Raw genomic sequence first — 57671 nt, 5'->3', positions numbered from 1 at the left:
GGACTATCCTTTGATTTGGCAGGCCTAGCATACCGCAACAGTATCAGTAGTAGGGACACGTACCACGTGACCCTGCTGCTGATATGCGGTCGCCTGCCAAAATACGAAACACCTTCATAGAATATTTATGAAATTGACTAGCTCTGACAATCCCCTTGCTCACAAAATTCAACGGACTCGTTTTAAAGAAAAACGGCGCCTTTGCTCGTCAATAGCGCCGCACACGAATACATGCAAAAGTAGAATGGATTACACTTTGATTTGGCAGGCCTAGCACAAGGCGCAAAGAAGAGTCGTACAGATATGTGCAACATATCTTTGCGACTCTGGGCGCCCAGCCTGCCAATACACGATACACTTTCATAACATCTCTATTAGAAGATGACTAGCTCTGACAATCCCTTCAACCCACAAAATTCAAAGGAGTCGCTTTAAAGAAAAACGGCGCCTTTGCTCGTCAACAGCGCCGCACCCGAATACATGCAAAGGCAAATTGGATTACACTTTGATTTGGCAGGCCTAGCACAAGGCGCAAAGAAGAGTCGTACAGATATGTGCAACATATCTTTGCGACTCTGGGCGCCCAGCCTGCCATAATACGAAACACCTTAATAGAATATTTATTTGAATTTGACTAGCTATGACAATCCCCTTGTTCACAAAATTCAATGGATTCACTTTTATTTGGCTAGCCTACCATAACCGAAACACTTTAATAGTCTCTTTATTAAAAAAACACCCTAACAAAAAAGCCATCGATCAGATTACTAAAAATCTGATGGATGGCTATGATAATTAATATGAAATTTTTGAACGTAAGTAGGCTGTAATGAATTGATCTAAATCGCCGTCCATTACTGCGCCAACATTACCTGTTTCAACGCTTGTACGGTGATCTTTTACCATTGAATATGGGTGGAATACGTAAGAACGGATTTGTGAACCCCAACCAATTTCATCTTTTTCGCCACGAATTTCATCTAATTGTGCTTGTTGCTTTTCGATTTCTAATTGATAAAGTTTTGACTTTAACATTTTCATCGCAGCTTCACGGTTTTTAATTTGCGAACGTTCCGCTTGGCATTGTACCACAGTGTTTGTTGGTAAGTGAGTAATACGAACAGCTGAGTCCGTCGTATTGATATGCTGACCACCTGCACCTGTTGCACGGTACGTATCAATTTTTAAGTCTTCTGTGCGAATATCGATTTCAATTTCATCGTTGAATTCTGGCATTACATCACATGACACGAATGACGTATGACGACGGCCTGATGAATCGAACGGTGAAATACGAACTAAACGGTGTACGCCTTTTTCTGCTTTTAAATAGCCGTATGCATTATGGCCAGAAAATTTTAATGTAACGGATTTAATCCCTGCTTCATCGCCTGGTAAGTAATCCATTGTTTCTACTTTGAAGCCGCGCTTATCTCCCCAACGTTGATACATACGTAAAAGCATTGAACCCCAGTCTTGTGATTCTGTACCACCTGCACCTGGGTGAAGTTCTAAAATGGCATTGTTTTTATCATATGGTTCAGATAATAGCATTTGTAATTCGAAATCAGCCATTTTCGCTTGGAAGTCGTCTAATTCATTACCAAGTTCTTCTTGTAATTCTTCGTCTGGCTCTTCACGTAAAAGTTCTAATGTCATTTCTAAATTTTCTTGTGTTGCTAGTAAATCGCTGTATTCATTGACAACGGCTTTAATGCCATTGCCTTCGTTAATAATTACTTGAGCGCCTTGTTGGTCATTCCAAAAGTTTGGCTCAAGCATCATTTCGTCAAGTTCTTGGATTCGTGCCTCTTTGTTTTCTAAGTCAAAGAGACCCCCTAAAGTCCGCTAGTTTCGTAGCTGTATTTTCGAGTGCATTACGCACATCTGATAATTCGATCATTGTGTTTCCTCCGTTAGGTGTTAGTGTCCAAAGTTATCTCAATAAATACCGTTAGACACAATTTCTAATAATTAAAGTTCTAAAAAACAAACCAGGTCATTGAGTATTCAATGACCGTGGTGTTGTAAATCGTTTATTGTCCTACGCCGTGGCATGATTTGTATTTCTTGCCACTGCCGCATGGGCATGGGTCGTTGCGGCCGATGTTTTCGGCTTTACGTGTTGGCATTTTTTTCGGTTTTGCAGTGCCTTCTTCTTTTGGATTCACTGCTTGGCCTTTTGCTACTTCTTCACGTTGTAAGTTGCTGCGAATTTCTGCTTTCATTGCATACTTCGCTACATCTTCACGTATAGCAGCTACCATATCCTCGAACATAGAGAAGCCTTCTTGTTGGTACTCACGAAGTGGATCGTTTTGACCGTATGCACGTAGGTGAATCCCTTGACGAAGCTGATCCATCGCATCAATATGGTCAATCCATTTCGTATCAATTGAACGAAGTAAAATAACTTTTTCGAACTCGCGCATACGCTCTGGCGTCATTGCTTCTTCTTTTTCGTTATAATGCTCTGTTACTTTTTCTTGAATCAGTGCAATCATCTCTTCAGGTGATTTACCTTCAAGTTGCGCCACAGTAATCGTACCTTCAACTAAAAGATTCGCTGCGATATAATCTTCTAATGCATCCAGTGTCCAAGCATCTTTTTCGCCTTGCGTATGAAGCGTAACGGCATTTTCGATAGCTTGTTCGATCATTGATTCCACTAAAGCACGCATATCTTCTGAATCTAGCACGTCCACACGTTCTTTATAAATAATTTCACGTTGTTGACGTAACACATCATCAAATTGTAATAAACGTTTACGCGCATCGAAGTTGTTACCTTCTACACGTTTTTGTGCGGATTCTACGGCTCTTGAAACCATGCCTGACTGAATTGGTTGAGAATCATCCATACCAAGCTTCGTCATCATCGATTTCATTTTATCTGAACCGAAACGACGCATTAATTCATCTTCTAAAGAAAGATAGAATTGCGTTACCCCTGGGTTCCCTTGACGACCCGAACGACCACGTAACTGGTTATCAATACGACGTGATTCATGACGTTCCGTACCAATTACCGCTAAACCACCAACTTCAAGTACACCTTCACCTGGTTTAATGTCGGTACCACGACCAGCCATGTTTGTTGCGATGGTTACCGCACCTTTTTGACCCGCATTTAAAATAATTTCTGCTTCACGTTCATGGTTTTTGGCATTTAAAACGTTATGTGGAATTTTGAATTTCGTTAAGTATTTAGAAATAACTTCAGACGTTTCAATCGCAACCGTACCTACTAATACGGGTTGTCCTTCACGGTGACGCTCTGCGATATCTTCTGCAACCGCTTTGAACTTGCCTTCCATGGAAGCAAAGATTAAATCTGCACGGTCATCACGCGCGATTGGTTTGTTCGTTGGAATCGCTACAACTTGCATGTTGTAAATGTTGCGGAATTCCTCTTCTTCCGTTTTCGCTGTACCTGTCATACCTGATAACTTTTCATACATACGGAAGTAGTTTTGGAACGTAATAGTTGCCATTGTCATCGATTCGTTTTGAATGTCTAGGCCTTCTTTTGCCTCGATTGCTTGGTGAAGACCATCTGAATAACGACGACCTTTCATTAAACGACCAGTAAAGCCATCAACGATTACAATTTCGCCTTCTTGCACGACATAATCCACATCTAAATGCATCGATGCATGGGCTTTTAAGCTTTGGTTAATCGCATGGTTTAAACGAACATGCGCTAAATCGAATAAGTTGTCAATGCCAAATGCACGCTCTGCTTTTTCGATACCCGCTTCTGTTAACGTTACCCCTTTTGTTGATTCTTCGTAGTTGTAATCTTCTTCTTTTTTCAGCATACGAACGAATGCATTTGATTGTACGTAAAGCTGTGCTGTTTTACCGGCTTGTCCTGAAATGATTAACGGCGTACGCGCTTCATCGATTAAAATCGAGTCAACCTCATCGATTACAGCAAAATGTAATGGACGTTGCACACGGTCTTCTTTATAAAGCACCATGTTGTCACGTAAGTAGTCAAAGCCTAACTCGTTGTTTGTCGAGTACGTAATATCCGCAGCATAGGCATCGCGTTTTTCTTCTTTTGATAAGTTGTTTAAGTTTAAGCCCACTGTTAAGCCTAACCAGTTATAAAGCTCACCCATTTCCATCGCGTCACGGCTTGCTAAGTATTCGTTGACCGTAACAACGTGAACACCTTTACCAGTAATCGCATTTAAATAAACGGCCATTGTTGAAGTTAATGTTTTACCTTCACCGGTTTTCATTTCTGCGATATTACCTTCGTTTAATGTAGCAGCACCCATAATTTGTACACGGAATGGGAACATGCCTAAAACACGGCGTGAAGCTTCGCGAATGGTTGCGAATGTTTCTGGTAATAAATCTTCTACGGTTTCGCCATTTTGATAGCGTGTTTTGAATTCTTCTGTTTTTGCTTTTAATGCATCATCAGACAGATTTTCAAATTGTGTTGCTAATGCTTCTACTTTATCTGCAGTCTTTTCTAAACGTTTTACTTCTTTTTTATTGAAATCAAATAATTTATTTAATATGTTTGCCATCGAATTGGTCACTTCCCAATAATAGTCTCAAGCTACATTTTACCATTATGTATACGCGCGGCGCAAATTGTGATGCTATTAATTCGGGATTAGGTGGTTTATTTGTGACAAAAGTGGGTGATGGCGGGGTTAATCGTCTTCTAATCAAGTTTCTAATCAAGTGTTTCGTATTTCGGTGGGCTGGGTGCGGACATTCTAAAAAGTGCGTCCGTTGAATTTTGTGGGTTGAAGGGATTGTCAGAGCTAGTCATCTTCTAATCGAGAGGTTATGAAAGTGTATTGGGTTTTGGCAGGCGACCGCATATCAGCAGCAGGGTCACGTGGTACGTGTCCCTACTACTGATACTGTTGCGGTATGCTAGGCCTGCCAAATCATAGGCTAATCCATTCTATTTTTGCATGTATTCACGGGCGGCGCTGTTGGCGAGCAAAGGCGCCGTTTTTCTTTAAAGCGAGTCCGTTGAATTTTGTGAGCAAGGGGATTGTCAGAGCTAATCATCTTCTAATAGAGAGGTTATGAAAGTGTATCGGGTTTTTGCAGGCGACCGCATATCAGCAGCAGGGTCACGTGGTACGTGTCCCTACTACTGATACTGTTGCGGTATGCTAGGCCTGCCAAATCAAAGGATAGTCCATTCTACTTTTGCATGTATTCAGGGGCGGCGCTGTTGACGAGCAAAGGCGCCGTTTACTTTTAAAGTGAGTCCGTTGAATTTTGTGAGCAAGGGGATTGTCAGAGCTAATCATCTTCTAATAGAGAGGTTATGAAAGTGTATCGGGTTTTGGCAGGCTGGCGCCCAGAGTCGCAAAGATATGTTGCACATATCTGTACGACTCTTCTTTGCGCCTTGGGCTAGGCCTGCCAAATCAAAGTGTAATCCATTATGCCTTTGCATGTATTCAGGGGCGGCGCTGTTGACGAGCAAAGGCGCCGTTTACTTTTAAAGCGAGTCTGTTGAATTAAGTGAGAAAGGGACTGGCACAGATTCTCTTTTTATAAAGGGATGAATGTATGGATAGGGTTCAATAGTTGTTAATGTCTTCAGTATTTAGATGTTAAATAAATACATTGTGATTTCACCTACTTTATAAAAAGGGTTCACCCTATTAGAAGACTGGCGCCTACCACTGTAAGCGCCAGCACGTGAATACAAGTAAAGGGAAAATAGATACACCTTGAATGGGCGGGCCTTACACACAGCACAAAGAACATTCGCAAAGACTCTTGCAAAGAGGCTTTGTTAATGTGTGCTGCGCCCGCCCAAACGAAACACCCGAATCACCACTTTATTTGAAAACAAATTCCCTTTGACATGGATTTCACCAATCTACAAAATAAAAAACGGACCGCCCGTTGTGTTGGGCAGTCCGCTTAGATTTAATTGATTAGTTCGTTTCGATTATGCCGTATTTACCGTCTTTACGCTTGTAGACGATGTTTGTTCCGTCTGTTTCTGCGTCAGTAAAGATGTAGAAATCATGACCAAGCATGTTCATTTGTAGAACCGCTTCCTCTTGGTCCATCGGCTTCAAGTCAAATTGTTTCGTACGTACGATTGTATATTCGTCTTCGCTTCCTTCTGTTACAGGTTCTGCTTGAGCAACTGCTGCGAAGTAAAGACCTGCACCTTCACGATCACGGAATTTACGATTAACTTTTGTTTTATATTTACGAATTTGGCGTTCTAATTTGTCGACGATTAGATCAACGGCTGCGTACATATCATTATGACGTTCCTCAGCTCGAAGTGTTAAATTCTTCATTGGAATGGTTACTTCTACTTTTGTTTGCTTGTCGTTATAAACCTTTAAATTGACGTTCGCGTTCGCGTTAAGATCTTCGTTGAAATAACGTTCAATTTTTTCAATTTTCGATTCTACATGATCTCGAATTGCTGGAGTTACCTCAATGTTTTCACCACGAATGTTAAAATTTAGCATGCAAACTCCTCCTTCATTACGGCTATATTAGATTAGTTCTACAGAAAACTAAAAACTCCTGCTACAGCTTAAAAAGTTTTTCATTTTTCGACAATCTGAAATTTAATGCTATCCAAAAAATGAAATGGAAATAGAAAGTAGCGGTCCTATGAAGAATGGTTGGTTTCATCGAAATTATCTGCTGCGGCTAATTTCTTTTTTACGACGCAGTTTTAATTCATTAACGATAAGCTCTTCTACATGGGATTGGTTTTCGAAAATTAATCCATACTGAATTCTTTCCCCAAAAACTTTTGTCCAAACAATTTCACCAACCGCTTTAATTAAAACTTCATCCAAAATGAATTGAACTTCAAGTTGTACCAGTTGCTTATTTTGTTCACCAATATTTTTATGGGAAAAAATTTTCATGCCGCGCGGACTAATATCTACAATTTCACATGGATATTTTGATCTTTCAATATTTTCTGGCTTCCCGTCTATTAAAATGACAAAATTCGCATCAATCGGTTCACCAAATGTAAACCGAAACCCTTCCGTTCTTTTAAACGTCATCTCTATTTCCTCCTATATTCCCCGACTATATTATTTTTTACTATTATACATTTAAAGTACCATAATTTGTCTATAATGTGAACGAATTATCCCTTCGATAATTCTTGCGTTAAAATCATAATAGAAAAACTATCTTTTACTTATACTAGTGATTTACATATACCGCATTCTCTCTGTTTTATCAAACAAATTTTGCAAAACAAAGCACTTTCAAAAATCGCACAAAAAAATCCTTACCTATAAATACAATCAAGTAAGGATTCATCTCTATTAATTTAGTAAATAATCTTCATGAAGTTCCGCGCATTGGACGACGATTTTTTCTTCGTGTGGATAATAAGAATCCTGCGTTAAATAGTGATTGATATATACCCACCCCGTAAATTGTAACGTTTCATTATAGCGAATCCGCACTTTACTTTCCTTTACAGGAATCACAACATCGTGGTAAGCACATGTTTCATTGCGTGGTGACTCGGTCGGAAACCATGTATGGATTGCTGGATGCAATTGAAGTAATAATGGGTGCATCGTTGCCGTTCCCATAATAAATCGTGCAGCATCCTTCGCTCCCTTAAGACTTGAGCCCGTACGTCGCAATTGGTTGTCCAGTATTTGCAACGGTGTTAGTGAAGACTTCTCTAACCCATCTGTTTTCACGATCAATGTGTATAAATTACCATAGTAGTCCCGTCGCGGTATTAAAGCACGCGCATTCGTAAGATTTGGTGAATCTTTCATTATTTTTATCCTCCTTCATCCATTTTTGGTTATCAAATGACAATAAAAGGAGTATACTAAAAATAAGTCGGTATACTCCGATGGCCAAAGCCTTAAGTGGAATTCTTTCCGGGATCCCCACTTAAGGTTTTTTATTTTCCCCTTTTCACATGCTACTCACCTCCTTAATTACAAACTAAACAAAATGAAAACGTTTACTTTTTAACAATAAAAAAATAATCAATCCATACCGTTTTTTCAAAATCTTTTCGCAGTAATTTGTTGGAATCTATCATAAAGTGAGAGGTTGGACCATCGTAATGAAAAGGTTCAGCCCTTTTCAATGGTGAATTTATTAAAAGGATTCTAGATGTGGAATTCTCAAGACAAGGACAAAAACATAGAATATAGGCAATTTTAATTCCAATATATACCATTATAACTACTAAATCCTCCTATGTCTATTGAATTCTGAATATTCTTAAATATAATGTCATAATAAACATAATTCGTGTCCCATTTAGCCCGATTAGTTCAGCTAACATTCCGTACGGGTGCCGTTTAATTGAAGGTTCATTTTAAGTAATATTGACAATTTCCAAAGAAAAAAGCGGCTATTAACTAGCACGCTCTTCATCAAATGATTTAAATAACTTGTGTTTGAGATGAAACGATATGTTGTAAATCTTGCTTCAAAGCCTCGATCATTCGTTCACTGTCATCTAGGCTTTCTTTTTTCACCCCAATATAAATTTTACATTTCGGCTCCGTGCCAGATGGTCGTACACAAATCCACGAATCATCCGCTAAATAAAATTTCAAGACATCTGCTTTTGGCAAACCGTTAACATTGCCAGCTAAGTAGTCCTCCATTTTTGTCACTTGGCAATTCGCAAAATGAGTTGGAGGCTGTTGTCTAAACTGCGTCATAATAGCGGCAATTTGCTGTTGACCTTCCACCCCATCAAACGTAAACGATACGAGTGCCTCTTTATACCAACCAAATTCGTCGTATAATTCGTTTAATCGATTTATTAATGATTTCCCGCGCATTTTTTCAAAAGCTGCCATCTCTGCCGTTAACAATGCAATTTGCACTGCATCCTTATCGCGCACAAAGTCCCCTGCTAAATAACCGTAGCTTTCCTCGTAGCCAAAAATAAAGCTATGCTCACCCGTTTGTTCCCATTCTGCGATTTTTTCTGCGATGTATTTAAAGCCCGTTAACGTGTTGACTGTTGCAATGCCGTATTTATTGGCAATGGCTGTCCCAAATTCAGATGTTACGATCGTTTTGATCATCGCAGCATTCGTTGGAAAGTTTTTCGTTTCAAGCAGGTAATGAAGTAGGAGTGCCCCTAATTGATTGCCCGTTAATAGCTGATACTGCTCATTTTCCAACACAGCAACACCTAAACGATCAGCATCTGGGTCTGTCGCGAGCAATAATTCCGCATTAACACTTTGACCAAGTTCGATTGCTAATTTGAACGCATCCGCCTCTTCGGGATTTGGATACGTAACGGTCGGAAACGCCCCGTCTTGAATCGCTTGTACCGCAACAACTTGGACTTTCGTAAACCCAAAATCTTTTAGTCCACGTACAATTGGTACTAACCCAGACCCATGTAGCGGTGTATAAACAATTGCAAGATCTTTTGTCAACGTTTGTTCCGTCTGTAATCGGTTTAATGCCTGTGCATACGCGTCATCCAGCTTTTCTAAAATTTCAACGCACAAACCGGATTCAAGAAGCTGTTCTTTTGCGAGCGATTCAATAGCAAAAATTGATTCCACATCATTCATATGTCCCACAATTTCATCCGCAAATTGTGGTGTTAACTGTGCCCCGTCCTCACCGTACACTTTAAAACCGTTGTACTCTTTCGGATTGTGGCTTGCGGTAATGACTACACCTGCATAGGCGGCTAAATAGCGTACCGCGAAGCTTAGTTCAGGAGTTGGACGGCTTTCTGTGAATACATAGCTTTGAATACCATGTGCTGCGAGTACACCTGCTGTTTCGTAGGCGAATTGTTGTGAAAAATGGCGTGTGTCGTAGGCGATTACTACACCACGAAGCTTCGCTAATTCACCTTGTGATGCGATTTGGCGTGCAAGTCCTTCTGCTACGAGACGAATTGTATGCGTGTTGATGCGGTTTGTGCCCGCGCCGAGTTTGCCGCGCATGCCGCCTGTGCCGAATGGGAGGAGTTGGTGGAAGCGGTCTTCAAGATCTTTAATATCTGTTATGTCAGCCAATTCCTCTTTATAATTCGAGTATTGTAGCCAATCTTCTATTATTTGTTTCATATTTTTCGCCTCACTTTATATTTAATATATATGTATATGGTTGAAATTTATCACATTTTATCATGAGAAAAGGATCCAATATGAAATTGGATCCCTTCGAAAGATTAAATTTGCTCGCTGCCTACAGTCCCATATTGCTGCTGACGCGTGACTTTGATAACTTCTTTCCATGTATCACGGAATTCTGTTACTAAAACTTCGACCTCTTCAATAATCGCTACGTCGTTTTTGATATTGGCATCCGTAAGACGACGATTCATATAATCATATAATGGTAACATCTGTTTTGAAATTTCAATGTCCATATTTAACGTTGACATTAACTCACCAATAATAGCTTGTGAACGTTGAATATAGTAATTTCTCTCTTCAATGTTCTTATCAGCAATCGCTATTTTTGCACGATTTAAAAACTTTAAGCAGCCATTATATAACATTAAAGTTAATTCACCTGGCGAAGCGGTAGTTACACTATTTTGTTTATATGCATTAGAAGCATTAGTGTGTGCTGTCAATAGAGACACTCCTTTTGAAGCTGTTGTTTATAGTTCTATTTTACTTGGTAAAGGGTCAATTAGCACGGATTTTTTTAATAAGGTTTATTTTTTCTTATCATAATACATTCCATCCATTACTTGAACATGACCGTATGGATTTAAGTATTGTTGATCTGACTTTTTAGACGTATGCAATTCTCTCATATCCATTTTTATCGATTTAAGAATTCGCTCTAATCGCTCACGAATGCCTTTGTCTAATTCAAAAAGTGTTTGATGAATTTTAATCGTTTTATCAAAAGTAAACCCTGATTCATAAACACTTTTTACAATTAGGCCACGTTGATCTAATAATGAATTCACTTCTTCAATAAATTCATCACGTACAGATTCATTTGGATTTTCCGCTAACTTCTCGTACAGCTTAGCAGAGATTTGTAAAAGCTCTTGTAATTGCTGTTCCATTAATTTTTAGCTCCAATTATTGAGTTGTTGTGAATAAAGTAGATTGTTGGTTTGCTTTGTTAATTGCTGTTTCCATCGCAGTGAATTGCTTCCAATAACGAGCTTCAATATTCTCTAACTTTGTTTTCCAGCTTGTAATACGTGTATCTGTATCATTTAATTTAAGACCTAAGTTAAACGTATTATTTACTGAGTCAGCTTTACCTGCTTTTTTCTCAATATTAATTGTTGCAGTTTTAATCGATTTTTGTAAACGGTCGGCAATTCCTGGGTTTTCAATAGTACCAGAGAACATTTCATATACTGCATCAGGATCTTTTTCAATCGCTGCACGTAATTTATCTTCATCAATTTCTAACTTACCGTTTTCAGAAGTTTTACTTGATGTCGTAATACCGATTTTAAATAGCATATCAAACTCTGTGCTTGAGCCAGAACCTTTAGAGTACATATTTGTACGCATATTTGAAAGAACACCTTGGATAATCGAGTCGCCACGAAGTAATCCTGATTTAGCTTTTTCTTCCCAAGCTTCAATCTCTTTTTCTTCCATATCTTTCTTTTGCTCATCTGTTAATGGAGTATAATCACGGTAATTCTTTTCTCTAACTTGTGAATTTAACGATTCAATTAAGCCATTATAAGTGTCAACAAACTCTTTAATCTTATTAACCATATTATCTGTATCTGTTTTAGCAGTTAACGAAATAGGTTGAACTCCTGTTCCATTGAATGTGTTATTTAATGTGATGTTAAAACCATCTAATTCAAAAGTGTTTGTTTGTCGTTCGATTTGCATGCCATTTACTTCTAGCTTAGCATTTTCACCATTTGTAATTAAACCTTTACCACCTGAGAATCCAAGTTGACCAAAGAAATCTTCACCTGAATCAACAAATACACTTGTAAATACTGTAGATGTTGTTGGATTATCATTTGGGTTGTTTTCATCTACAACTGTATATTCGAATTCTTTTCCTGCACCTGTTGCTCGTGTAGACATTGAGATACGTCCTGTAGCTTCATCATAGAAGGCATTTAAACCTGTACCCTTGCCATCTTCACCATTTTTCAACTTAGAAATTACATCGTCAATTGTATCGTTTTCTGAGAAGTTTAAGTTTACATCTTTATATGAACCATCCGTTTGTAATACTGATAATTTTACTGGCCCAGATATAATAACGCCTGCTCCACCATTTAATTCACTTAACTTTGTAGAACCCGCAGAACCTGCAGCAATAACTACATCATCTTCTGATAATTTACCGCCACCAGTTGCATTTCCAGCTCTTGCTATTTGAGTAACATTGTTAATATTTAATGTTTGTCCATTTTGAGCAGATGTAGGTGTTGCAGATACAGCACTATTCGAACTTACAACTGTTTTTTTAGCAAAATCTTTTTTATACATCATATTCTTTTGAATGTATTCATCGAAAGATTTCAATTTTTTGTTAACGTCACGATATGCATCACGTTGCCACTCATATTTTTGTTTATTTTGATATAACTTATTTAAAGGGGCCTTTTCTGCTGACATTAATTTTTCTACAAGACTATCGATATCCATCCCCGAAGCTAGTCCACCAATACGTGATACCATAATTATTTCCTCCTAAAATTAAATTTTTTCGTCTACAATCATCCCGGCCTGCTTTTTCATTTCATAAAAAGCATTTAATAATTTCTCTGGAGGGATTTCCTTAATTACTTCATCTGTTTCTGCATCTACTAATTGCACATAATATTTATCTAATCCCTCATGGAATACAAATTTTGATGACTTGTGTTGCGTTTTTAAAAATTCATTTATAGATTTTACAGCTTCATCAAGCTTTTCTTTTACGCTAGCTCCTGTTTGTTCTTCGCCAAATGCTTGTGTACTTACCATTTGTGCATTAACTTGCTGTGTATTTCCAGCACTCTCTTTTACTATTTGCGTTGTTTCTACCTTAACTGTCTCTTCTTTAGGTGAAGGCGTAGAAAGTTTTGATGCTTGAATAGCTAAATCCCCTTGCGATCCGATGCGCATTCCCTTTAACCTCCTTATTAAAAATGAACTTAGTTAATAATCATATCGGTCAAATTTTCCAACTTTCTATAACCAAATCACTTTTTTAATTCAATTGTCCTAAAATGTTTGAAGGATATTCAAAGGTATATCGTAACATTTACTAAAAAAAATCCGATATTACTTTAGTATAGAACTACAAGGAGGAATACCATGAAGCCAAAAACAAAAAAGCGTATTGCTAAGGCAACGATTTCAGCAGCTTTAGTTACTAGTAGCATTAGCACAATCGCAATACCAAGCTCTGCATCAACAACATTTAGTGACTTGAATCCAAGTAATGCTCATTACAATGATATTTTAAATTTATCAGAACGTGGCATCATCAATGGATACCCAGATGAAACGTATCGACCAAATGTGGCAATTACACGTGGTCAAGCCGCAAAAATTATAGCGAAAATACTTAATTTAGATACAAATGGTTTAGAAAATCCTAATTTCACAGATGTGAATGTAAACGATCAATTTTATCCTTATATCGCCGCATTAGTAAAAGCAGGAATTATTTCTGGATATAGTGATAATACATTTAAGCCTACACAAACGATTACTCGTGGACAGATGGCAAAAATGATTGCAATTGGTTTCAATTTAAACGATGAAATCGAAGCACCATTTACGGATGTTTCAGCTGATCATCCATTTGCCAATTATGTAAACGCCCTATTCTCTTCAGGAGTTACTACTGGGAAAACAGCCACTACATTTGATTTAAATGGAGATGTGACACGAGGGCAACTAGCATCATTTGTCGTTCGCGCTGAACAAGCAATTCAAACATTTGAATCAACAGTAACGGGAACAATTGAGCAAATCCAAAAAAATTCAATCACAGTTAATGGAAAAAAATACAATGTACATAAAGACATGGCATTTTTATTAGCAAACACAAATAAAAATGCTTTACTAAATGCAAAAATCACATTTAATGCCAAAAACAATGAAATTTTTTCTGCAACTTCCCTTTCAGTAGTAAATGGAAGCACTTTTGATGGTCAAAGCGCGACTATTGATGAATTAAAGCTTTCTGCATCTGTAACAACTGTAAAAAACGTTACTGCAGAGACGATTCATTATGCAGTAAATGCGCAATCTAAAATCGAAAATGTAACTGCAAAAAAATTAGTAGCCCAAACAGCATCAGAATCTGTAGCTTCTTTGGCTAATACCGTTCCTTCAATTGATTTAATTATTAACGGCTCTACTTTTGAAATCGTTCAAATCATTGGAGCTATTGCATCATTACAAAAAACAGCTTCTACAATTACAGATTTACAAGCAGGAAATGTTTCGATTTTAAACTTACAAGGGGACTTTAATATCGTATCTCTATCTTCCCTAGTTAAATTAACAGGTACAGCAATTATTAAATCCGTACATTTTGCTAATCAAAACATTAAGGAATTCAATCCTAGTTCAACCATTCAAATTAATAATGTCATTATTAACGGACAAACATATACTTGGCAAAATGCTGTAAACCAGTTTATTACACCAACAACTAATAATTCTTCAAACGCAAACAATAATAGTGGCGAAAACTCCACTGTTCCTTCACCTGGGAATACAGGAAACAACGGTACTACTACACCAGGAAATAACGAAGAGACAAACACAGCTTCTCCAGGAGAAACTGAAGAAAACAAAACTCCTTCAGTACCTGACAATAATAGTGAAGACAATGATACAAACACTACCGACCCTACTGAAAATAACGAAGACAATGATTTGAGTGATAATAACGGAGATACTGGTGGAAATGCTGAAGAACCAACAAGTTTAAACACTGCGAACATTACATTTAATGCAAAATCAAACCAAATTTTGGGTACTACAGTAATTTCTGATATTGGCGCCACAGTATTGATTTATGCTGATGGCGATACTCTATTAGGACAAGGTATTGTAGATACGAACGGTCAATTTGAAATTGAATTAAAAATACCAGTTCAACCAAATCAAACAATTAAATTAATCGTGGAGAAAAACGGAAAAACATCTGAGTTACAATGGTCGATTCCTGATTTAGATGAAAACAGTGACGATGATAACACGGATGGCGATATCACTGAAGGTGGCAACACGGGTGAAAACACCGATAGCGGTAACACAGACGGCGACAGCACTGATGGTGAAAACACTGATAGCGGTAACACAGACGGTGACAGCACTGATGGTGAAAACACCGATAGCGGTAACACGGACGGCGACAGCACTGATGGTGAAAACACTGATAGCGGTAACACAGACGGTGACAACACTGATGGTGAAAACACCGATAGCGGTAACACGGATGGCGACAGCACTGATGGTGAAAACACTAATAGTGGTAACACTCCACCTACAAGTGATACAGTAGATGCTCAAAATATCGATGTAGTTGGCGATACAATTCAATTAACTGACAGTGAAACAAATGAAACTATTTCCTATAAGATTTCTTATAATATTCAGACTTTCTTTAGTAATAACAGTGCTTTACTTTCGAATGTAAAAATGGATATTGAGAACGGCGAAGTAACTGCAATAAACGCTGCTACCATTAATGCAAATACTAAATTTGACGGAGATAGTTTAGGCGGTATCGAAATCGAAACACTTACCTTGAACAATGCTTCAACGATTGAAAACATGACTAATGTCGAAAACTTAATTGTTTCAACAAGTGCCTCAGAACTATCATTCAATAACGTATCGGCTAATATTACTGCTACTGGTAGTTTTGAAATCATTTCGGGAGCAGCCGGAGACTCTTTAACGATCTCGTCAACTGTCTCTAATGTCATCGTTAATAACGTGACAAGCACAAATGTAATTATTAATGAAAATACATCAGTTGCTCAACGACTAGCAGGTAAAAAAGTGGCAAGTGTTGCAAATAACTTTCTATTTGCTAATGAAACAAAAATGACCATTACATTTGCAGATGGTACATATAAGGATCAAAGCTTAACTGTAAACCGAAAAGATACGATAGTTGATATAGAAGGTACCCCTTTCAGCAAAATTACTATTGCAAATAATAATATAGATTTATTAACAAATGGTACCGAAGTAAATCGATTAGTTGTTACTAAAAATGTATCTTATCTTCGTTTAGAAGCAAACGTAACAAATTTCGAGGCAGATTTAGCACAGGCGTTAGTAATTCACAGTGATGCAGCCAAAACAATTAATCATTTATTTGTAAAAGCCCCTACAACTGGTACTGAAGGATGGCTTGATTTTGTAAATGTAACTGTAAAAAATGTTACATTAAATGATCAATCGATTATTACGGAAACTGGAACAGCAAAACTGGAAGATTTCCCGATTTTCAAAAATTATGTAAACACAGGAATTCAAAATTTCAGTGCTGTATTAGAACGTAATTCATTTGGTATTTATAAGTTAAACGGTACACAAACCATTACACATTATGTACTTGCGAAAACTTCAACTGAGCTAGAAACATATAAAAACTTAACAACACTTCCAGTTGATAAAAACACTTATACGGACAATTTAATATTATATGCAGATACAGTTAATATCGTTGCTTACAATGCCAATTCTGATGGAACTATTAACGCTGTATCAGTAATCGAAGTACCATCAAATGTTCCTTTAGTACGACTAGATAATAAAACTGCAACAGGAGATTTAACTTATTTCACACGCTTTTATGACAACCAGACACCAAGTGAAACATTAAAAACTATCTATATTTTTAAAAATGGTTCCCTATCTAAAGCTACAAATGTAACTGGTACTTGGAAAAAAACAGATGAAGGTTTAAACTCCATAACAGTTCAAACAGGAGTTTCATTAAATAATACGCGAGAAGTAATTTTAGGAAATAATATTCTATCCGTTTATGGATCAAATGTCACAACCTATGCAAGTGACTATGTAAAAATCCTAAAAAAAGTTGCAGAATTGTCAGTGCAAACTGGAAATACAAATTTAATGAATGAAATGCTGAAATTTGTATACTCAAAAGAAGAAGGTACATATAATAGTTTCTTCTTATCAAAATATATTAATGCCATTAATGAAAATCCATCGAGCCTAACAAGCTTAGATGACTTTAGTTCGCTTATTAATAAGATTGACTCTGACAACTCCTATGACAAAGAAGCCGTAATGACAGCTTCTGATCTTTATTTGACAGGTTCAATTCAAAATACTTTTACGTATTCAAATGTAGGTATTATTAAAAATTCATTAAACGATAAAGGTGAATTATTATTTAATGCCTTAAAAACTGGTGAAACTACAGTTCAAGTTACAGATTCAAATGGTCTAGCTACTCTTGTTCATATAATTGTTAATGCAAATAAGCAAATAACAACGCAAACCGTTCTTGCAACAGATGCGCCAACTGGTACCTTACTTGAAGGATCAACAAACTTCCGATACGCCGGTACAAAGCTTATTGCTACAGCATTTGCGAAAGAAAACGGTATGTTAAAAAATGCAGCGGCTATTATTCAGCAGGGTGAAAATACAACTGAACTAACACGAGTAACATTAATATCAAATGGAAGCAGCTATGAGATTTCTGCGGCTACAACGATTAATCCAGTAATTCTTGCACCAAAAGAATTTGGTTTAAACCAAGTCACAAACATTACTAGCCAAAATATTGGATTCAAAATCCTATCACCTAAAGAAATTATGTTCTACCCACGTTATGTTGGTTCAGAATTAATTTTCATAACTGATGGTACAAATGAGGTAGCAGTTAACACTACAACAAATTCAACAATTGACAACTTAACCGATTCAATTGCTCGTTCAAATACATTAGCAATCGAAAGTGAATTAAATTTACTTTCTGTGAATGACCATGTATTTACGCCAAATACTCCGAAAAATGTATTCCTATATAATAACGGTTCAGATATCCAAGTATTTGCTAAAGATGCATACACAGGTTCAGTAAAATTAATCGACTCTGCCAATACTATTACACTTGTCAATGTGGAATCTACTAAAGTTACTAACAAAGTCGCAGTTAAAGACTTAGAAGTTGTAAAAACTTCAATAGCAGCTGATAACAGTGGTGCAACAGTTCAACATATTGATAATCCAGTTGTACGTGCAAAAGGTCTAGAACTGTATGCAATTGGTACTGGTACAGCAACTGTTACACTATCAAACGGCAAACAATACACAGTAACTGTTAATGCATCCAATGGTGTTTATTCAATTGAAGCTACAATAGTCCAAAACCTAAACATTACTGCTACAGAATTACACATGACAGATATTAAAGAAGTTCTTGGTGCAAGCTCTGTTCAATATGTGAAAAATAATTCAGAAGCGATTATTAGTCTCGCAGATACAAGTGAAGCAGTTATTACATTAATATCAACGAATAACGAAAAAACCATTATTAAAGTAACAAAAGATGTATCCGGATATAAATATGATGCATACCGCTCAATCGTATCAGCTAGTGATGTAGGATTAGCTACACTTACTGATGCCTATAATGTCGGGAACATACCAACTACAGCGGCAGCTCGTGCTAAAGTAGCTACTAACCCTGATACAAATACAAAAGTTCTTTATATTTACAACACAGCAGTTGGAAATCAAACATTCCGAGTAACAGACGGTACAAAATCAACAGCTATTAATGTTAAAGTTACTGCTGATGGAAATGGCTTTACATCAACACCTGTTGCAGTTACACATACAATTCCAGATGAATATGAACTAGTTGATAATGCAACAACTTCAAATAATACCACTCATCTAAACGGCAAAGTTCTTTACGCTACAGGCTTAGGTTTAAATAGTAACAACAAAGCAACTATTGAAGTGCCAATGAAAAATGGAGCTAATTACGTAATTGGCTTAACATACGATGCAGATACAGGCCTATATAGTTTCGATCAAAGTCCTACAGTTACCTTCACATTAAATTATTCGAAGGAAAAATTAGGTTTAGATACATTAGTTTCAGCAACTACCGCAAATTCAAATATTATACCATCTATTGTTGATGGCAAATTAAACATAGCAGTCACTGCAAATGCATCTGCACGTATTGAAGTTACAGGTACGGTTGATAACCAAACGGCAAAAACATTTATTTATATAGATCGTAGTACTAGCGGTATTACAGCAAAAATTGAGCGTGTAGAAATAACTAACGCAGACAATGAAATCGTTGCGCTTGACTTAAACTTAAAAGAATACGGCTACACAACAACACCAACAGGTATTTGGACAGTTGCTAACGTAGCGCGTGCAACATTCTCTGCTGATTTTAAAGCGAACTTCTACGCATTAAATACAGGTAAGACTGGCTTTAAACTAACTGATAGTAACGGTAAAGCATTACTTATCAATGTAACAGCTGATGCTAATAACCCACGTGGCATTACAGCAAAAGTTGAGGAAGCCGCACTTTCAGATGACTTATCTGTTACTGGAACAATCATCGAGGGAGATGGCGTTCGTCTTTCTGCAGACAAAACAAAAGTTTATGCAGCAAAAGTTGGCGCTACGTCAAAAGTTAAATTAAGCAACAACACATATGTCTTATTCGAAGTTACTGAAAATGCAGATGGTCAATATGTATTAACACCTACTCCATTAACAAGTATTACTACAATTACTGCAGCAGAATTAGGATTAACAGGTAACATTACTGCTAATAGCTTAGACACGACTATCGTTACAAAAACAGAGTATGCGGATTCAATTGTATTAACTGGTATTAAAGACGGTAAAACAGCAATGCTTGTAACAGATTCAGAAAATAAATCCGTACTTGTGAACATAACAGTAAACGGAAATACAGTAACAGCAGAAAAAGTTAAACCAGTAACAACTGCCGCAACCCCTACCCTATTACCAGATGAACCAACAACAGTTGTTCGCATTAACGGAACAAATATTTATGCTATTGGTGAAGGTACAGTTCGTTTACTTGTTGATGATGGAATTCACGAAGTACACGTAACGAAAACGGGTGGTGGTCACTATGCAATTACTGAACCAGTACTAATTAGTGGTGCAGTTCTTTCTGCTACAGACCTAGGCTTCTCAGCAAGTACATCACTTGAAATTGAAGTAGCTACAAACACTAACTTCTATATCGGCATATTAAACGGCGAAATCCTTGCTTACAGTAAATTAACTGGTGCAACTACAGGCTCATTTGAATTTGTCGTTAAAGCAGCGGATACAAGTGCACGCACTTTAGTTCGTCTAAACGATAAAGGTACTGACCTACTTGAACATCAAGTGGCTAAAAAAGCGGCTGTAACATTTGATGATGCAACATCTGTCACATTTAATGATGCAAATTTAGCACGCTTTGATGCAAATGCAGACATTTTATATTTACTTGCAACTGGTTCTACCTTCGTAACAGCGAAAAATCATTTACATGCGGTGGATATTACACGTGACGCAGACGGTTACTTACAAGCAGACGTTCGTCAATTATCGATTGATGATAACGGTAAAACATTTACTAAAATTGCAAATACAGATGAAAACATCATCGAAGTAACATCAAATGCAATATACGCAAAAGCACTTGGTACAACTCGTGTAAAACTTGGCAATGATATTTTAACGGTATCAATTGGTAAAGATACAAATGGACAATATCAGATGACTTCAACTGTGACAACAAGTCAATTTGTTGCCATAGGAGATGCAGGTATAACTAGCTTCGAAACTGCAGAGGTAATCTCAGGTACAGCCGATGCTGTTTCATTAAACAAAGATGCAACAGGCTTAACAATTTATAGCAATGGTGCAACTACAGCACAATCACTACTAATTCGTGTAGCTGATGTTAATGAACACAAAGCATTAATTAATGTGACAATTGATGCAAGTGGTGCTGTTACAAAAGCTGAGGTTGTTAAAAATACACTGACAACAATTGGTGACGCTACTGAAACTGTTCAAACAGATGATGCACGTGCTGTATGGAACGGTACGACACTTACCGTTTATGCATTAAAAGCTGGCAATAGTGCGTTAAAATTCATGAACAGTTTAGTGAATGTTACAGCTACAGCAGACGGTAACAAAGTTAACAAGCCTACTATTGAAACTCTGAATCATGGTTTTACAAATCCAGATGTCATTACAAATGGTACATTGATTAATGATTACTACTTCACTGCTGAAGGCACAGGATTAGTATATTCAGATGGCAAGGTTTATAGTATTTCTGCCACAAAAACAAACGGACAATACGTAAAAACGATATCAACAGGCAGCACTGCAATAACATTCGATTTAACAGCAATTAATGGAACCGTTGCACAAGACGAGCAAACTTTAAACTCTGTAAAAATTGTGAAAGATACCGTGAAAGCAGATAGCGATAATGACAAGCTTGTAATTTACGCGGCTGGCGAAGGTGTATCCGAAATCACAATTACTCAAGCAGATGGTACAGTTGTATACCAAACGAAGGCAACTGCTTCATCGATTACAGCACCAAAACTTGCGGTTAAAAAGTTAGACAATGAATTTATTGGGGCAACTGTAAAAGCTGGCAATTCCATTCGTCTAGTTGCTAGTGATCCTGATCAACCGTCTGTACTAGATACAATGTACTTCTTAAAAGAAGGAACAACTTCATTAATAAAAGACGGCAAATTAATAAACGTAACAGTTACACGTGATGAAGATGGTTTCTTTACCACTTCACCTGAATATGTAACAACAACTGTAAAAGAAGAAATAACAGAGGCATTAAATGATTTTATTGTAGGAACTGACAAAAAGACATTATATGCAAAAAATGATGTAGCAGAAGAAACATTCTATACTGAAAATTACCGTGTAACCGCGAAGACAACATTAGAAAACGGCTCATATGTATTAAATGTAGATCAACGCCATATGAATACATTTGACGTAGCTGATTACTTCACTACTGGCACAGTAACAGTTAAAGCACTCAATGGTAATACAAATGCAAATGCTGTACTTGCAGAAGTTAATAACGGCAAACTGATTGTTTATGCAGGCGCTACTGCTGGTAATGCAGTCATTACATTTACAAATGGAACAAAAGATGTTGCGTTTAATGTTATACACGGACAAGATGGCACAATTTTAGCAACTCCTCAAGCAACTGTTGATAGTTTGAAATTTGCTGATATTGGCTTATCCACAACAACGAATCCAATTACACTTGCAAACGAATTTGACCCAGAAGTTGCTGAAATAACAGTAACAAACGCCGGTTTAACAATTAACGCAAAAAAAGTTGGGACAACATCTGTCGCATTAGAACAAAATGGCGTAATTGTTGGATTAGTAAACATTAAAGTCGAATCTGTAAGCGGCAACTTAAAAATTACAAGTACACCAGTAACTTATGAAGTTAGCGATGCACAACTAACAACAACAATGGCAACTGATGCACGTGCTTACAATGGTAAATACTACGCAACATCAACAGGTTCAACTCTTTATGGCGCTGATACAAGCGCTACATCTGTTGTCGTATCACAAAATACAACAACTGGCTTATATAACGCGAAAAAATCAGCACACAACTTAGCAATAATTACAGCTAATGATGTTGATTTAGATAAAATTACACATATAAGCGTAAACGGTACATCTGTTGAAGCGGTATACAATAGTGATAACACAGAGCTATACATTTACGGAATGAATAACGGCACATCTGATGTTGTCGCTTCAAACGGTACACAATTTGCAACAATCGTTACAAAAAATGGCGCAACACTAGTAACTGATATCGCACGTAAACAATTAGATTCAAATGATCAGCTTACAGGTGCAGCATGGACAACAAACTTCGTAGAAATTCGTAACAATACTATTTATGCTACACATGCTGGTAAAGGCGTAGCTACTACTAACATAGGTGCATATAACGCATTAATGAATATTGAGATAACACGTAAATCAGATCAAACATTTGCTATTCAATATGATGTAGTCGATCACACATTCACTAACAATGTAACTGTTTTATCAGGTACAAGTATTAAAGTAGATGGTAAACGTATCTTTGCTCAACAAGTAGGTATTTCTACGATTGAAGTTGGTTCAGAAGTTTATACAGTAGAAGTAACAAAAAATGCAGAGGGCTTGTACAATTTAGCTATAAGTGCACCAGTAGAAGCTGAGGGTATTACCGCTACTGACTTAGGCCTAAGTACAATCACTAAAACAACAATTGCTGCGATTACAGGAGCTGGAGTAGTGGAAGCATCCATTGTGACGGACACTGACATACCTGCAAATAGCAAAGTTATTCTACAAGCAAAATACGCTGGAGAAGCACAAGTAACGATTACAGATGGTGTAAATACGACGATTGTTCATGTTCTAGTTGAAAACCAAAACGGGAAACTAGTTTTAACACCAACAATTGCAAAATTGACATTAGATATGACACCATTAACTGCAGAGTTAACAGCTATCGAAGCAGATGGTATATTCCGAGTAGTAGGAACAACGTTATTTGCTTTAAAAGAAGGCTCTAAAGTTGTACCAATTAATGGTGAGCTACACAAATTAGTTGCGAAGAAAACGAATAATATTCTACTACCAGCGGACGAAAAAATTACAATGACATTACTAGGAGTTGTATCAGTCCCAACTAGTAGCACTGTATTAACTGCGAATGCAAATCAAATTACTGCAATTGGCTTTGGTACTGAGACTGTGACTATTGATGGCACACGTACATTCCGTATAACAGTCAATACAGACGGCACGATACTTTCTGAAGAATTAGTAGCAGAAGCATTTGATTTAAAAAATATTTTAAATGCATCTCCGTCAGAATTGGTGACAACTTCAGCAGTAGCTAAAATCAAATATATAGGTACAACAGCTACGATTGAACCGATTACTGTAGGTTCTACAACGATGACGATTTCTGATGGTACAAGTGCTATTCAAGTCAAAGTAACTGTAACAGACGATAATGGTACAAAACGTATAACGACAGAAATTCCATCATCAAAATTCTATACAGGTACACTCGGCTTATATCCAACCGATATTACAATGCCAAATAATGATGTGTTTACATCAAAACAAGGCGTAGTTAAACTCGTAAATGGCGAAATCACTGTATATCCAGGGGAAATTGGCACATCTAAGTTAATTATTAAGGATGCTAACGGTAAAAAAGCACTTTATGAATTAACAGTAAATGATGATTATAGCTATTCGTTCGCACCATTTAAACAAACAGTTGGCTATGATGCGTTTAAATTCCAGCCAGAAATCATCAAAAAAGTTGGCAATGCATACGCTAAAATTGGTGTAACAGGTTTAGACATTTCATTTGAAGATACGGAAGAAACAATCTTTATCGTCAAGGGCGATGTGGGCTACAAAATATTAACCGTTCAAGCCGAAATTGATCAACCTAACAACACTTTCTCTGCGAAAGTACCAAAAGTTTATGAGGCTACTACGGTTGCTGGTGAAGTGACAAATGTTAAAGGCTTACAAGTAGCTAAAGATGGCGAAACATCCATTTTATATGCTGATAAAAACACAAAATATCCTGCTTCTTATACGTTTAACGGGACAATTTATGAAGTAGTAGAAAATACAGATCCAAATGTACCGACAGAATTTGTAGCTACCCCACTTTCTAAGGGAGCTTCATATACATCTGGAACATTTGTCGATGGTACGGATGTCGTAAAATTTGAAGCGAATGAATGGATTACTAAAGCGGTTGGCACAGGCATGTATAAAGTAAATGACAATCAGTATATTGCTATTACGGTAGAGGAAGACGGAACAAATTCTTATATTATTACAGAAGCTGCAGATTTATTCTCTACAATGCCATTACCAATAACTGCAGGATCTACATTGACTAATGCACAAGTTATTGCGCCAAATGAAAATGTTTATGTAGATGGAAATACTGTGTTTGGTTCTTCTTCTGAAATGATTGCTATTACAGCAACATTAGATAACAAAAAAGTATTATATACAGGAAAATTTGATACAACTCCTGCAACAATACTGAAAAAGAACATTTTAGATGAGCTTGGCTGGTCGATTCTTTCAACAAACACATTAAATGAAAACTCTAGTATTTTACGAATTGAAGGCAATGAAATTTATGCACTAGGTGTTGGAGAAGAAACAATAACATTCACTTCGCCAAATGGCATACAACGAACTTTTGTTGTAAAAGTAACACCTGATTTTGATATTGTCTTTGAGCCAGTTGATGCTAATACAATCACATATGTTGCTCAAGAGCCAGGGGAAGGAATTTCAGAAATATTATTTACTTTTACAATGAACGTTTCTTCAACTGTAGATATTGTAAAATCAAATACAATTAGTGACGTCTCAGTTTATAGTAACGAAATTAATATTGGGGTAACACCTGGAATAACAGCAGTAAATTCGTTTACCCTTACATTCCAAGAACTATCAAATATACCACTTGAGTTTACAATTACGATTAAAGACGTTACGGATATTACGATTAGTTCTTCTAATCCTTTATTTAAATTCGTTCCAACAAATCAAATTAAAGATTTTCCAAGCACACCTTAAGTCATTAACAATTTACTAATACTGTTTGAATCAATATGTGTTAGTGATTATATAAAAAATCGCAGGTGAGAAATTCAAAATTTCTCTGCCTGCGATTTTTATTTTATGTTATTTATAAATCTACTTCTTCTTCCTTCCACGTATAATAAACACTTCCCGGTTCCCTTATGATTTCACAAATTTTATCCGCATTGCTTTGTGATTAATAAAGATCACTTGCCCAAAATGATGCAATGCCATGTATATGAGTGTATTTCGGTTATATGTTTCAAGTGGTACCCATACCATATCCATGAAAATATAGGGTGCACCGCATAATGTTCCTAAAATATCCTTTGCAAATTTTTTGGCTACATTTAAATTCGTTGAATAATAGATATCATTACAGCTGACTTGTCCCGCAATAATTCCCATCAAAACGCTGCCATAGTGGCTCACAGGTTTCCCTGCTCATATGGTTAAGCGCTTTCCTACTATTACGAACGTTGTCCATCTTTTTCGTTGCAAAAGTATATCAGCCTTTGTTTTATAAATCGAAGGATATGTACCATCGCCTAGCAAACTAAAATAATATTTTCAACAGTAATTTCATCTAACTTTAATAATTTCTCCAAAATCCCGAAACTATGGCACTTATCTAATTTTTCATGTAAATAATCAGTATGCTAAGTAGCTGAAAAATTAAAAGAAATATTATAGTTCTTATCCTGTGTCCCAACTTGAACTCAGCTAAACAATTTATTCAAAACTGAATTTCCTTTAATCATATTTTTGAAGCACTCATCTTCAATTTCATTAGAAGAACAATTACCTCTTTGAAAATTTGCTAGTTCTATTTGCCGATGCAACTCCACTACATCCCATTGACTAATCTCTGTATGCTTCATTATTTACAAACTGAAACAAAGGTAACGCAGTTGAATAATTTACAGCTATTTGAGTTTGTGAACTAGCATATATATAATTCTGAACAAATTTATTCTTATTTTGATGTGCAGGTACTTTTTGCATGACGTAATCGAATAGCTTCAAGAAATCAGCATCCAAACCGTGATTCGTCGATTTGAAGATTTCGCCATCTACTCTTTTGGCATCGATTAATTCAAATTTAGCATGCTTTAAATTGGCTATAGCAGTTTTTTTGTCTTTCACATCAACTAAATTATCTGTTGTTCCTAAAACTGAATAAATATATGCTCCATTTTTGAATGCCTTATAAATCTTATGTAATGAAAGCGAGTTTTTATCCTTTAAGTACGCTTTTGCCATATAATCATATTCTATTGCAAAAACTGCTTTTCCTATACCTTTGCTTAAATACCGATTACTAGACAAATACACAGGATTTACCCAAGCCGAATTGTCCACTATATAGGTAAATAAATGTGGTGCTAACTTATTTGCAAGATGCAATATATATGCACCTTGAGAATGCCCATATCCGATAATTTTACGCTCATTAAAAACTAAATTATTTTCAGTAAGAATAAGTTTTACAGCTTCGATGGTCGTTATATTATCAATAGCTTGCATATAGCTCATATCTACAAATTCATTTTCAGTTTCTTCGATTGAAGCTTAACAAGGTAATTGAATAGAGTAATCTCCTACTATTTCATATAGTTTACTTGGATCCATTCTAAGTGTTTCGAAATGATCTTCTGATAATGTTTTTTCTAATCCATTAAGTGAATAAGAAAATCCATCATCCCCCTGCATAAATTTACTTCCAAAAAATTCACATTCAACAGTAACTAAATTATATTTATCTGCAAACTCTTCTCGCATTTTTTTATAAACTTTAGAATCAATATTTCCACCAAAACCAGGTACAAATAACACAATTCCGGTTTGTTCATTTGTTCCAATTTGAGGAATAGAATATTCAATTCGATATGTTCTTTCATTATTTCCATTATAAATATTAGGATGGGCTGGTAGTATTATTTCTTGGTTATAAGACATTCAATTACCTCGCTCTTATTAAAAATTCACAATACCCTAAATCAAGTTCTGAATCTATATCTATTGAATTTATTTGATTCATTACAAATGCCAATGTATTTTGTGTTAAAAATGACTGTTCTTCAATTAGACTACTTCTTTTTCCCACATAAACCGCACCATTAAGCGCATAAACTTTTGGCAAATCCTGCCGTCTCACAATTAATTTATCCTGCGGTAACAAAGGCACCATCTTGTCATCATCTAACGTATACATCCAATAAGGCGATTTCTCTGGCTCTGTCACCGACAGACAAAAGTCTCCATCACTAGCTAGTAGCGTTTCAATACAGCCGTCAATATCCTCCCCCGTTCTAAGAGGTGAAGTAGGCTGTAATAATACAACATAATCATATCCAGGACATTGCTCAATTGCATGCAACACTGGTTCAATACCGGGTGTATCATCCTGCGCTAGCTCTAAAGGACGTTTAAATGGTACCTCGCAGCCATATTGTTTTGCTACGTCAATAATTTCATCATCCTCAGATGAAAGAATAAGTCGATCAATATATTTTGATTTTTTTGCTTCTTCTATTGTCCATGCAATTAAAGGCTTGCCGGCTAAATTGCGAATATTTTTACGCGGTACACCCTTCGAGCCACCACGTGCAGGAATGATTGCTAAAATTTTTGGCTTCATACTAAAAGCTCCTTATACTTCTCATTTGCACGATTAAAATCATCCATCTGCCCAATATCCAACCAATACTCATGAATCGGGAAAACAGATGTTTTTTTCTCCTGCTCAATTAATTTTTCAAACAAGGTCGGCATATCGTAAAATACATCAGAAGGAATATAATCAAACACCTCTGGGCTCAACACATAAATACCTGCATTGACAAAGCTACGATGAATCGGCTTTTCCTTGATTGCCGTCAAATCGGTACCATTCGTTTCAATAACACCATAAGGAATTTGATACTCATACTCCCGCACGCACATTGTCGCAGCCGCACCTTGCTCAATATGAAACTGCATCAATTGATCAAAATTCACCTGCGTCAATAAGTCCCCATTCATTACAAAAAATGGCTCTGTTGGACGATTTTCGATTAATGACAGGGCACCTGCCGTCCCCATACGCTTTTGCTCTTCTATGTACTCAATTGTAATTCCGAATGCTTCTCCATTTCGAAAATAATTTTGAATAACTTCTTTTTTATAATTCACAGAAAAAATAAAGTTTGTATAGCCATATAGCTTAAAGCCATCCACAATCGTTTCCACAATTGGTTTATTACCAACACGTAACATTGGCTTTGGAATTTCATTTGTGAGCGGGCGTAATCTTGTCCCTAATCCACCCAGCATTAAAATAACTTGATTTTTATTTGTAGATATCTCAAATTTATCAATAAATAAAATATCCACCACTTCATTCAAGTCATTGACAAGTGGCAATTGCTTTAACTTATTTTTTTTCATAAACTGCTTATACTTTGCCGCGCTTAAACCGCTCTTTGCACTAATTGGCTTCGTATTCATAATAGAACCAACCTTTACATCCAACCCCTCACCGCGCAAAATACCACGACGAATATCGCCATCTGTAACTGTTCCTAGTAATTTACCTGTTTCATCTACTACTACTGCAAATTGTAGTGCACTCTCATCAATCGTTTTCATTGTTTCAAATAGAGTAGATGAAAACTTCACTATAACTTTTTTGTAATTATAAATAATTATGCACCTGCTTACATCTAGTTTCTACTTTTGTTAGACTTCTTTTTTAGCTACTACAATCCATTCCTTCACTTCGTGTTCCAAATTTCCATAGCTTACTTTCTGATACTCAATTCCTTCCAATTTAAATCCTAATAACAATTCTTGAATATCTTCTTCACTACTGAATCGACAATTTCCAGTTCCTTTTAGTGGACCTTCAGCAACAATCCATTCATTGTAACCCACATTAGTTCCCGTTTGATCTCCCCAGCTTCCTGTAGCAAAAGTTTTACTAAAAACTTTTCCGTTTGGTTTTAATACCCTATGTACTTCTGAGAATATTTTTTTAGAGTCTTCAAATGAATTAACATAGATAGCTTCATTGTCGATTACAGCATCAAAAAAATCACCTTCATATGGTAATTGACTAAAATCACCTTGAATAATTTCCCCACTCCATCCAATAACTTCTTCATTAAGTCTTAAATTTGCTCTTTTAACTGCTGTAGCTGAGCCTTCAATTCCATAAACAGTAAATCCCTCTCTTGAGATATACCATACGTTTGCCCCTGGTCCACAACCTAATTCTAAAATTTTTATGTCTCTTCTATTTGGTGCTGAATAAAAATTTCTGGCAACAAATCTAACTAACTCTTCAGGTGGATATTTCCCCCATTCCTTTTCTTTAAAAATCTCTTCCCACACTTCATTCCAAGCCATAATAAAACTCTCCTTCCTATTTTACTAATTAATTAACATTATCCCTTGTTCAGTCTAATAAAATTTAGTCTTAACGATAAAATAATATTCGATTTGTTAAATAACCTATTTCAGTCAAATGTATTTTTTTATATTCATCATACTTTATTTGATTAAAAATCTTATAACCAATTAAAAACGGATACATTTTCTTTGAAAAACCTTTTTTGAAAAATAAAAGAGAATTTGCTGATGAATTATCCGTACCCCCGCCTAAATATAATTTTTTTGCTCCCTGTTCCTTTGCATATTCAGCAAATTTATAAATTAGTATATGACTTATATTTAACATTCTGCCTAAGTTTGTTGTTGCAGATAAATGGTAATCTGCTATTCCATCGCAAAGCATAAATATTGAAGAACCTACTATTTCGTTATTCTCTGTTAACGCATTAAATAAATATACATTATCACAATCTAGCAAATCCTTTATATAATTCTTACTAAAAAAATATTCATCCGATGTTTGTTTTTCATTCATCAGTTCCGTATATATCTCATAAAATTTATCTACATATTGAGATTCCTTCGAGCTAATAATTTGAACACTACTTTTTTTGGCCGCTCTAATGGCTGTTTTTACTCTTGTGCTAAAACTACGGAATATGTCCTCTATTTCTAGATTAATTGCAACTGTATCTCTATTTGTTAATACTTCACCATAATAGTGCTGATCATTTTTAACTAATGGATGAAAGCGAATAAATTCTACTAATATTCTATTCTTATTACACCAAGTAATATATTCTTGGATTACCGTTTCTTTAAAGTTAGTACTTCCTGAAATTAAAGGACCCCCGTATCCATACGGTGTTTGTAAATCTCTATAACCCTCAAAGCCTACTTCTCCGATTAATGCTGCATGATAAAAAAATTGGCCATTCTCTTCTTTAGCAAAAAAAATCGACTTTAAGTTTTCCGAATCCAAACTACTTGCTTCAATGTAGCTTGGATCATAGTAAAATGTTTTTTCATTTATATCAATTCTATTATAAATATCAACAGCCTTTTCAAAATCCACAATCATTGTAGACGTATCTCCTCATCTTTATCAAAGTTCTTAACTGTTTTGAAGCCTTGTATCTCCCAATAATACATTGGTGAAATACCTGTACCTGGTCTTTTAACAGCAATATTTTCCATTGTTAATGTTTCATCTACTTCTATATTCGTTTTAGCAACAATACTCTTTCTAGCGATTGCTATATTTTTAATCTCTGAAGTTGAAGGTATTTTCACACCATTTCCCAGTGCGCTTTCTATTGCTCGAATCGAAGTTACTAATTGTGTAAATTCTTCTGGCTCTGATGATGCTCTATGATCGGGTCCCTGTGCATTTTTATCATACGTAATATGCTTTTCAATAATCGTTGCACCCTTCGCAACAGCTGCAATAGAGACGGCATTTCCCTCAGTATGGTCTGAGTAACCTATCGGAAGTAGAAATGCATTTTTCATTGTGTCCATAGCATTTAAATTTACTTCCTCAACAGGAGCGGGATATTCAGTCGTACAATGTAATAACGAAACATGCTGCTTCAAAAGCTGTTGTCCTTCTACCGTATTATAAGCAATTTTAAAGTTTTCTATAGAAGGATTTTCTAATCCAAGTAAGCCAAATGCAAGCACTCCTAAAGCATCCTGGATTTCTGCTAAAGTTGACATTCCTGTTGATAAAATAATTTGAGGTTTATACTGAGCAACTTTTAATAAATATGGCGCATTTGTAATTTCACCAGATGGAATTTTTATTGTTTTCAACTGTAATTCCTTTAATAAAAAGTCTACGCTTGGCAAATCAAATGGTGTCGATAAAAATTCAATTTCTATTCCTTCACAATACGCTTTTAGTTTTCTAAAATCCTCAAACGTCAATTCTAACTTTTTAACCATTTCTAATTGGCTTTCATCATTACCTGTATTAGAAATTTGATATTCAGCTTTCGGTGCATATGTACTAATAACTTCCTCACTAATAAACGTTTGAAATTTAACGGCATTAGCTCCTGCATTTTTTGCGATATCTATTAATTTTTTTGCAGTATTCATATCGCCATTATGGTTTACTCCTGCTTCTGCTATAATATACGTTTCCATAACTTATCCTCCATAATATTGTTTTAAACATTCCACTATATAATCTATTTCCCTCATTCCCAATCGTTGATCTATCGGAATGGTTAATACGCTGTTGCTCAATTGTTCATCTTCTTCATTTAAGAGAAAGCTTAACGGCCAATGAACTGGACAAAATATATTTTTTTCAATTAAGAACAACCTTAAATTATCTCTATTTTCTTTAATTTGAACGGCAAATCCTAAAGGAACTTCATCTTTTGCCAGCAAACTAAATAGTGGTAATACTTTTCGGTCGAAAAAACGATATTTTTCCAACTCGCTAAACAAATATCGCCAATTTTCAACACGCTTATTTTTGATAAATGTAAAATCAAGACGTTCCATTATATACTTCGAAATAGATGAAATAGACTTTGTTGTAACTTTATTATTTAAAGAAGCTTCACTATTCTTTAATTCATCAATAAAATATTCACTTTTGTCTGTCCAATTCCGAATTATTTTCCCCTTTAATTGATTTTCTAAAAAGGTTTTGTTAGGTTGTTCTAACTCAGCTTCAATTGGATTTTTACTTACCAATAAAGCTCCATCAATTTGCGGTGTAAATTTACGAAAACTAAATATTTCATAGTCGCTGATATTATTTCTAAATGAACTTAAGGATGATTGAACATAATCCTCAATAATAAAAAAATTTCTGTTTGATAATGAGTTTAGCCAATCAATAACGAGCTTATTTTGATGCCCAAAGTAGTGCGCAAATAAAAAAACTTCCCCATCTTGAACAAGAGGCAAATGTGATTGATTATTTAATGTTTTGCCTAATGAATAATATTTAATCTCATAATTACGTTCTTTGAATGGCTGCTTTACTGCATCACATATATATGTTGGTAAATGAACAACTTTCTTGCTAGGTTTCTTTTCAATATCCATAAGCGCTAGTAAAATTGCTGAACGACCAATATCAGTCCAAATATAATTGAGGTGCATAGGTAGAAAATTTTCAAATAAAGATTTTGGTGCTTCTACTAATTGCTCTATCGATAATTCAAAATCTCCACCAACACGTATCTCCATAAGGTTCACCTCACTTATCGTAAAATTTCTTTTGTATAATATTCTTTAAATCTATATTTTTCAGAATACGAACAATATCTTCTGAAGTAGAATCGCCATCATATTGCAAATCTAGCTCTTTGAAGCTCTCTATAAAACCAGGTTCAACTGCTCGACTAATTGCATGTATAATACTTCTACTATCATTCTCACAATCTATAATTGTATTGCTTTTAGCACGTCCTAGTTGACGATTTCCAATATTTACTGTCGGTATTTCTAAAATTGGTGCTTCTACTATGCCACTTGATGAATTACCGATAACGGCTTTTGCATACTTTAATGTACTTAAATACCTTAGGCTGCCTAACGATGTATATACTTTTACTCGTTCATGATTCAATAATGCATACTCATCTATGATTTCATTAATCATTCTTCCTTCTGAATCTGCATTCCCTTTTGTAATAATTACGTTATAGTCCTTAAAGTAGTCTATCGCTTTTAGTAATTGTTTAATTTGTCTGCTAGCGTCATCTGTTTGCAAAGTAGTTGGATGATATGTGACAATAAACATTTTCTCTATAGACATATTAAAGAACTGTTCTAATTCTTTTTTTGTTAGGAAATCCATTTTTTTTATATTCTCTACTCCTGGATCTCCAACATTAAATACGAGGTGAGGCTGCTCACCTAACTGAATAATTCGATTACGATATTCTTCATTTGCCGGGAAATGAATATGACTCATTTTAGTAATAGAATGTCTAATCACGTCATCAATCGCACCCTCAGTAATTTCCCCACCTGATATATGTGCAAGTGGAATCTTTAAAAACAAAGCAGTTTGAGCAACCGCTAGCATTTCAAAACGATCCCCTAAAATAACAATAATATCTGGTTTCATACGATCAAAAACAGTCGAAAATTCTAAAATGCCTAAAGCAACCGATTTAGCCATTCCTACAGAAGTATCGCTTGAAAGTAGAATTTCTACTCTTTCATTAATCTCAAATCCATCTTCAACAATCTCATTTACTGTATAGCCAAATTCTGAAGATAAATGCATACCCGTTACTAATAATTGCAACTGTAATTTATCTTCAACTTGAATCAATTTAATAATTCTTTTTAATAATCCATATTCTGCTCTTGTACCAGTAACGACACAAATTTTTTTCTTTTGCATCTGAATATCTCCTTATAACTTATAAAATCATACCTACAGATATGACTATTTCATAATATAGTATAATTTATAATGGCGTACTCGGAATATTAACAATACGTTTCTTCAACATATCCGTTACCATTAAATCCATCATCGGACCAGCTTTATACATCTCAAGCTCATGCATCGGCTGCCAAATCGGACGACTCATCACACCATGCTCATTTAAAAATGCCAGTACCTCATCACGATTTAACGATTCATCTAACACCAAAGTTTGCAGCCAATAATTGCTGTTACTATGGTCAGGTTGCTCGAATAAACGAACTCCTTCTAACTCAGCAATTAATTGTTCATATTTAGCTGTCAGTTGTTTTTTCTGATCTAAGAATTCAGCGATTTTTTCAAGCTGTGCACAACCAAGTGCAGCATTAATATTCGGCATACGGTAATTATAGCCGATTTCATCATGCACATATTCCCACTTATGAGGGACTTTCGCTGTTGTCGTCAAATGCTTTGCATAATCTGCTAATGCTTCATCATCTGTTAGAATCGCACCACCGCCACCGGTAGTAATGATTTTATTGCCATTGAAGCTCATTGCATTGACCTTACCAAAGCTGCCTGTGTGTTTTCCTTTATAATACGTACCTAAAGATTCCGCAGCATCTTCTACTAACGCTAAGTGATATTTCTCCGCTAATTCAACTAGCATATCTACATGTACCGCATGACCAAATGTATGCATGGGTACAAGTGCTTTGATGCGGCGATTTGTTTGCTTATTAAATAGCTCACCATTTCTTACTTCTGCAATGTCATTTAAATAAACTTCTAGTTTAAATGGATCCACACCTAATGTATCTTCGTGTACATCAATAAAATGAGGGATTGCTCCACAGTAGCTCACTGCATTGGCTGTTGCAATAAAAGTAAGCGACGGCATTAGCACTTCGTCGTCCGCCTTTACCCCCACTACCTTTAATGCAATATGCAATGCCGCTGTGCCATTGACAACCGCAACAGCACGTTTTACGCCAATAAATTTCGCTAAATCCTCTTCAAAACGTGTGACATACGCACCTACTGAAGACACCCAGCCCGTTTTCACACAATCTGTTAAATATTCTAGCTCTTTTTCATTAAATGTTGGTTCATGTAAAGGCACAAAGTCTTTTCCATACATTCCTTTGACTTGTTCTACAAATTGCATCCATTGCTCATTCATATATTATATACATCTGCCTTATATTGAGATAAATTTTTCATATTAGTAAACCATTCAATTGTTTCCTCTAAACCACGACGGAAGCCTTCTTTGCCACCAAATTGTGGTTCCCAACCAAGTAAATCCTTCGCCTTTTGATTCGCAGCCCAAAGACGCTCTACCTCACTTTTTTCTGGGCGCAGGCGCTGCTCATCTGTTTCAATTTTTAAATTAACACACATTATATCGGCAATTATTTCAGCTGTTTCACCGATTGATACTTCATAATTTGAGCCAATATTGATAACCTCACCAATTGATTTCTCCGAGTTCATAACTGAAATAAAGCCTTGAACTGTATCTTTCACATAATTGAAATCACGTGTCGGGCTTACTGCACCAAGTTTAATCGTTTCCTTGCCATTCGCTAGCTGACTAATAATTGTCGGAATAACGGCACGCGCTGATTGACGTGGACCATATGTGTTAAACGGACGAATAATTGAAACTGGTGTATCAAATGAACGATAAAATGATAATGCCATTTGGTCTGCGCCAATTTTTGATGCTGAATATGGTGATTGACCTTGTAACGGATGATCCTCATCAATTGGAACATATAGCGCTGTACCATACACTTCACTCGTAGACGTATGCACAACTTTTTCGACACCAAGTTCACGTGCAGCTTGAACAACATTCAGTGTCCCGTTAATATTCGTGTCGATATAGGTCGCTGGTGAATGGTATGAATAAGGAATCGCAATAAGCGCCGCTAAGTTCAACACATGTGTACATCCCTTCATCGCTTCCTTCACACCGAATGGATCACGAATATCACCTGTAAATACATCTAGTTGTGATTTAATATCCTGAGGTGCATTATCTAGCCAACCCCATGAATTAAATGAATTGTAATAGCAAAATGCGCGAACATCGTGACCTTCACGGATTAGTTGCTCTGTTAAGTGAGAGCCGATGAAACCATCAGCTCCTGTTACTAAAATTTTCATTATCCATTATCCTTTTCATTGAAAATTTCACTTTTCTTTAATTCTTGAAATGCTGGTTGCACATACACTACTGCTGCTAAAATCGTTTTTACAAAGCTTCCAAAAATTTCAATAAATAACTCTGTTTTCTTTTGAAGACTTGAAGTAGCCTGCACTTCAATTGAACGTTTAACAAACTGCTCATGCTGTACACGTACAATAGGAATAATAATAGTATCATAGAAAAGTGTATATTTTACTTGTCTAAACTCTAGATCGAAATCTACAAGCTGTTTCTGAATATTTTTATACATCCCTAATTTATGCGTATTTTGAATGACTTCAATTTTTTCAAGGACTCTTTGCAAATTCTCCCACATTACATCAAAGCTATCTTCCAAAATTTTGTAATTTTCTTTTGTAGCTTCCATAGAATATTCACTCTCTAATTTTCCAAAAAGTTGCTGTACGACATTTTGATTTTTTAACTTTGTTTCCAAGACACTTTCCAATTCTTCAAAATTTGTACCCTCAATATAAGCTCCTTTTTTTGTCGTATTAATGACTGGGATATGTGGATTTTTCCGTATAAAAATTTCTAAAGTCTCTTTCATACTCAAATAAGATTCATTAGTCAACATTTCATTGCCATAAACGTCCTTCACTTTAATGGCATCTTTTATTTGCCGTTCACTAATTTTATTTTCCATATTTACATATTTAATTTCCTCTGCATAAAATGTATCATTTAAATAACCCAAATTTTGTCCAGCTAAAATAATAGGCTGCATCTTTAATTTAAAAAGAATTTGTAAAGTCATGACAGCAACTGATGGCGAGTCTGAAACGACAATTTCTGATGGTGGCTTTAATAAATGCTCTGCCAATGTATCCTGACTTGTAATAAAATGCACCATCTTACCAGGATAATTATGTAAAGTTTCAAAACCAACAGAGCTCCCAAAAACAATTGGGATATTAAATTTATTATCTTTAATCGCCTTTGCAACTATTTGGTTTGCTTCTGTAGGGTCATAAGTAAAAAATGCATCCGGCATAATGTTAGCTGTAATTAAAGCATTAACTGCTGATCCAACAGCAAAAACATAAGCTCTTCCCTCTTCTTTTATTCGACGAATAACTTCTAAGTCAAATGAAAGTGAAGGTCCCGCCGAAACCAAAATGACTGGTTTCCCTGCAAAATCAGCATTATTCTCACTTAATAATATATTCGGTGTAGTCATAACTTTAGGTGCATTAATTATCGAATTAATAATCCATCTTTGTTGGAATGCTGCATTCGTACCAAGAGAGTCTTTTTTCTTTTTTAAATTCGTAACGACTTTTTCACTAAAATCATTTATTTCTTCTTTATAAAATGTATTTGTAAATGGTAAAATAACATCAATTGATTTTCTTGTATAACGATCAAAAAATTTCTCCATATCCTGAATATCAGTAGGTATTGTAAAGATTTCTTTAAATCGTTCTTGTTTAAATTTACTCAAATCTTGAGTTGCTAAAAATGTTTCTAAAATTTCTAAATCCATCTCATAAATGGATATTTTTATATGTGGGTACTTTTCCAAAACATCTACAATATGATAGCCTAATCCTGTACCGATAAATAATATATGTTCATAATTACTTAAATCTTTAATGCCATTGTAAATAGAAGGGATTTCTCGAAGAGGATCATATTTACTATGTACATAATTATTATTTCCATCTCTTTCTACATACAAAGTCGCAACACCTCTTTTAGAAGGTACAATTTTAGCTAGTCGTTGTTCAATCGACTCTAGCGCAACTATTTTTTTATAAGTATTAGGATTAATGTTTCTTAATAAAATACGATTATTTACAAGTATCATATTTCTCCCCCTATTGCTCCTGAAAAGCCCATTCACTTGCACTATCGAATAATGGCTGAATTTCATACTCAAATAAATCGGCTACCGTGATAGTATCATTTTGAATTAGAGCATCATTAACTTCCATTAAAAATTCATTAGCTTCCATAATCCTACTGCGGATTTTCAAGTTATGCTGAGCTAATATTTGTTCAACATTTAATAACCATTCTATTCCCTCTGCTAGATTAGCAATGCTGTTTAATGCATTCTCTATTTGACCTGTTCGTAAATCATTAGCAATTTGATTACAGCCTTGTGCAATACCTGATGCATATAGATAATAGGATTCCTTTGTATCAGTAATCAGTTGTTGTTCCATATGAATACCTCGTTTCATATACCATTTATTTATCGTTTCTATTATTATATCGGCAAAAATACATAGTATTAAATGGATAGTACAATAATAACATAAAGAAAAAACGTATTCCCACACAGGAATACGTTTTCAAAAAATTCTATTATAAATTCTACTATTAACCTAATAATTGAAGAACGCCTTGTGGCTGTTGATTTGCTTGTGCAAGCATAGATTGAGCAGCTTGCATTAAGATGTTGTTCTTCGTGAAGTTCATCATCTCAGCAGCCATGTCTGTATCACGGATACGTGATTCAGCAGCTGTTAAGTTTTCTGAAGTTGCACCAAGGTTGTTGATTGTGTGTTCTAAACGGTTTTGAACAGCACCTAGGTTAGAACGAGTATCAGATATTTTACTTAACGATTTATCAATCGCAGTAATCGCTGCATCTGCACCTTTTTGAGTTGTTAAGTTAATACCGCCTGCTTCAACTCTTTCACCTGAAGCAGCTTTTGTAGTTAAGCTACCACCAGAAGTATAGAAACCAGCATCTTCAGCCAATTGTTGTTCTTTAAATGTGTACTTAACACCACCAGAAGTAAAGCTATCACCAGCTTTTGCACCTGAAGCTGCAGTACCAGGCAGGCCAGCGCCTGAAGCTGCTGTTACAGCCGCTGTAGAAAGGTCATCTGCATACCAGCCGCTTGCTAATACTTCCGATCCTTTATTAAAGTGTGTAACGTTTACTCCTTCAGTAGTTTGTGCTGTTATACCTGAAGCTGCTGTTACACCTGAAGCAAGACCTAAAGCTGAAGTACTTGTATCACTGATACCTAAGTCGATAGATTGTTTAGAGTTTGCACCGATGTGGAATACTTTTTCACCTGCTGGTCCTTTACCGAAAGAACCATCAAGTAATTTTTGAGTGTTGAACTCTGTATCTGTAGAAATACGAGTGATTTCTTGTTTTAATTGTTCAACCTCTTTTTGAATTGCTTCACGGTCTTCTTGAACGTTTGTATCGTTGGCAGATTGTACTGCTAATTCACGCATACGTTGTAGGATTGCGTGTGTTTCGTTTAATGCACCCTCAGCTGTTTGGATAAGAGAGATAGAGTCGTTTGCGTTTTTAGTCGCCATATCAAGACCACGGATTTGTCCACGCATTTTTTCAGAGATTGCTAAACCTGCAGCGTCATCGCCAGCACGGTTGATTTTGTAACCTGAAGATAATTTTTCTAGGTTTTTAGACGCTTGAGCGTTGTTGAAACCAAGGTTACGGTGTGTGTTTAAAGCCGAAATGTTATGTTGAATTCTCATTTGGAATTCCTCCTTGAATTGTTTTTGTTTGACCCACATCCTTGTGGGAAAGCTTAGCTGAGGTTGTCCCTCTGCTTTACACTATATATATCGTTAGCGAATCGGAATGTTTAATAGTTTTTTAAATTATTTTTTAAATTATTTTTTATTAGCCTAAAAGTTGTAATACGCCTTGTGGTTGTTGATTGCTTGGCAAGTATACTTTGTGCCGCCTGCATCAAAATATTTTGCTTCGTGAAGTTCATCATTTCAGCTGCCATATCCGTATCTCGAATGCGGGATTCTGCCGCTGTTAAGTTGTCTGATGTTGTGCCTATATTATTTATTGTATATTCTAATCAATTTTGCATCGCGCCTAAATAAGCACGTTGATCTGATAAGATTGAAATGGCTTTATCGAAAATCTAATGGATTCATCACCGTTACATTTTAGTCACTATTTGCCCGATATGTAATATAACTTGGCCCACCTGCGCTCGCTATAGCGAAATGCCGTCCTGTGCATTTTTGTCGCCATGTTTAAAGCCGCGAATTTGTCCGCGCATTTTTTCTGATATTGCTAAGCCTTCTGCGTCGTCACCAGCACGGTTAATGTTGTAACCTGGTGACAACTTTTCTAGCGCCGTTCGCATTCGTATTATTGAAGTACAAATTACGATGCGTATTCAGATCTGAGACATTATGTTAAATTTTCATAGTTATTCCTGCTTCCATGTAAGTGTCTGGATTTCTATCCATGGGACAAGAGGTAATAATTTCTATATAGTACTCATTATTTATAATAAAATTTCTTCCATTACAGTAATATAATGATGTCAACACTTTTTTATTGGCAGTATTATTTGGTAGTTCACCCATTTTTAGATCTCTTAGAGTAGGTTTTCCTATATTTATTCAAAATAAAAAAGCTACCCAAACTCGAGTAGCCCTTCACTTAAACTTTATATTCACCTGCGCGGTTATACCCTTGGCGATCATAGCCTTCTTTGTCGATACTTTCTTTGTTATAGCCTTTTCATCATAGCCTAATTGGTCACACATATATCTCTATGATAAACTACTCACCAAAATCTACTAGTTGTTTTCTATATAAAATAAACGCCCTGTAGTTAAAAAAATGACTACAGGGCGTATTTTAATTTACTTTTTCAGCTTTAAGTTTTTCACAAAATCCGGCGCAACTTCTAGTGCTTCTTTGTTTTGTTGTTGAATCGATTCAAATACTTCTGAACGATGAACCTTCACTGATTTTGGTGCGACGATGCCAAGCTTTACTTGATCGCCATCGACTGCGATGACCTTCACTTCAACGTGGTCGCCAATCATAATCGATTCACCTTTTTTACGAGATAATACAAGCATTTATTTTACACTTCCTTCAGCTACTCCTACTTGATGGCGTAATGGATATTGTCCGCTATCTTGCAATACAATTTGTTTCCCTAGCTTTTCTTTCGTATTAAGAATGATTGGCGCTAGTAAATTCATTGTTGATTCTGGGAAGTTTTCTTTTAATGTCAGTACTGTATAAACAGCTACGTCTTTTTCGTCGACTAGCTTTAATTCTGTTTTGTCTTCTTCACTTAAGTCAAATGCATAATCCTTTTTGAATGCAAATGGGTACGCTACGACAAAGCCTAATGATGCTTCTTCTGTAGATTGTAAGAGAGCAATCGGTAAATCTGCATCTAAACCTAAAAGGATATATTTTTTGTTATTTGGGAATCCTGGTAATCCATTTTCAAATGTAAGTATTTCAGTTTCTTGGATTTCGACTTCGCCTAAAAATTTTGTTTCAATGTTCATGTGTTTCTCTCCTTTTAGCCGCGTACATCAATCTCAACATCTGGCCTTACAATCATTTTGCCACTTACTTTACCGTAAGTGAAGTCCATTCTCGGTTTGTTCACTTGAACGTCAATTTTCGGTGCATTGCGCGTAATGTTCACATCTGTTGTACCTGGTGTAATGTTGACATCAACCGAGCCAATCGATGGGATAAATTTAATATTGAATGGACCTACACGATGCGGGCCATGGTTTTGCTTGGCAATTCCTTGAATCGTTCCTCGGCCTTGACCTTTACCAGCACTATTCATCATTTGTTCGCCTTCACTTACACGACGAGAAATCCCTTTTAGTGATTCTTGTCGTCCCATTTGTGCATATTCTTTAATAAATTCACCTGTTGGCTTCATACCTAAATCACGCCACATTTGGTCCATGTTAATATCAAGTCGTGCATTTGTCGTATTAATTTCTAGCGTTGCTGCTGGTTGTTCAATATTTAAGTTAGCTTGTGGCTGTTCGATACGCTGAAATGGCTTAGTAATCGTATAGTCCATTTTTATATCGGTTGTATTAATTTGTATTTGCGGGAATCGCATCCTTGTCCCTCCCTTTAGAGTAAAAGCGTTTGGAGCATGTCCAAACGCTTTGTATTTGTTTTATGGATTCTAGCGAATGAAATCTTCATTCTCTAAAAACGTTTGTACCTGCCGCTTCGCTTTCGGTACAGAACTTTAGTAGATTTCATCTTAACGGATGAAATCTTCATTCTCTATAAACGTTTGTACCTGCCGCTTCGCTTTCGGTACAGAACTTTAGTAGATTTCACCTTAACGGATGAAATCTTTCATCTCTAAAAACGTTTGTACCTGCCGCTTCGCTTTCGGTACAGAACTTTAGTAGATTTCATCTTAACGGATGAAATCTTCATTCTCTAAAAACGTTTGTACCTGCCGCTTCGCTTTCGGTACAGAACTTTAGTAGATTTCATCTTAACGGATGAAATCTACTAAAGTTTGCTGAATAATTTTTGCTCCTACAGACAATGCTGCTTGGTGGATGGATTCGGCTGTTACCATGTCGGTAATCGTTTTCGAATAGTCAGTGTCTTCATTAATAGACATTTGCTTTGTGACGTTGATTTCTTGCATCGATAAACGATTTTCCATTAATTCAAGACGGTTTTGGCGTGCACCTACTGTAGCACGTACTTCTAATACTTTTTCAGTAATACCGTCTAAAAATTGTACTGTTGCCGACGAACCACTTCCCGATACACCTAGTAAGTCACCGATTTCTTGACCCGTTGCTTCATCGTCTGGTGTCATTGTATTATGACGGTTTAATAAGTCTTCCACACCTTTTAAATAGCCATCAATATCATTGAATAATTTCATACCATCCGTATTTACTTGTACTGTTATTCCATCGAAAACATTGATTTCTACTGACTTTTGACCAGCTACTGGTGATGTAGCTGTAGAAGTTGCTAAAGTTCCCAATTCTGTTTCATTCAGTATTTTTCCACCAATTGTTAGGTCTGGATTATTTACGAATAATGGACTTCCTGTTTTCGTACCTGAAAAAATATAGTTTTCTCCGACTTTTGTGTTTCCTAAGTCTTGTACATGTTCACGAAGTTGTTTAATTTCACCAAGTACTTTTTCACGTTCTTCCTTAGTGTTCGTATCATTCGCTGCTTGGACGATTAATTCTTTTACGCGAATAAGAACAGTGCCGACTTGATCTAATGATTCATCTGTTGAGTCTAACCAAGAATGTGCTTGATCCATATTACGTTGATACTGCACATTTTTATCTAACTCTACTCGGTAACCCATGCCTTTTACCGCTACGACTGGATCATCAGATGGTCGAGAAATCTTCATCCCTGACTCTAACATATTTTGATATTTTGCCATTTTATTATAGCTATTATTTAAATTTCGAAGCATATTGCTTGATAACATCGATTGTGTAACGCGCATTGCCATTCCCCTTTCAAAATAGAAATTTTGAAATGGTGTAAACACTGTGGTTTCTGGATGTATGATCTAATGTTGAATGTGTTTTGCCACTTCACGAATAGAACTTTGTATTATTTATGGGTTACGTTATTTATTGAACTTTAGTAGATTTCATCTTAACGGATGAAATCTACTAAAGTCTGTTGAATAATTTTAGCACCAACCGAAAGAGAGGCTTGGTGGATTGATTCGGCTGTTGTCATTTCTGTAATTGCTTTTGAGTAATCTGTGTCTTCGTTATTAGACATCTGCTTTGTTACATTGATTTCCTGCATAGATAGGCGGTTTGCCATTAACTCTGCACGATTTTGTCTTGCACCAACAACTGCACGTTGTTCTAATACTACATTAGATTGTCCTTGAATTCTATTAAGTAAATCGCCAATTTCTTGGCCTGAAGAATCTGTTTTTTTTAATGCATTCGATACATCTGTCATCATTGTATCGATTTTTGAAAAAAAGTCCTCTCCTTCGATATTTACTTGCATTGTTACACCGTCAAACACATTAATTGTAATTGTTTCTGCCAAACCTGTACCAGTTTGCATAGTACCTGCTTTTGTATCCGTATAAAGTGGTGTATTCGTATTTGTCCCTGAAAAAATATAGTTTTCTCCGACTTTCGTATTAGCGATATCTCGGATTTGTTGTTGAATTTGATCAATTTCAGCTTCGATTTTTTTACGTTCATCATCCGTATTCGAATCATTTGCTGCTTGTGTCACTAATTCTTGCACACGAATTAACGATGTACCAACTTGATCTAATGCATCATCCGTTGTATCGATCCATGTGTTTACTTCTCCAATATTACGCTGATATTGTTCGATTTTATCTATATCTACGCGATAGCCCATTCCTTTTACTGCGACTACTGGGTCATCAGATGGGCGACTAATAATGCTCCCTGATTCAATTTGTTCTTGGAGTTTACTCATCTTGGTGTAGCTTGTATTCAGGTTTCGAAGCAAATTGCTCGATAGCATTGATTGTGTAACGCGCATGTTGAAATATCCTTCTTTCTAGTTGTCTAGTCTAAGTTGTTTATTATAATCCTACGCGGCCCATGCCGTTGATGATTTTGTCTAATGTTTCGTCGATTACGGTAATCATACGTGCGTTGGCGTTGTATGCTTGTTGGAATGTAATCATGTTTGTCATCTCTTCATCTAGTGATACAGAATTGTGAGATGCTCGGTTTTTTTCGATTTGTAGGCGTAATGTGCCGGAGTTGTACTCTAATGTCACTGCTTGTTGACCTTTAACGGCTAAATCACCAATTAATGATTTGTAGAATGATTGGAATGTACCGCCTTGTAGTTCTTTTTGAACCGCTGATTGAAGTTTTGCGAGCTCCAACATATTTTTGTTGTTACCTTCTTCACCCGTTGCACTTGATGCAGCTACTTTTTTCGGCTCTGTAATAAGTACGCCAAATGATCTTGCTGAGTCACCCGAGAAGAAAGCTGTTCCCTGTGTGGATGGATCGCCAATGTCATAACCTTTTGAATGCTGTTCATTGAATACAGTAATAAATTCTTTTGCTAAGTTATCAAGCTGAGAAAGCATTTCTGGGTAAATCCCTTTAGTATTAGTGCCTTCCGTATAGCCATAAGAATCAATTAATCCGTTAAGACTACCTTTGCTTGGCTCCATGTTTGCGTATTGAACAGATACATCTACTGTTGCTGTTGGTGGATAGCCGATAGCTGAAATTGCTAAACCAGCGAATGAATAGTAGCTATTTGTATCAGTCTCATCTACATCACCATCAACTGGTCCGCCCTTGTTATCCATGGCATTGATAGTAGCATATTCTCTACCTTGAACTAACGTAAATTCCTCGCCATCTGGATACGCTTTATACGTTACCGTCATACTACCTTCAGCGATTGCTAATGCGTTACCACCTGATTTTTCGTATGAAACAGATACTGGCATGATGTCATTTAGTTGATCGAGTAAAACGTCACGTGCATCATATAAATCATTTGGCATGTAGCCATTTGGCTCAACTGATATAATTTGCTTATTTAGTTCTGCGATTTGTTTTAATATATTGTTTGCTTTTTGAGTAGTTACGTCAATTTCGTTTCCGATATTCCCTTGGATTAACTTTAACTGCGTATCCATGTAATTGAATGATTCCGCTAACGATTGACCTCTCGAAATCAACACTTGTCGTGCTGCTGTGTCTTTTGGATTGGTGTTTATATCCTCCATTGCTTTCCAAAAATCTGTGAAAGCTTGGTTGACCCCAAACTCAGAAGGTTCAGACATTACATCTTCCATTTGAGAAATTGTTCGTGTTGTCGCTTCCCAGTAACCTAATTTGTTCGTCTCTTGACGGAATTGGCGGTCTACGAATTGGTCGCGAATACGTTGAACCGATTGTGCTTCTACACCTGTACCGATATGCCCTGCTGTTGTTGGTGAGTTTAAGCCTGAACCCGGATAACCTGGTGTTGTTTCCATGTTAACGCGTTGGCGTGTGTAGCCATCTGTGTTGGCATTTGAAATGTTATGGCCTGTTGTATAAAGGGCCGATTGTTGTGTATAAAGTCCGCGTTTACTTGCTTCAAGTCCCATAAATGTTGAGCGCATGTTTTTGGGCCTCCCTTTTTATAGTTTGATAAAGTTATGTAGCAAAAGCCATAACTAAACAATAAGAAAACGCATGTACAACTCGCTGCATGCGTTTTCTTACATGCGTTTAGGCTTTAAATTCGTTAAATGATTTTCGAGCGACTTCTGAATTACCTCGAACTTCTGCACCGGAGTAGTTGAACTGCTGGTTTTGACGCTGTGGTCGCATCGAATCGAGTGTAATATTGACAAATTGTAATGAGTTAAATACCATTTTTTGATTTAAATCATTTTGTGTTTTTAGTTTTCCGAGTAAGTCGACTAGACGGTTTCTCACGCTTGCTAATGCTTCCTTTGATTCCGAATCTTCAGCAGCTTCGATCAACTCAGCTACAGTTGGTATGTCAGTGAAAGCAATTCCTTTTGCTCGTAGGTAATCCGTTACCATCAACTGACGCTGTTGCTCAAGTGTATCAATCGCTGCTACATGGGCTTGCTCGTTTTTGATTTGCTGATCTAACTTTTCCATATCGCCAAGCTTGATATATTCTGTCTTAGCAATCGCTAATTCGAGTAGACTTTTATGCATTTTTTCTAGCTTTTCCAGCGTTGCTACGATTTTTTCAATCGACATCATACGGAGCTCTCCCTTACTTAACTATTATTTTAGGAATTAACGGCGATAGTACTTCAGCATATCTGCTGCAACTTGTTTGGCATCTACTTTGTAATTCCCTGAATCAATGTCTTCCTTCAACTTTTTCATGCGTTCCGCGCGTTCGTTTGCATACGTTGACGTTGACTGCATTTCTTTTGCTTTTGAAGAAATTTCGATATGATCCGCAAATGTTTTTGACGTATTTTCACTTTTGGCAACACGTGTTTGATTTTTGTAGGATTGAATGGCTTGTATACCAATTGGATTAATCTTCATCTTAATAGGCCTCCCCTCAATTAAATCCTCTGTCTACAATATATTTCGGTTGTATCAGAAAATTGTTTATGATTTCTTTTGAAAAATGGGCAATTTAGCTGTCGTATCTGGTGAATTTTTCTTATATGGTCAAATTTTTATATAGTAGGGAAAGTCACAGTGAATTCGCCCTTTATTACGGTGGTGATTCGGGTGTTTCGTTTGGGCGGGCGCAGCACACATTCACAAAGCCTCTTTGCAAGAGTCTCTGCGAATGTTCTTTGTGCTGTGTGTTAGGCCCTCCCATTCAAGGTGTATCCATTTTCCTTTTGCTTGTATTCACGTGCTGGCGCTGTGCGGGGCAAGGCGCCAGTCGGTTTATATAGATAATCATTCCTATGCGGTTGGTCAGAAGGATTATCACAGTGTAATTATTTAACATCAAAATACTGTGAACTCATTTATCTAGAGATTTAGAAGATAAGGCAATGCCAACTAATACAGCCTAATCATCCCTTTATAAAAGGAATAGATGTAACAATCCCCTTGCTCTACCAAATTCAACGGACTCGCTTTAAAGAAAAACGGCGCCTTCGCTCGTCAACAGCGCCGCCCCTGAATATATGCAAAGGCATAATGGATTACACTTTGATTTGGCAGGCCTAGCATACCGCAACAGTATCAGTAGTAGGGACACGTACCACGTGACCCTGCTGCTGATATGCGGTCGCCTGCCAAAAATGAAACACCTTAATAGAATATTTATTAGAATTTGACCAGCTCTGACAATCCCCTTGCTCACAAAATTCAACGGACTCGCTTTAAAAGTAAACGGCGCCTTTGCTCGCCAACAGCGCCGCCCCTGAATTCATGCAAAGGCATAATGGATTACACTTTGATTTGGCAGGCCTAGCACACCGCAACAGTATCAGTAGTAGGGACACGTACCACGTGACCCTGCTGCTGATATGCGGTCGCCTGCCAAAAATGAAACACCTTAATAGAATATTTATTAGAATTTGACCAGCTCTGACAATCCCCTTGCTCACAAAATTCAACGGACTCGCTTCAAAGAAAAACGGCGCCTTTGCTCGTCAACAGCGCCGCCCCTGAATACATGCAAAAGTAGAATGGATTACACTTTGATTTGGCAGGCCTAGCACAAGGCACAAAAAAGAGTCGTACAGATATGTGCAACATATCTTTGCGAATCTGGGCGCCCAGCCTGCCAATACTCGATACACTTTAATAACATCTTTATTAATATTGACTACCGCTACTTATCTAATTTTACTAAAAATAAAAACGAAGTCCTATTTATAAGACTTCGCCTGCTACAATGATTATTTTTTTTCTGAATGGTATGTCCCACGATCACGGCGCACCACATCTTGACGGAATTCCTTTGCCGCTTCAAATGTACGTAAATCTGATTTGAGCTCACTTTGGCAGTTATCACAAAGCTTGCCCTTCGTTGTTAAATGCCCGCAGTTATCACATGGATAACCTAAGCTTGGGAATACAGCTGGGTGTAAACGCCCTTTTCGTACCCACTTGTAAAGTAAATCCTTTTCAACACCCGTTGCCTCGATAATACGATCAACATTCGCTGCACGGTTTTCACGTTTACGTAAAAAACGGTACACAACTTGGTACATATCTTCTTCTTTTTGCGCACAATTATGACAAACTTCGCGTAATCCCGTGTAATTGAAAAAATCATCACACATCGGGCAATTTCTTAACTCAGCCATTGGTCCTCCCCCTTATTCGTCCGAAAATACTCTACATTCATTATACATAACGTGACCAATTTTTCATTGACAACTTTGTTACTTTTTCAGATATGAGTGAAATTCCCTATTTTTCAACCATGGATTAATGTAATTCCGCACACGTCCTTAGCTCCTGCTTGCTTCAGTACTTTTTCGGCATGTCGCATCGTTGTACCTGTTGTAAAAATATCGTCAATTAATAAAATACTCTTTCCTTTAATAGTTGCTGAATCGATTGCATCAAATAGCTGTGGGGTTTGCAGTCGCTCTTCGCGGGATTTTAAGGCTTGCTGCTCTTTTGAAAGCTTTGTTAAATGTTGTTCGAATCGAATATTGGCGGCTTTTAATAGCTCTTCGACATGTGCAAACGTTCTAATTTTCAAGTTATCTGGATGCATGGGGATGGGGACGATCGTGTAGGTTTCATTTTTTAGGTGCTCGTGGAGTATTTGGTTGAATGTATGTGCTAGATAAACATCATGTAAAAACTTATAGCGATGTAAAAAATCCTTCATTGCTTCATTATAGTGATAAAGCGAAATGATCTCTTTTTCACGTTGCTGTTCGATGCGTTCAAAGCGCTCTTCACAACGTGGGCAAATCGTTTGTGGCAATGTTTTTACAAGTAGTTCCTTCCAGCCAAAGCGAATTTGTAGCTCTCGCTCGCATAGTAAGCAGTGGGTAATTGTTTTATTCATACTGGTTCATCTCCAAAATCTTTTTTCGCGCTACATCCATTTCTAACGTCAATCCGTGATGAAAAAATGTTATATCACCATCAGGAAAAGCTATATTCCGCCCAACACGTCCGCTAATTTGAATCAATGCGCTCGACGTAAAAACGGGATTTTCTGCACCGATGACCGCTACTTGAACATTTTTGATCGTAATGCCGCGCTCTAAAATGGAGGTCGTTAACAGCCCCTTTCGCTCTTCATTTCTGAGCTGTACGACTTTTTCTTTTCGGTTTGGGTCTTCGGCATGCACGCTTTCAATGGAGGAATCATAGTGTTGAAATAGCGGTGTTGCCAGTTCCATGAGTTCAATTGTTGGGAAGAATAGGAGAAATGGCTCGTTATTCTGAAGTCGTTGTTCGAGCCAACGCAGGAGTTTTGGTGGGATTTCCCCCTTTTGAAAGGCTTTTTCGTAACGCCATAGCGATTGGAATTTTGGGACAGGTAGTGGAAAGCCATGGAAACGACGTGCGATAAAGGAATAGCCCCAGTTTTGTTTGGACTGTTGGGTGAGTAGCTTTTGAGATGGGGTTGCGGTGACAAATGCGATGGGAGCATCAGAGGTTTTGGCCTTTAAAACCGCGCGCTGTAAAGCTTCATCGAATGTATAAGGAAAGGCATCTGCCTCGTCAACAATCATCACATCAAACGCGTTTTCAAATCGGTATAGCTGATGCGTCGTAGCGAGCACGAGTTGCGCGAATCCTTGTTGCTGCGGGGCATTGCCATAATAGGCATGAAGAATGATGTTTTGGAAAACTTGTTGAAACCTCGGAAACAGTTCGAGCACAACATCCGTTCGTGGTGTTGCGACACAGACACGTTTTCCTGCTAGTAGTGATTGGTGAATGGCGGCAAAAAGGATTTCTGTTTTTCCAGCACCACATACAGCTGACACAAGATGATGGCGATTTCGGATGAGGTTTTCTGTTAACTCTTTCGCGGCTTTTTCTTGCTGTGTGGTTAGTTGACCCGCCCAAGTAAAGTTCGGCGTAGGTTGTGCGAGTGGAGTTTCTTTGGATTTCCATAGTAGCAATTCATCACAGCTACACATCCGCCCCATCGTGATGCAGTGGCGACAGTAATAGCAGGTACTCTTACATTTTGCACAGTGGAAGGCGACAAATTTTTGACGAGTTTCATTGTGACAGCGCCTGCAGCTTAGTTTGGGTTTCGTTAGGACAGCTGGCACAACTTCGAAATAGCCGCGCGTGATATAGGTTTCAATTTTTGATTGTGGGAATGGGGTGTGACTGCGTTGCCAAATGCGGCCTGTGAAGAAATTTCTGATGGCAGGTTCGATGAGGAAGCCTCGGTAAGTCTTGAATTGGCGGAGTTTTGATAGTTTGTAGTGCTTGGATCGTTGCTTGATCATTAGTTCGTCTCCTTTTGATATGAATTTTTATATCTATTAAAATCAAAAAACAGCCACTACCCCTAAAATATCGTAGTGACTGTCTCTGAATGTCTAATTTAGTTTTTTAACCAACCCATGGCAATGGCACCTTCACCTAAGTGTGTACCTACAACTGGACCAAAGTAGCTTAGTGTAATATCTACGGTTGGATATTGTTCAGATAAGCTATTCATCCATTCGCGCGCCTCTTCTTCACAGTTGGCATGAATGATTGTTGCTTGTAATGCACCGTATTTTTCAACTGCTTTTGCAAGCTGTTCTTCTACTCGACGCAAAGCCTTTTTACGTGTGCGGATTTTTTCAAACGGCACAATGACTTTATCTTGGAAAGTTAATACTGGCTTCACTTGAAGTAATCCGCCAATAAGAGCTGCTGCAGCCGATAGTCGACCACCTCGTTGTAAATGCTGTAAATCATCGACAATAATATAGTCCTCCATCGATGTTTTCAGTTCCTCTAAATGTGCGAGTATTTCTAGACCCGATGCACCCTCTGCAGCTTTTTTTGCCGCTTCTTTTACATACATGCCTTGTAAATAAGCTGCCACTTCTGAATCAAATGCATACACGTTTATATTTTCTACCATTTTACCTGCTTGTACCGCGCCTTCAAATGTACCGCTAATACCGCTTGATAAATGGATCGTTACGATTTCATCATAATCTGTTGCTAGCTTTTCAAAAAGCTCAACGAATTTTCCAATCGGTGGCATGGTTGTTTTCGGAAATTCCTTTGCCCCACGTACACGATCATAAAATTCAGTAGCTGTAATTGTCACTTCTTCATCATAAACCGTTCCTTCAATATTAACTCCCAAAGGAATCATATGAATATTGTACGCTTTTCGTTCTTCAAGCGTTAAATAGGCTGTACTATCTGTTACAACTGCTGTTTTTATCATTTCCCCACACTCCTATGTTCACTAGTGTAACGTATCTCTATGTAATTGTGAACGATATTCTACAATCGCAATAGATGTCCATCCCTCTCTTATTATATGAAAAAAACGTCCTGGCATATGCATGCTAGGGACGTCTCTTTGAATTGAATCAATTCCACTCAATTATTCGCTACCAATATAATAAATGCTTGAAACTTTCCACGTGTCTTCTTTGACTAAAACAGTTACTTGTCGACCCGCTCCCGAAAGCTCTGCACCGGTTTCAATTTCTTTTGTTTCCGTTTTTAAATTAGAAAACACCTGTGCTTCGTTGTCCTCATACTTTACAATCGTGACATCCTCCGCCACTCGGCTAACATCGTATTGTTCGAACACTTCCGCTACCGCTTGGACATCTTCTTCATATTTAAAGCCTTTTGCATTTTTTGAAATAATTTGTTTATAACGTTCTAAATCTTCTTCATTAAAGGCTGTAATATAGTCATTAAATGCAGATAAAATTTCGTTTTTTTCGTTCTCTGGAACATTTGCCACTTCTTGAATCGAGTCACCTAAAATTTCAAATCCAACTGTTCCATCATCAATTGTGCTTTGTAATTCTTTGGGTGATGCTTCTTTTTCCTCGTTTCCACAAGCCGCTAATACAAAAACTGCCATTACAGCTACTAACCATTTTTTCATAATTTTACAAACCCTCCTGCAAAACATTTTAGCACACAACGAATTAAAATTCGATGACACTTCCTTGTCCGTTCACATTCACTTCCTATAAGACGCACAATCCAGGGAGATGTTGCATTGTTCTAAAAAATACGTTTCGGGTGTAGTTGTTAAAGCTACTGGAATAGGGGGTTAAATTAAGAGATGATTCGGGTGTTTCGTTTGGGCGGGCGCAGCACACATTCACAAAGCCTCTTTCAGTCTTCTAATGAAAAGGTTATTCAGGCGTAGTCTTTTTGGCAGGTTCTTCGCACGCAAGCCGCACAGTCATGTTGCACATGTCTGTGCGACTCGCCTTTGTGCTTCGTGAAAGACCTGCCAATACTTGGTGTATCCATTTTCCTTTTGCTTGTATTCACGTGCTGGCGCTGTGCAGGGCAAGGCGCCAGTGGGTTTATTAGGAGAACCTTTTATAAAGTTGAGAAAGATACAGTTCAGTGAATCTGCCTTTTACTAAAGTGGTGATTCGGGCATAGTCATTTGGCAGGTTCTTCGCACGCAAGCCGCACAGCCATGTTGCACATGTCTGTACGACTCGCCTTTGTGCTTCGTGAAAGACCTGCCAATACTTGGTGTATCCATTTTCCTTTTGCTTGTATTCACGTGCTGGCGCTTACAGTGGTAGGCGCCAGTCTTTTTATTAGACGAATCTTTTTATAAAGTAGAGAAAGATAAGTTCAAGTGGATCCGCCTTTTATTAAAGTGGTTATTCGGGCATAGTCATTTGGCAGGCTCTTCGCACGCAAGCCGCACAGCCATGTTGCACATGTCTGTACGACTCGCCTTTGTGCTTCGTGAAAGACCTGCCAATATAAGGTGTATCCATTTTCCTTTTACTTATATTCACGTGCTGGCGCTTACAGTGGTAGGCGCCAGTCTTCTAAATTTATCGAATCTCCCTTATAAAGTTGAGAAAGATACAGTTCAGTGAATCTGCCTTTTATTAAAGTGGTTATTCGGGTGTAGTCATTTGGCAGGTTCTTCGCACGCAAGCTTATAAGTAGGTATTATCATAGTGAATTCATCCTTTGTTATAGTGGTGATTCGGGTATTTCGTTTGGGCGGGCGCAGCACACATTTACAAAGCCTCTTTGCAAGAGTCTCTGCGAATGTTCTTTGTGCTGTATGTAAGGCCCGCCCATTCAAGGTGTATCCATTTCCCTTTGCTTGTATTCACGTGCTGGCGCTGTGCGGGCAAGGCGCCAGTCTTTTTATATAGATAATCATTCCTATGCAGTTGGTTAGAGGGTTTATCACAGTCTATTTATTTAACATCTAAATACTGTGAACTCATTTATCTAGAGTTTTAGTAGAAAAGGCAATCCTGCCATTATAGAATATGAAGGCGTTGACAACTATTGAACCCTATCTATCCATATATTCATCCCTTTACAAAAAGAGAATCTGTGACAGTCCCTTTCACACTTAATTCAACGGACTCACTTTAAAAGTAAACGGCGCCTTTGCTCGTCAACAGCGCCGCCCGTGAATACATGCAAAGGCATAATGGATTACACTTTGATTTGGCAGGCCTAGCACAAGGCGCACAGAAGAGTCGTACAGATATGTGCAACATATCTTTGCGACTCTGGGCGCCCAGCCTGCCAAAACTCGATACATTTTCATAACATCTCTATTAGAAAATGACTAGCTCTGACAATCCCTTCAACCTACCAAATTCAACGGACTCGCTTCAAAGAAAACGGCGCCTTTGCTCGTCAACAGCGCCGCACCCGAATACATGCAAAGGCATAATGGATTACACTTTGATTTGGCAGGCCTAGCCCAAGGCGCACAGAAGAGTCGTACAGATATGTGCAACATATCTTTGCGACTCTGGGCGCCCAGCCTGCCAATACACGATACACTTTCATAACATCTCTATTAGAAAATAACTAGCTCTGTCAATCCCTTCAACCTACCAAATTCAAAGGACTCGTTCAAAGAAAAACGGCGCCTTTGCTCGCCAACAGCGCCGCCCCTGAATACATGCAAAGGCATAATGGATTACACTTTAATTTGGCAGGCCTAGCACAAGGCGCACAGAAGAGTCGTACAGATATGTGCAACATATCTTTGCGACTCTGGGCGCCCAGCCTGCCAAAACCCAATACACTTTTATAACATCTCTATCAGAAGATGACTAGCTCTGACAATCCCTTCAACTCACAAAATTCAACGGACTCGCTTCAAAGAAAAACGGCGCCTTTGCTCGCCAACAGCGCCGCCCCTGAATACATGCAAAGGCATAATGGATTAGCCTATGATTTGGCAGGCCTAGCCCAAGGCGCAAAGAAGAGTCGTACAGATATGTGCAACATATCTTTGCGACTCTGGGCGCCCAGCCTGCCAAAACCCAATACACTTTAATAACATCTCTATCAGAAGATGACTAGCTCTGACAATCCCCCAAGACAATAAAAAAAGCAGAGACATTGTACGAATACAATGCCCCTGCTCGGATTTTAATAGATTAACGAACTTCAACCCAGCCATTTTTGATAGCTGTTACTACCGCTTGTGTACGGTCGTTTACGTTCATTTTTTGTAAAATACTTGATACATGATTTTTAACCGTTTTTTCTGAGATGAATAATGTTTCACCAATTGTACGGTTCGATTGACCATCTGTAAGTAATTGTAATACTTCACATTCACGCTTCGTTAATAAGTGGAATGGACGACGGATTTCTGTTTGGTGGAAGTTTCCTTTGTTTTCATGTTCTGATAAACGACGGAATTCCGCAACTAAGTTTTTCGTTACTTTTGGATGTAAGTATGAACCACCATTTGAAACTACTTTGATAGCTTCAACGATTTCGTCTGCATCCATTTCTTTTAACATGTAACCAAGTGCACCTGATTTTAATGCATGTGTTACGTAAGATTCGTCATCGTGAATTGATAACATCATCACTTTTGCGTCTGGATATTCAGCAATTAGATCTGCTGTTGCTTCAACGCCGTTTCTACCTGGCATATTAATATCCATTAAAACAACATCTGGAATGTTTTTTTCGTATAAGTTGACTACATCCGTACCGTCATCGCCCTCTGCCACAACTTCAAATGAATCTTCAAAATCTAAAATACGTTTTACTCCTTCACGGAATAATTGATGGTCATCTACAATAATAATTTTCGTCATTTAAATACCCCCTAATGGTCTATTACAATAATTCTTCATCTTCTGTTTGTAAAGGTACTTTCATCATTATGACGGTTCCTTTACCGATCGTACTAGTAATGTCTATAAAACCTTTTAGCAAGTCAATTCTTTCTTTCATACCAACGAGGCCAAATGCTCCTTCTCGAATATTTCCCGTATCGAAACCTTTACCGTCATCTTTTACGACAACATTTATTTCGTCACGTAACCACTCAAGTTTTACAATTATTTGATGCGCCTTTCCATGTTTTAATGCATTATTAACACTTTCTTGCACTAAACGGAAGATTGCTACCTCATAATCCGAGGATATTCGGCGTTCGTTATTGTACGTCATAAACTGAATATCGACGCCTGGGTTGTATTCCATAATAGTAGATAAATACTTTTTCAATGTAGGTCCAATGCCTAAGTCGTCGAGTGCCATAGGTCGCAAATCATAAATAATTCGACGCACTTCAGACAATGCATTACGCACACTTACTTTTAAATCACTAATTTCTTGAAGTGCCGCTTCTGCACCTTTCTCTCTAAACGTGCGATCGATTAAATTCGATCGCATGAGGACATTTGCCATCATTTGAGCAGGACCATCATGAATTTCTCTTGATAAACGTTTTCTCTCTTCTTCTTGAGAAGCAATAATACGAATACCAAAATCCTGTTTGATTTTCGCTTGCTCTAATGCAGCGCCTACTTGTTTTAAGTCCGTTGTCAAAAAACTAATGACAACATTTACTTGATTGACGATATGATCTGCTCTTTCAATCGTATCATAAAGAGCACGTAATCGTCTTTCTAAATCATCACGCTTATCCCGTAATTGTTTTTCACGTTCACGACAAAGTGATACTTTTAATTGCAAATTGTTCGTATTTTCATAAGCAGCTCGAATTTGTTCCTCCGAATGCTCCGTGAAATTTTTACTTACGATGACAAGTCGATGTCTAGACAGTTGTAAAAGCTTTTCTAAATTATCGCTTTCATCAATCGTAATCGAAATTTCTTGACGTATAACTTCTAGCTCCTGTTGCATATCTTCAAAGCTTCTACGACTTTGTTCGCTTATAATAAAAATATCATCTTTAGAATTCGTTATCGTTTCTAACATTCGATTAAAAATTACGTCTAGCGAGGCGATATCAATGCGATCATTTGGAAACATGGTCCTCACTCCTCGTCAATTGAATGTTAATCTAATTCTATCTTTTTTTTCATTTTCCTACTAATATAGTACATACCTATTATAACATTATTAAATCATTTTTTAAGATATATTGTAACTACAAAATAAGTCTATTATTGTAAATATAAGGAGAAAATTTAATGAGAAATAACTATTTCACCGTCAAAGGATACGGTGAATCAGAAATTATCCTATCTAAATCTCGTTTTCTTACCTATGTAGAACGTGCCGAAACAGAAGAAGAAGCATTACTATTTATTAGTAAAATTAAAAAGTTACATGCAAACGCTACGCATAATTGCTCATG

General features: G+C 36.9%; 43 protein-coding genes and 1 pseudogene (1 of these 44 only partly in view). 2 read left to right on the top strand and 42 right to left on the bottom strand.

From position 1 onward, the window contains the following. Positions 1 to 795 precede the first annotated feature (795 nt). From prfB to DCE79_RS02945, 10 genes are all read right to left on the bottom strand, one after another. Positions 796 to 1900, bottom strand: a protein-coding gene (prfB, locus tag DCE79_RS02995; RefSeq protein ID WP_108714409.1) for a peptide chain release factor 2 whose coding sequence is annotated in 2 segments (ribosomal slippage) — positions 796 to 1827 and positions 1829 to 1900 — 1104 coding nt in all. Because the reading frame shifts where the segments join, the coding sequence is not laid out codon by codon here. Between the two features lie 136 nt (positions 1901 to 2036). Continuing rightward, positions 2037 to 4547, bottom strand: a complete 2511-nt coding sequence (gene secA / locus DCE79_RS02990) for a preprotein translocase subunit SecA (RefSeq protein ID WP_108711642.1) — start codon at positions 4545 to 4547, stop codon at positions 2037 to 2039. A gap of 1386 nt (positions 4548 to 5933) precedes the next feature. Then, positions 5934 to 6488 (bottom strand): ribosome hibernation-promoting factor, HPF/YfiA family, encoded by a 555-nt coding sequence (hpf, locus tag DCE79_RS02985; RefSeq protein WP_108711641.1) that lies wholly within the window; start codon positions 6486 to 6488, stop codon positions 5934 to 5936. A 174-nt stretch (positions 6489 to 6662) separates the two neighbouring features. After that, entirely contained in the window at positions 6663 to 7043 is a 381-nt protein-coding gene (locus DCE79_RS02980) for a PilZ domain-containing protein (RefSeq protein ID WP_108711640.1), read from the bottom strand. Positions 7044 to 7313: 270 nt separating this feature from the next. Next, positions 7314 to 7784, bottom strand: coding sequence for a competence protein ComK (locus tag DCE79_RS02975; RefSeq protein ID WP_108711639.1), 471 nt, complete (start codon positions 7782 to 7784; stop codon positions 7314 to 7316). 624 nt (positions 7785 to 8408) lie between these two features. Next, positions 8409 to 10076, bottom strand: a complete 1668-nt coding sequence (locus DCE79_RS02965; protein ID WP_108711637.1) for a phospho-sugar mutase — start codon at positions 10074 to 10076, stop codon at positions 8409 to 8411. Positions 10077 to 10180: 104 nt separating this feature from the next. Beyond that, the gene (gene fliS, locus DCE79_RS02960) at positions 10181 to 10591 is read right to left on the bottom strand and encodes a flagellar export chaperone FliS (protein WP_108711636.1); all 411 of its coding nucleotides are present in this window, start codon (positions 10589 to 10591) and stop codon (positions 10181 to 10183) included. 84 nt (positions 10592 to 10675) lie between these two features. Further along, a complete protein-coding gene (locus tag DCE79_RS02955) occupies positions 10676 to 11038 on the bottom strand; it encodes a flagellar protein FliT (protein WP_108711635.1) in 363 nt (120 codons plus the stop codon). Between the two features lie 16 nt (positions 11039 to 11054). Further along, on the bottom strand, positions 11055 to 12644 hold the full coding sequence (locus DCE79_RS02950; protein ID WP_234417319.1) for a flagellar hook-associated protein 2: 1590 nt from the start codon (positions 12642 to 12644) through the stop codon (positions 11055 to 11057). 18 nt (positions 12645 to 12662) lie between these two features. After that, positions 12663 to 13073, bottom strand: a complete 411-nt coding sequence (locus DCE79_RS02945; RefSeq protein ID WP_108711633.1) for a flagellar protein FlaG — start codon at positions 13071 to 13073, stop codon at positions 12663 to 12665. 192 nt (positions 13074 to 13265) lie between these two features. Here DCE79_RS02945 and DCE79_RS02940 point away from each other — a divergent pair, with 192 nt between their 5' ends. Further along, positions 13266 to 25667: an S-layer homology domain-containing protein gene (locus DCE79_RS02940; RefSeq protein ID WP_108711632.1), complete on the top strand. Its 12402-nt coding sequence runs from the start codon at positions 13266 to 13268 to the stop codon at positions 25665 to 25667. A 165-nt stretch (positions 25668 to 25832) separates the two neighbouring features. Here DCE79_RS02940 and DCE79_RS02935 read toward each other — a convergent pair whose 3' ends face one another. The 32 genes and pseudogenes from DCE79_RS02935 to DCE79_RS02785 all read right to left on the bottom strand — a co-directional run bounded on the left by DCE79_RS02935 (position 25833) and on the right by DCE79_RS02785 (position 57343). Continuing rightward, positions 25833 to 26084: a hypothetical protein gene (locus tag DCE79_RS02935; RefSeq protein WP_159083043.1), complete on the bottom strand. Its 252-nt coding sequence runs from the start codon at positions 26082 to 26084 to the stop codon at positions 25833 to 25835. A 450-nt stretch (positions 26085 to 26534) separates the two neighbouring features. Beyond that, the gene (locus DCE79_RS02930; protein ID WP_255417979.1) at positions 26535 to 27239 is read right to left on the bottom strand and encodes a DUF2920 family protein; all 705 of its coding nucleotides are present in this window, start codon (positions 27237 to 27239) and stop codon (positions 26535 to 26537) included. A gap of 6 nt (positions 27240 to 27245) precedes the next feature. Further along, complete coding sequence (locus tag DCE79_RS02925) at positions 27246 to 27632, bottom strand: DUF2920 family protein (protein ID WP_108711629.1); 387 nt, start codon at positions 27630 to 27632, stop codon at positions 27246 to 27248. 4 nt (positions 27633 to 27636) lie between these two features. Then, positions 27637 to 28314, bottom strand: a complete 678-nt coding sequence (locus DCE79_RS02920) for an acylneuraminate cytidylyltransferase family protein (protein WP_108711628.1) — start codon at positions 28312 to 28314, stop codon at positions 27637 to 27639. Continuing rightward, positions 28311 to 29333: a nucleotidyltransferase family protein gene (locus DCE79_RS02915; protein ID WP_369916796.1), complete on the bottom strand. Its 1023-nt coding sequence runs from the start codon at positions 29331 to 29333 to the stop codon at positions 28311 to 28313. The genes DCE79_RS02920 and DCE79_RS02915 overlap by 4 nt, the downstream gene beginning before the upstream one ends. A gap of 60 nt (positions 29334 to 29393) precedes the next feature. Next, the gene (locus tag DCE79_RS02910; protein ID WP_108711626.1) at positions 29394 to 30062 is read right to left on the bottom strand and encodes a class I SAM-dependent methyltransferase; all 669 of its coding nucleotides are present in this window, start codon (positions 30060 to 30062) and stop codon (positions 29394 to 29396) included. Between the two features lie 70 nt (positions 30063 to 30132). Further along, complete coding sequence (locus DCE79_RS02905; RefSeq protein WP_108711625.1) at positions 30133 to 31128, bottom strand: peptidoglycan bridge formation glycyltransferase FemA/FemB family protein; 996 nt, start codon at positions 31126 to 31128, stop codon at positions 30133 to 30135. After that, positions 31125 to 32198 (bottom strand): N-acetylneuraminate synthase, encoded by a 1074-nt coding sequence (gene neuB, locus DCE79_RS02900; protein WP_108711624.1) that lies wholly within the window; start codon positions 32196 to 32198, stop codon positions 31125 to 31127. Before neuB ends, DCE79_RS02905 begins: the two co-directional genes overlap by 4 nt. Positions 32199 to 32201: 3 nt before the next feature. Continuing rightward, complete coding sequence (locus DCE79_RS02895; RefSeq protein ID WP_108711623.1) at positions 32202 to 33260, bottom strand: aspartate aminotransferase family protein; 1059 nt, start codon at positions 33258 to 33260, stop codon at positions 32202 to 32204. Between the two features lie 10 nt (positions 33261 to 33270). Next, a complete protein-coding gene (gene neuC / locus DCE79_RS02890; protein ID WP_108711622.1) occupies positions 33271 to 34428 on the bottom strand; it encodes a UDP-N-acetylglucosamine 2-epimerase in 1158 nt (385 codons plus the stop codon). A gap of 67 nt (positions 34429 to 34495) precedes the next feature. Then, on the bottom strand, positions 34496 to 35641 hold the full coding sequence (locus tag DCE79_RS02885) for a LegC family aminotransferase (protein WP_108711621.1): 1146 nt from the start codon (positions 35639 to 35641) through the stop codon (positions 34496 to 34498). After that, positions 35638 to 36633 (bottom strand): NAD-dependent 4,6-dehydratase LegB, encoded by a 996-nt coding sequence (locus tag DCE79_RS02880; protein WP_108711620.1) that lies wholly within the window; start codon positions 36631 to 36633, stop codon positions 35638 to 35640. The genes DCE79_RS02885 and DCE79_RS02880 overlap by 4 nt, the downstream gene beginning before the upstream one ends. Continuing rightward, a complete protein-coding gene (locus tag DCE79_RS02875) occupies positions 36633 to 38486 on the bottom strand; it encodes a motility associated factor glycosyltransferase family protein (protein ID WP_159083041.1) in 1854 nt (617 codons plus the stop codon). Before DCE79_RS02875 ends, DCE79_RS02880 begins: the two co-directional genes overlap by 1 nt. 10 nt (positions 38487 to 38496) lie before the next feature. Then, entirely contained in the window at positions 38497 to 38847 is a 351-nt protein-coding gene (locus DCE79_RS02870) for a hypothetical protein (RefSeq protein ID WP_108711618.1), read from the bottom strand. 157 nt (positions 38848 to 39004) lie between these two features. After that, on the bottom strand, positions 39005 to 40147 hold the full coding sequence (locus DCE79_RS02865) for a flagellin N-terminal helical domain-containing protein (protein ID WP_108711617.1): 1143 nt from the start codon (positions 40145 to 40147) through the stop codon (positions 39005 to 39007). Between the two features lie 110 nt (positions 40148 to 40257). Beyond that, positions 40258 to 40464 (bottom strand): flagellin, encoded by a 207-nt coding sequence (locus DCE79_RS18930; RefSeq protein WP_369916807.1) that lies wholly within the window; start codon positions 40462 to 40464, stop codon positions 40258 to 40260. Between the two features lie 165 nt (positions 40465 to 40629). Beyond that, a pseudogene (locus tag DCE79_RS18925) lies at positions 40630 to 40816 on the bottom strand (flagellin); the annotation flags it as partial. A 471-nt stretch (positions 40817 to 41287) separates the two neighbouring features. Next, positions 41288 to 41509, bottom strand: a complete 222-nt coding sequence (gene csrA / locus DCE79_RS02855) for a carbon storage regulator CsrA (protein ID WP_108711616.1) — start codon at positions 41507 to 41509, stop codon at positions 41288 to 41290. Continuing rightward, the gene (fliW, locus tag DCE79_RS02850; RefSeq protein ID WP_108711615.1) at positions 41510 to 41953 is read right to left on the bottom strand and encodes a flagellar assembly protein FliW; all 444 of its coding nucleotides are present in this window, start codon (positions 41951 to 41953) and stop codon (positions 41510 to 41512) included. 14 nt (positions 41954 to 41967) lie between these two features. Beyond that, positions 41968 to 42534: a DUF6470 family protein gene (locus DCE79_RS02845; protein ID WP_108711614.1), complete on the bottom strand. Its 567-nt coding sequence runs from the start codon at positions 42532 to 42534 to the stop codon at positions 41968 to 41970. Between the two features lie 393 nt (positions 42535 to 42927). Further along, positions 42928 to 43923 (bottom strand): flagellar hook-associated protein FlgL, encoded by a 996-nt coding sequence (gene flgL / locus DCE79_RS02840; protein ID WP_108711613.1) that lies wholly within the window; start codon positions 43921 to 43923, stop codon positions 42928 to 42930. Between the two features lie 155 nt (positions 43924 to 44078). Beyond that, positions 44079 to 44966 carry a flagellar hook-associated protein FlgL gene (gene flgL / locus DCE79_RS02835; RefSeq protein WP_108711612.1) on the bottom strand — a complete coding sequence of 296 codons (888 nt, stop codon included), beginning with the start codon at positions 44964 to 44966 and terminating at the stop codon, positions 44079 to 44081. Positions 44967 to 45009: 43 nt separating this feature from the next. Continuing rightward, positions 45010 to 46566 (bottom strand): flagellar hook-associated protein FlgK, encoded by a 1557-nt coding sequence (flgK, locus tag DCE79_RS02830; protein ID WP_108711611.1) that lies wholly within the window; start codon positions 46564 to 46566, stop codon positions 45010 to 45012. Between the two features lie 109 nt (positions 46567 to 46675). Beyond that, positions 46676 to 47185 (bottom strand): flagellar protein FlgN, encoded by a 510-nt coding sequence (locus DCE79_RS02825; protein WP_234417318.1) that lies wholly within the window; start codon positions 47183 to 47185, stop codon positions 46676 to 46678. A gap of 36 nt (positions 47186 to 47221) precedes the next feature. Further along, positions 47222 to 47482 carry a flagellar biosynthesis anti-sigma factor FlgM gene (gene flgM / locus DCE79_RS02820; protein WP_108711610.1) on the bottom strand — a complete coding sequence of 87 codons (261 nt, stop codon included), beginning with the start codon at positions 47480 to 47482 and terminating at the stop codon, positions 47222 to 47224. A gap of 1322 nt (positions 47483 to 48804) precedes the next feature. After that, positions 48805 to 49215, bottom strand: coding sequence for a TIGR03826 family flagellar region protein (locus DCE79_RS02815; RefSeq protein ID WP_108711609.1), 411 nt, complete (start codon positions 49213 to 49215; stop codon positions 48805 to 48807). Between the two features lie 113 nt (positions 49216 to 49328). After that, positions 49329 to 49934, bottom strand: coding sequence for a ComF family protein (locus DCE79_RS02810; protein ID WP_108711608.1), 606 nt, complete (start codon positions 49932 to 49934; stop codon positions 49329 to 49331). Continuing rightward, positions 49927 to 51345, bottom strand: coding sequence for an ATP-dependent helicase ComFA (locus tag DCE79_RS02805; RefSeq protein ID WP_108711607.1), 1419 nt, complete (start codon positions 51343 to 51345; stop codon positions 49927 to 49929). Before DCE79_RS02805 ends, DCE79_RS02810 begins: the two co-directional genes overlap by 8 nt. 98 nt (positions 51346 to 51443) lie before the next feature. After that, positions 51444 to 52286, bottom strand: a complete 843-nt coding sequence (locus DCE79_RS02800; protein ID WP_108714407.1) for a DegV family protein — start codon at positions 52284 to 52286, stop codon at positions 51444 to 51446. 165 nt (positions 52287 to 52451) lie between these two features. Continuing rightward, a complete protein-coding gene (locus DCE79_RS02795; protein WP_108711606.1) occupies positions 52452 to 52970 on the bottom strand; it encodes a nuclear transport factor 2 family protein in 519 nt (172 codons plus the stop codon). A gap of 2512 nt (positions 52971 to 55482) precedes the next feature. Beyond that, positions 55483 to 56157, bottom strand: a complete 675-nt coding sequence (locus tag DCE79_RS02790) for a response regulator transcription factor (protein WP_108711605.1) — start codon at positions 56155 to 56157, stop codon at positions 55483 to 55485. Between the two features lie 22 nt (positions 56158 to 56179). After that, positions 56180 to 57343 (bottom strand): sensor histidine kinase, encoded by a 1164-nt coding sequence (locus tag DCE79_RS02785; RefSeq protein WP_108711604.1) that lies wholly within the window; start codon positions 57341 to 57343, stop codon positions 56180 to 56182. A 161-nt stretch (positions 57344 to 57504) separates the two neighbouring features. On the opposite strand from DCE79_RS02785, the gene DCE79_RS02780 reads away from it, so the two are divergent. Then, a protein-coding gene (locus DCE79_RS02780; RefSeq protein WP_108711603.1) for a YigZ family protein crosses the window boundary here: on the top strand, positions 57505 to 57671 show its 5' end (the start). 469 nt of this gene lie beyond the right edge of the window; 167 of the gene's 636 nt are visible here — the first part of the coding sequence; the start codon lies at positions 57505 to 57507; its stop codon lies beyond the right edge, outside the window.

Origin of the sequence: Lysinibacillus sp. 2017 (assembly GCF_003073375.1) — a bacterium.
Classification (GTDB): domain Bacteria; phylum Bacillota; class Bacilli; order Bacillales_A; family Planococcaceae; genus Solibacillus.
This window is presented reverse-complemented; position numbering and strand designations above follow the sequence as displayed.

Coding starts and splice junctions, on each gene's coding strand:
- secA (WP_108711642.1), bottom strand. CDS start 4,547: ATGGCAAACATATTAAATAAATTATTTGATTTCAATAAAAAAGAAGTA.
- hpf (WP_108711641.1), bottom strand. CDS start 6,488: ATGCTAAATTTTAACATTCGTGGTGAAAACATTGAGGTAACTCCAGCA.
- DCE79_RS02980 (WP_108711640.1), bottom strand. CDS start 7,043: ATGACGTTTAAAAGAACGGAAGGGTTTCGGTTTACATTTGGTGAACCG.
- DCE79_RS02975 (WP_108711639.1), bottom strand. CDS start 7,784: ATGAAAGATTCACCAAATCTTACGAATGCGCGTGCTTTAATACCGCGA.
- DCE79_RS02965 (WP_108711637.1), bottom strand. CDS start 10,076: ATGAAACAAATAATAGAAGATTGGCTACAATACTCGAATTATAAAGAG.
- DCE79_RS02955 (WP_108711635.1), bottom strand. CDS start 11,038: ATGGAACAGCAATTACAAGAGCTTTTACAAATCTCTGCTAAGCTGTAC.
- DCE79_RS02950 (WP_234417319.1), bottom strand. CDS start 12,644: ATGGTATCACGTATTGGTGGACTAGCTTCGGGGATGGATATCGATAGT.
- DCE79_RS02945 (WP_108711633.1), bottom strand. CDS start 13,073: ATGCGCATCGGATCGCAAGGGGATTTAGCTATTCAAGCATCAAAACTT.
- DCE79_RS02940 (WP_108711632.1), top strand. CDS start 13,266: ATGAAGCCAAAAACAAAAAAGCGTATTGCTAAGGCAACGATTTCAGCA.
- DCE79_RS02925 (WP_108711629.1), bottom strand. CDS start 27,632: ATGTCTTATAACCAAGAAATAATACTACCAGCCCATCCTAATATTTAT.
- DCE79_RS02920 (WP_108711628.1), bottom strand. CDS start 28,314: ATGAAGCCAAAAATTTTAGCAATCATTCCTGCACGTGGTGGCTCGAAG.
- DCE79_RS02910 (WP_108711626.1), bottom strand. CDS start 30,062: ATGGCTTGGAATGAAGTGTGGGAAGAGATTTTTAAAGAAAAGGAATGG.
- DCE79_RS02905 (WP_108711625.1), bottom strand. CDS start 31,128: ATGATTGTGGATTTTGAAAAGGCTGTTGATATTTATAATAGAATTGAT.
- neuB (WP_108711624.1), bottom strand. CDS start 32,198: ATGGAAACGTATATTATAGCAGAAGCAGGAGTAAACCATAATGGCGAT.
- DCE79_RS02895 (WP_108711623.1), bottom strand. CDS start 33,260: ATGGAGATACGTGTTGGTGGAGATTTTGAATTATCGATAGAGCAATTA.
- neuC (WP_108711622.1), bottom strand. CDS start 34,428: ATGCAAAAGAAAAAAATTTGTGTCGTTACTGGTACAAGAGCAGAATAT.
- DCE79_RS02885 (WP_108711621.1), bottom strand. CDS start 35,641: ATGAATGAGCAATGGATGCAATTTGTAGAACAAGTCAAAGGAATGTAT.
- DCE79_RS02880 (WP_108711620.1), bottom strand. CDS start 36,633: ATGAAAATTTTAGTAACAGGAGCTGATGGTTTCATCGGCTCTCACTTA.
- DCE79_RS02875 (WP_159083041.1), bottom strand. CDS start 38,486: ATGATACTTGTAAATAATCGTATTTTATTAAGAAACATTAATCCTAAT.
- DCE79_RS02870 (WP_108711618.1), bottom strand. CDS start 38,847: ATGGAACAACAACTGATTACTGATACAAAGGAATCCTATTATCTATAT.
- DCE79_RS02865 (WP_108711617.1), bottom strand. CDS start 40,147: ATGAGAATTCAACATAACATTTCGGCTTTAAACACACACCGTAACCTT.
- csrA (WP_108711616.1), bottom strand. CDS start 41,509: ATGCTTGTATTATCTCGTAAAAAAGGTGAATCGATTATGATTGGCGAC.
- fliW (WP_108711615.1), bottom strand. CDS start 41,953: ATGAACATTGAAACAAAATTTTTAGGCGAAGTCGAAATCCAAGAAACT.
- DCE79_RS02845 (WP_108711614.1), bottom strand. CDS start 42,534: ATGCGATTCCCGCAAATACAAATTAATACAACCGATATAAAAATGGAC.
- flgL (WP_108711613.1), bottom strand. CDS start 43,923: ATGCGCGTTACACAATCGATGTTATCAAGCAATATGCTTCGAAATTTA.
- flgL (WP_108711612.1), bottom strand. CDS start 44,966: ATGCGCGTTACACAATCAATGCTATCGAGCAATTTGCTTCGAAACCTG.
- flgK (WP_108711611.1), bottom strand. CDS start 46,566: ATGCGCTCAACATTTATGGGACTTGAAGCAAGTAAACGCGGACTTTAT.
- DCE79_RS02825 (WP_234417318.1), bottom strand. CDS start 47,185: ATGATGTCGATTGAAAAAATCGTAGCAACGCTGGAAAAGCTAGAAAAA.
- flgM (WP_108711610.1), bottom strand. CDS start 47,482: ATGAAGATTAATCCAATTGGTATACAAGCCATTCAATCCTACAAAAAT.
- DCE79_RS02815 (WP_108711609.1), bottom strand. CDS start 49,215: ATGGCTGAGTTAAGAAATTGCCCGATGTGTGATGATTTTTTCAATTAC.
- DCE79_RS02810 (WP_108711608.1), bottom strand. CDS start 49,934: ATGAATAAAACAATTACCCACTGCTTACTATGCGAGCGAGAGCTACAA.
- DCE79_RS02805 (WP_108711607.1), bottom strand. CDS start 51,345: ATGATCAAGCAACGATCCAAGCACTACAAACTATCAAAACTCCGCCAA.
- DCE79_RS02795 (WP_108711606.1), bottom strand. CDS start 52,970: ATGAAAAAATGGTTAGTAGCTGTAATGGCAGTTTTTGTATTAGCGGCT.
- DCE79_RS02790 (WP_108711605.1), bottom strand. CDS start 56,157: ATGACGAAAATTATTATTGTAGATGACCATCAATTATTCCGTGAAGGA.
- DCE79_RS02785 (WP_108711604.1), bottom strand. CDS start 57,343: ATGTTTCCAAATGATCGCATTGATATCGCCTCGCTAGACGTAATTTTT.